At 70.4% G+C, this 43,007-nt stretch carries 42 protein-coding genes and 1 pseudogene (1 of these 43 running past the window's edge); 32 read left to right on the top strand and 11 right to left on the bottom strand.

Annotation, left to right across the window (positions count from 1 at the left end):
- The 6 genes from minC to N787_RS06640 all read left to right on the top strand — a co-directional run.
- Window positions 1–373: septum site-determining protein MinC (gene minC / locus N787_RS06665; RefSeq protein WP_034211924.1), on the top strand; the 373-nt coding region annotated here is incomplete at its 5' end.
- Window positions 374–420: 47 nt separating this feature from the next.
- On the top strand, window positions 421–1,230 hold the full coding sequence (minD, locus tag N787_RS06660; RefSeq protein WP_034211922.1) for a septum site-determining protein MinD: 810 nt from the start codon (window positions 421–423) through the stop codon (window positions 1,228–1,230).
- Between the two features lie 3 nt (window positions 1,231–1,233).
- Window positions 1,234–1,506: a cell division topological specificity factor MinE gene (gene minE, locus N787_RS06655; protein ID WP_034211919.1), complete on the top strand. Its 273-nt coding sequence runs from the start codon at window positions 1,234–1,236 to the stop codon at window positions 1,504–1,506.
- Window positions 1,507–1,583: 77 nt separating this feature from the next.
- Entirely contained in the window at window positions 1,584–2,033 is a 450-nt protein-coding gene (locus tag N787_RS06650) for a hypothetical protein (RefSeq protein WP_034211917.1), read from the top strand.
- Window positions 2,034–2,189: 156 nt separating this feature from the next.
- Window positions 2,190–4,148: a M2 family metallopeptidase gene (locus N787_RS06645; protein WP_052575215.1), complete on the top strand. Its 1,959-nt coding sequence runs from the start codon at window positions 2,190–2,192 to the stop codon at window positions 4,146–4,148.
- 133 nt (window positions 4,149–4,281) lie between these two features.
- The gene (locus N787_RS06640) at window positions 4,282–5,346 is read left to right on the top strand and encodes an aromatic ring-hydroxylating oxygenase subunit alpha (protein WP_034211914.1); all 1,065 of its coding nucleotides are present in this window, start codon (window positions 4,282–4,284) and stop codon (window positions 5,344–5,346) included.
- 176 nt (window positions 5,347–5,522) lie between these two features.
- Here the strand turns inward: N787_RS06640 and N787_RS06635 are convergent, their stop codons facing one another.
- A complete protein-coding gene (locus tag N787_RS06635) occupies window positions 5,523–6,749 on the bottom strand; it encodes a multidrug effflux MFS transporter (protein WP_034211912.1) in 1,227 nt (408 codons plus the stop codon).
- Window positions 6,750–6,838: 89 nt separating this feature from the next.
- Here N787_RS06635 and N787_RS06630 point away from each other — a divergent pair, with 89 nt between their 5' ends.
- Window positions 6,839–8,689, top strand: a complete 1,851-nt coding sequence (locus N787_RS06630) for an ABCB family ABC transporter ATP-binding protein/permease (protein WP_052575214.1) — start codon at window positions 6,839–6,841, stop codon at window positions 8,687–8,689.
- Window positions 8,690–8,728: 39 nt separating this feature from the next.
- Here the strand turns inward: N787_RS06630 and N787_RS14930 are convergent, their stop codons facing one another.
- Window positions 8,729–8,872 (bottom strand): hypothetical protein, encoded by a 144-nt coding sequence (locus N787_RS14930; protein ID WP_156968934.1) that lies wholly within the window; start codon window positions 8,870–8,872, stop codon window positions 8,729–8,731.
- 89 nt (window positions 8,873–8,961) lie between these two features.
- Between N787_RS14930 and parC the strand changes: the two genes are divergently transcribed.
- Together parC and N787_RS06620 are read left to right on the top strand one after the other, a co-directional pair.
- Window positions 8,962–11,214 carry a DNA topoisomerase IV subunit A gene (gene parC / locus N787_RS06625; protein WP_034211906.1) on the top strand — a complete coding sequence of 751 codons (2,253 nt, stop codon included), beginning with the start codon at window positions 8,962–8,964 and terminating at the stop codon, window positions 11,212–11,214.
- Window positions 11,211–11,555, top strand: coding sequence for a zinc ribbon domain-containing protein YjdM (locus N787_RS06620; protein ID WP_034211903.1), 345 nt, complete (start codon window positions 11,211–11,213; stop codon window positions 11,553–11,555). Before parC ends, N787_RS06620 begins: the two co-directional genes overlap by 4 nt.
- A 111-nt stretch (window positions 11,556–11,666) precedes the next feature.
- Here N787_RS06620 and N787_RS06615 read toward each other — a convergent pair whose 3' ends face one another.
- Window positions 11,667–12,563, bottom strand: a complete 897-nt coding sequence (locus N787_RS06615) for a DUF6683 family protein (RefSeq protein ID WP_034211901.1) — start codon at window positions 12,561–12,563, stop codon at window positions 11,667–11,669.
- A 117-nt stretch (window positions 12,564–12,680) separates the two neighbouring features.
- Window positions 12,681–13,283 (bottom strand): hypothetical protein, encoded by a 603-nt coding sequence (locus N787_RS06610; protein ID WP_211252139.1) that lies wholly within the window; start codon window positions 13,281–13,283, stop codon window positions 12,681–12,683.
- 142 nt (window positions 13,284–13,425) lie between these two features.
- On the opposite strand from N787_RS06610, the gene N787_RS06605 reads away from it, so the two are divergent.
- The 8 genes from N787_RS06605 (at window position 13,426) to N787_RS06570 (ending at window position 19,612) form a co-directional block, all read left to right on the top strand.
- A complete protein-coding gene (locus N787_RS06605) occupies window positions 13,426–14,514 on the top strand; it encodes a c-type cytochrome (protein WP_052575213.1) in 1,089 nt (362 codons plus the stop codon).
- 20 nt (window positions 14,515–14,534) lie between these two features.
- A complete protein-coding gene (locus N787_RS06600) occupies window positions 14,535–15,485 on the top strand; it encodes a leucine-rich repeat domain-containing protein (RefSeq protein ID WP_034211899.1) in 951 nt (316 codons plus the stop codon).
- On the top strand, window positions 15,482–15,892 hold the full coding sequence (locus N787_RS06595) for an MAPEG family protein (protein ID WP_034211897.1): 411 nt from the start codon (window positions 15,482–15,484) through the stop codon (window positions 15,890–15,892). Before N787_RS06600 ends, N787_RS06595 begins: the two co-directional genes overlap by 4 nt.
- Window positions 15,893–15,953: 61 nt before the next feature.
- Entirely contained in the window at window positions 15,954–16,424 is a 471-nt protein-coding gene (locus N787_RS06590) for a YehS family protein (RefSeq protein WP_034211895.1), read from the top strand.
- A 13-nt stretch (window positions 16,425–16,437) separates the two neighbouring features.
- Window positions 16,438–16,704, top strand: coding sequence for a hypothetical protein (locus N787_RS06585; protein ID WP_034211893.1), 267 nt, complete (start codon window positions 16,438–16,440; stop codon window positions 16,702–16,704).
- An 81-nt stretch (window positions 16,705–16,785) separates the two neighbouring features.
- Complete coding sequence (locus N787_RS06580; protein ID WP_034211891.1) at window positions 16,786–16,971, top strand: hypothetical protein; 186 nt, start codon at window positions 16,786–16,788, stop codon at window positions 16,969–16,971.
- A 132-nt stretch (window positions 16,972–17,103) separates the two neighbouring features.
- Window positions 17,104–19,221: a TIR domain-containing protein gene (locus N787_RS14280; RefSeq protein ID WP_052575211.1), complete on the top strand. Its 2,118-nt coding sequence runs from the start codon at window positions 17,104–17,106 to the stop codon at window positions 19,219–19,221.
- Window positions 19,208–19,612 carry a hypothetical protein gene (locus tag N787_RS06570; protein WP_034211889.1) on the top strand — a complete coding sequence of 135 codons (405 nt, stop codon included), beginning with the start codon at window positions 19,208–19,210 and terminating at the stop codon, window positions 19,610–19,612. Before N787_RS14280 ends, N787_RS06570 begins: the two co-directional genes overlap by 14 nt.
- A 21-nt stretch (window positions 19,613–19,633) precedes the next feature.
- Here the strand turns inward: N787_RS06570 and asnB are convergent, their stop codons facing one another.
- Both asnB and N787_RS15415 read right to left on the bottom strand, forming a co-directional pair.
- Window positions 19,634–21,304 (bottom strand): asparagine synthase B, encoded by a 1,671-nt coding sequence (gene asnB / locus N787_RS06565; protein ID WP_034211888.1) that lies wholly within the window; start codon window positions 21,302–21,304, stop codon window positions 19,634–19,636.
- A gap of 94 nt (window positions 21,305–21,398) precedes the next feature.
- Window positions 21,399–21,524, bottom strand: a complete 126-nt coding sequence (locus N787_RS15415) for a hypothetical protein (protein ID WP_281174062.1) — start codon at window positions 21,522–21,524, stop codon at window positions 21,399–21,401.
- 43 nt (window positions 21,525–21,567) lie between these two features.
- Between N787_RS15415 and N787_RS06560 the strand changes: the two genes are divergently transcribed.
- Complete coding sequence (locus N787_RS06560) at window positions 21,568–23,967, top strand: penicillin acylase family protein (protein WP_034211887.1); 2,400 nt, start codon at window positions 21,568–21,570, stop codon at window positions 23,965–23,967.
- Between the two features lie 159 nt (window positions 23,968–24,126).
- The gene (locus N787_RS06555; RefSeq protein ID WP_034211886.1) at window positions 24,127–24,558 is read left to right on the top strand and encodes a hypothetical protein; all 432 of its coding nucleotides are present in this window, start codon (window positions 24,127–24,129) and stop codon (window positions 24,556–24,558) included.
- Window positions 24,559–24,582: 24 nt separating this feature from the next.
- On the opposite strand, the gene dapE is transcribed toward N787_RS06555, so the two are convergent.
- The 5 genes and pseudogenes from dapE to map all read right to left on the bottom strand — a co-directional run bounded on the left by dapE (window position 24,583) and on the right by map (window position 30,330).
- On the bottom strand, window positions 24,583–25,713 hold the full coding sequence (gene dapE / locus N787_RS06550; protein ID WP_034211885.1) for a succinyl-diaminopimelate desuccinylase: 1,131 nt from the start codon (window positions 25,711–25,713) through the stop codon (window positions 24,583–24,585).
- Window positions 25,710–26,069 (bottom strand): Spx/MgsR family RNA polymerase-binding regulatory protein, encoded by a 360-nt coding sequence (locus N787_RS06545; RefSeq protein WP_034211884.1) that lies wholly within the window; start codon window positions 26,067–26,069, stop codon window positions 25,710–25,712. The genes dapE and N787_RS06545 overlap by 4 nt, the downstream gene beginning before the upstream one ends.
- Window positions 26,066–26,917 (bottom strand): annotated as a pseudogene (gene dapD, locus N787_RS06540) (2,3,4,5-tetrahydropyridine-2,6-dicarboxylate N-succinyltransferase); the annotation flags it as partial. The gene N787_RS06545 and the pseudogene dapD, both read right to left, overlap by 4 nt.
- Window positions 26,889–29,540, bottom strand: a complete 2,652-nt coding sequence (glnD, locus tag N787_RS06535) for a [protein-PII] uridylyltransferase (protein ID WP_245593980.1) — start codon at window positions 29,538–29,540, stop codon at window positions 26,889–26,891. The gene glnD and the pseudogene dapD, both read right to left, overlap by 29 nt.
- A 13-nt stretch (window positions 29,541–29,553) precedes the next feature.
- Window positions 29,554–30,330: a type I methionyl aminopeptidase gene (map, locus tag N787_RS06530; protein ID WP_034211882.1), complete on the bottom strand. Its 777-nt coding sequence runs from the start codon at window positions 30,328–30,330 to the stop codon at window positions 29,554–29,556.
- 267 nt (window positions 30,331–30,597) lie between these two features.
- Here map and rpsB point away from each other — a divergent pair, with 267 nt between their 5' ends.
- From rpsB to lpxB, 13 genes are all read left to right on the top strand, one after another.
- Window positions 30,598–31,434, top strand: coding sequence for a 30S ribosomal protein S2 (gene rpsB / locus N787_RS06525; RefSeq protein ID WP_052575210.1), 837 nt, complete (start codon window positions 30,598–30,600; stop codon window positions 31,432–31,434).
- Window positions 31,435–31,536: 102 nt separating this feature from the next.
- A complete protein-coding gene (gene tsf / locus N787_RS06520; protein WP_034211881.1) occupies window positions 31,537–32,412 on the top strand; it encodes a translation elongation factor Ts in 876 nt (291 codons plus the stop codon).
- Between the two features lie 312 nt (window positions 32,413–32,724).
- Window positions 32,725–33,447 (top strand): UMP kinase, encoded by a 723-nt coding sequence (gene pyrH, locus N787_RS06515; protein WP_034211880.1) that lies wholly within the window; start codon window positions 32,725–32,727, stop codon window positions 33,445–33,447.
- Window positions 33,448–33,507: 60 nt separating this feature from the next.
- The gene (gene frr, locus N787_RS06510; RefSeq protein WP_034211878.1) at window positions 33,508–34,065 is read left to right on the top strand and encodes a ribosome recycling factor; all 558 of its coding nucleotides are present in this window, start codon (window positions 33,508–33,510) and stop codon (window positions 34,063–34,065) included.
- A gap of 14 nt (window positions 34,066–34,079) precedes the next feature.
- Window positions 34,080–34,826 (top strand): polyprenyl diphosphate synthase, encoded by a 747-nt coding sequence (gene uppS / locus N787_RS06505; protein ID WP_034211876.1) that lies wholly within the window; start codon window positions 34,080–34,082, stop codon window positions 34,824–34,826.
- Entirely contained in the window at window positions 34,823–35,650 is an 828-nt protein-coding gene (locus N787_RS06500; RefSeq protein WP_034211874.1) for a phosphatidate cytidylyltransferase, read from the top strand. Before uppS ends, N787_RS06500 begins: the two co-directional genes overlap by 4 nt.
- The gene (locus N787_RS06495; protein ID WP_034211871.1) at window positions 35,635–36,819 is read left to right on the top strand and encodes a 1-deoxy-D-xylulose-5-phosphate reductoisomerase; all 1,185 of its coding nucleotides are present in this window, start codon (window positions 35,635–35,637) and stop codon (window positions 36,817–36,819) included. The genes N787_RS06500 and N787_RS06495 overlap by 16 nt, the downstream gene beginning before the upstream one ends.
- Window positions 36,816–38,150, top strand: coding sequence for an RIP metalloprotease RseP (gene rseP, locus N787_RS06490; RefSeq protein ID WP_034211868.1), 1,335 nt, complete (start codon window positions 36,816–36,818; stop codon window positions 38,148–38,150). Before N787_RS06495 ends, rseP begins: the two co-directional genes overlap by 4 nt.
- Window positions 38,151–38,199: 49 nt before the next feature.
- Entirely contained in the window at window positions 38,200–40,701 is a 2,502-nt protein-coding gene (gene bamA, locus N787_RS06485; protein ID WP_034211865.1) for an outer membrane protein assembly factor BamA, read from the top strand.
- Between the two features lie 10 nt (window positions 40,702–40,711).
- Window positions 40,712–41,734, top strand: coding sequence for a UDP-3-O-(3-hydroxymyristoyl)glucosamine N-acyltransferase (gene lpxD / locus N787_RS06480; RefSeq protein ID WP_052575209.1), 1,023 nt, complete (start codon window positions 40,712–40,714; stop codon window positions 41,732–41,734).
- 13 nt (window positions 41,735–41,747) lie between these two features.
- The gene (gene fabZ / locus N787_RS06475) at window positions 41,748–42,212 is read left to right on the top strand and encodes a 3-hydroxyacyl-ACP dehydratase FabZ (RefSeq protein WP_034211861.1); all 465 of its coding nucleotides are present in this window, start codon (window positions 41,748–41,750) and stop codon (window positions 42,210–42,212) included.
- Between the two features lies 1 nt (window position 42,213).
- Window positions 42,214–42,984, top strand: a complete 771-nt coding sequence (gene lpxA / locus N787_RS06470; protein WP_034211859.1) for an acyl-ACP--UDP-N-acetylglucosamine O-acyltransferase — start codon at window positions 42,214–42,216, stop codon at window positions 42,982–42,984.
- Between the two features lie 16 nt (window positions 42,985–43,000).
- Window positions 43,001–43,007 carry the 5' portion of a lipid-A-disaccharide synthase gene (lpxB, locus tag N787_RS06465; protein WP_245593979.1) on the top strand. It continues 1,190 nt past the right edge of the window, so the window shows 7 of its 1,197 coding nt (coding positions 1–7); it begins with the start codon at window positions 43,001–43,003; its stop codon lies beyond the right edge, outside the window.

Raw genomic sequence — 43,007 nt, 5'->3', positions numbered from 1 at the left:
CGAGCCCGCCCCGCCGCCGGCCGCCGCGCCGGCCCGCGCCGCCGAGCCGGGCCTGATGCACGTGCACCCGGTGCGCTCGGGCCAGCAGGTCTACGCCCAGGACCGCGACCTGACGGTCTGCGCCACGGTCGGCGCCGGCGCCGAAGTGATCGCCGACGGCTCCATCCACGTCTACGGCGCCCTGCGCGGCCGCGCCCTCGCCGGCGCCGGCGGGCTGGCCTCGGCCCGCATCTTCTGCCGTGAATTCCACGCGGAGCTGGTCGCGGTGGCCGGGCACTACAAGGTGCTGGAGGAAATCCCCAAGGACCTGCTCGGCAAGGCCGTGCAGATCTGGCTCGAGAATGACAAGCTGCACCTCGCGCAGCTCGACTGAAACCCCATTAGAAGCGCGCCCAGAGCGCACCGTTACGGAGAAGAACATTGGCTGAAATCATCGTTGTGACCTCGGGCAAGGGCGGCGTCGGCAAGACCACCACCAGCGCCAGCATCGCCTGCGGCCTGGCCAAGGCCGGCAAGAAGACCGCCGTGATCGACTTCGACGTCGGCCTGCGCAACCTCGACCTGATCATGGGCTGCGAGCGCCGCGTGGTGTACGACTTCGTCAACGTCGTCAACGACGAGGCCAACCTCAAGCAGGCCCTGATCAAGGACAAGCGCTTCGAGAACCTGTTCGTGCTGGCCGCGTCGCAGACCCGCGACAAGGACGCGCTGACCATGGAAGGCGTCGAGAAGGTGCTCAAGGCCCTGGCCGACGAAGGCTTCGACTTCATCGTCTGCGACTCCCCCGCCGGCATCGAGAAAGGCGCGTTCCTGGCGATGTACTTCGCCGACCGCGCCGTGGTCGTGGTGAACCCGGAAGTGTCCTCGGTGCGCGACTCCGACCGCATCCTGGGCCTGCTGGCCTCCAAGACCCGCAAGGCCGAGAAGGGCGAGCGCGTGCAGGAGCACCTGCTGCTGACCCGCTACAGCCCCAAGCGCGTGGAGGCCGGCGACATGCTCTCGATCGGCGACGTGCAGGAAATCCTCGGCCTCGACGTGGTCGGCGTGATCCCGGAATCGCCCGAGGTGCTGCAGAGCTCCAACGCCGGCGTGCCGGTGATCCTGGACGAGACCTCGCCCGCGGGCCAGGCCTACACCGACGCCGTCGCCCGCATCCTCGGCGAGAGCCGCCCGATGCGCTTCACCACCGTCGAGAAGAAGGGTTTCTTCTCCAAGATGTTCGGGGGTTGAGCCATGGGCATCCTCGATTTCCTCACCCAGCGCAACAAGAACACCGCCAACGTCGCCAAGAACCGCCTGCAGATCCTGATCCAGCAGGAGCGTTCGATGCGCGGCGCGCCCGACTACCTGCCGCTGCTGCAGCGCGAGCTGCTGGAAGTGATCCGCAAGTACATCAACGTCGACTCCGACGCGGTGAAGGTGGGCCTGCACAAGGACGGCGACAACGAGCTGCTCGACATCTCGGTCGCGCTGCCCGAGAAGGCCGCGCCCGCCGCCAACGGCTGACCGTGACGGCCGGCGACGACGCGACGGCACCGGCACCCGCCGGTGCCGTTTCCACATCCGGGGCCCACGCGGCGCCGGTGCTGACGCTGGCCGAGATCGGCTTCGGGGCGCCCGAGGCGCTGCTGGCCCGGCACGGCCTGGCGCTGGCGCGGGTGGCCGACGGCGAGCCGATCCCCGGCAGCTACTGGGGCGAGTGCGAAGCCGGACTTATCGGCACGACCGTGTACGCACGCTCCGACACCCCCGTGCACTCGCTGCTGCACGAGGCCTGCCACCTGCTGGTGATGCCGCCCGAGCGCCGCGCGGCGGTGCACACCGACGCCACCGACTCGGTGCCCGAGGAAGACGCCGCCTGCTGCCTGCAGATCCTGCTCGCCGACCAGCTCCCCGGCGTCGGCCGCGACCGCCTGATGGCCGACATGGACGCCTGGGGCTACAGCTTCCGCCTCGGCTCCGCCCGCGCCTGGTTCGAGCACGACGCCGAGGACGCCCTCGCCTTCCTCGCCACCCGCGGCCTCCTCCCCTGATCCCGACCCCTGTGGGAGGGACTTCAGTCCCGATGCCTTCCGCCGGAAAGCATCGGGACTGAAGTCCCTCCCACAGGGCGGCGGCTTGCGGAGGGGGCGCCGGGGGGTCTAGCCTTCCGGCACCCTGCAATTGCAGCCGAACCCGGAGCCTTTCCCGTGAAATCCCAACGCGCCCTGCTGGCGCTCGCCATCTCCACCAGCCTGCTGTTCGCCGCCGGCTGCTCCAAGACCGACACCGACGCGTCCGCACCCGGCCAGGCCGGCAGCACCGCCGCCGGCACCGAGGACGCCGACGCCTTCGTGGCGCGCGTGAACAAGACCGTCAAGGACATGACGCCGGAGATGACCTCCGCCGCGTGGCTCGGCGCGACCTACATCAGCGACGACAGCCAGCGCCTCGAGGCCGCGGCGAACGAGCGCTGGCTGACCAAGAACAACGAGTTCGTCGAGCAGGCCAAGACCTACGACCCCGAGGGCCTGACGCCGGCCACCGCGCGCGCCCTGCACCTGCTCAAGGTCAGCGCCTCGATGCCGGCGCCGCGCGACCCGGCCCAGCTCAAGGAGCTCACCGACATCGCCAGCCGCCTGGGCGCCACCTACGGCGCCGGCAAGTGGTGCGTGGGCGACGACTGCAAGGACATCGGCCAGGTCAGCGAGATCCTCGCCGACACCGAAGGCAGCAGCTACGACGAGATGAAGGCCGCGTGGGAAGGCTGGCACACCATCGCCCAGCCGATGCGCAAGGACTACCAGCGCTTCGTCGAGCTGACCAACGAGGGCGCCAGGGAAATGGGCTTCGCCAACACCGGCGACGTCTGGCGCGCCGGCTACGACATGCCGGCCGACGAGTTCAAGGCCGAGGCCGACCGCCTCTGGGGCCAGGTGCAGCCGCTGTACGAGCAGCTGCAGTGCTACACCCGCGAGAAGCTGGTGTCCAAGTACGGCGAGCAGGGCTCGGTCGACGGCATGATCCCGGCCCACCTCACCGGCAACCTGTGGCAGCAGGACTGGGGCGGCCTCTGGCCGCTGCTGGAGCCCTACCAGGGCGTGGGCAGCCTCGACATCAACAGCGCGCTGCAGAAGCAGCGCGACGCGATCCTGGCCGACCTGGTCGCCGAGGCCGGCGGCATGGGCAAGCTGACCGCCTCGCAGCAGGTCGAGCTCGAGCGCAAGGCCGACCACGAGATGGCCAGCCGCATGACCAAGCTGGCCGAGAGCTTCTACACCGGCCTGGGCATGCCGGCGCTGCCGGAGAGCTTCTATGCCAAGTCGATGCTGACCCAGCCGCGCGACCGCGACGTGGTCTGCCATGCCAGCGCCTGGCAGATGAACTCGGATGCGTCCGACGTGCGCATGAAGATGTGCATCAAGCCAACCGAGGAAGAGCTGACCACGATCTACCACGAGCTCGGCCACATCTATTACTACCTGGCCTACAAGGACCAGCCGCCGGTGTTCCAGACCGGCGCGCACGACGGCTTCCACGAAGCCATCGGCGACACCATCGTGCTGTCGATGACCCCGGACTACCTGGCCTCGATCGGCCTGGTGGACAAGCCGGCGGTCAGCGAGGAAGCGGTGATCAATTCGCAGATGCGCATGGCGCTGGCCAAGGTCGCCTTCCTGCCCTTCGGCCTGATGATCGACCAGTGGCGCTGGGGCGTGTTCGACGGCTCGATCGCGCCGGACCGCTACAACGCGGCCTGGTGGGAGCTGAAGGCGAAGTACCAGGGCGTGGCCCCGGCCGGCGGCCCGCGCGGCGAGGAGTTCTTCGACGCCGGCGCCAAGTACCACGTGCCGGGCAACACGCCGTACACGCGCTACTTCCTGTCGCACATCCTGCAGTTCCAGTTCTACAAGTCGCTGTGCGATGCGTCCGGCCACACCGGCCCGCTGTACACCTGCTCCTTTGCCAACAACCCGGAAGCGGGCAAGCGCTACTGGGCGATGATGCAGCGCGGCGCCAGCCAGCCCTGGCAGCAGACGCTGAAGGAGCTGACCGGCGGCGAGCAGATGGACGCGTCGGCGGTGCTGGAGTACTTCGCGCCGCTGCAGACCTGGCTCAAGGAACAGAACGAAGGCAAGACCTGCGGCTGGGACGCGGCCAAGTCCTGATCGGCTGAAAACGTCGCCGGGCTCCGGCCCGGCGACAGCGCTCCCTGTAGGAGGGCCTTCAGGCCCGAAGCTTTTCGACGAGGAGCTTCGGGCCTGAAGGCCCTCCTACAGTCCATTTGGCATACTGCGAACCATGAACCCGAAGCTCCTCGCCACCCTCGCCCCGCAGCCCCTTTCGCACGCGCTGTCGCTCGACGCGGCGTTCTACACCGGCGACGGCATGGTGCAGCGCGACCGCGAGGCGGTGTTCGCCCGCAGCTGGCAGCTGGTCGGGCATGAAACCGCGCTCGCCAACGCCGGCGACCATCTGGTCACCGACGTCGGCGGCATTCCGGTGGTGGTGATCCGCGACACCGAAGGCCGCCTGCGCGCCTTCCACAACGTTTGCCGGCACCGCGCCGGGCCGCTGGCCACCTGCGACGGCAAGGGCGCCAAGGTGCTGCGCTGCAAGTACCACGGCTGGACCTACACGCTCGAAGGCGTGCTGCGCAGCGCGCCGGAGATGCAGGCCACCGAGGACTTCAACGTCTCCGACGTGCGACTGCCCGAGCTGCGCCTCGACACTTGGCAGGGCCTGGTGTTCGTGGCGGGCGACGGCGCGGTCCCGTTCGAGGACTTCAGCCGCGGGCTCGACGGCCCGCTGCGCGCGCTGTCGCCGAAGGACTACGTCTTCCACAAGCGCTTCCGCTACGAAGTGGCCTGCAACTGGAAGATCTACTGCGACAACTACCTCGAGGGCTACCACGTCCCGCACATCCATCCGGGCCTGAACAGCCTGCTCGACTACCGGCAGTACGTCACCGAGTGCGGCGAGTGGTTCTCCTACCAGTACAGCCCGCTGGCCAGCGACGCCGGCCTGTACGGCGACGGCGACGCGGTCTACTACTTCATCTACCCGAACACGATGCTCAACCTGCTGCCGGGCCGGCTGCAGACCAACCGCGTGCTGCCGCTGGGCGCCGACCGCTGCATCGTCGAGTTCGACTACTACTACTCACCGGGCGACGACGCCGCGGCGCGGCACCAGGCCGACCACGACTTCGCGCACCAGGTGCAGGACGAGGACATCGAGATCTGCGAACACGTCCAGCGCGGCCTCGCCTCCGGCTCCTACGTCCCCGGCCGCCTGAACCCCCTGCGCGAAAACGCCGTCCACCACTTCCACGAACTCCTCCGCGCCGCCTACCGCGGGGAGTGATGGGTTAGAGCATTTTTAGCCACAGATGAACACAGATAAACACGGATAGAGCAAAGACGAACGACGAGGAAAGATTGGGCGTCAGGCGGCTGTAACGGTCAACGCTCGCTGCAGTCCAATTCTTTCTGCCTTTATCAGTGTTCATCTGTGTTCATCCGTGGCAAAAATCGCTCTTCCTAGCCTCCTGCTCGACCAGTCGAATCCAAGCGGGCGCCGTGGGCGAGGTACCAGCGCCAGAGGGCGTAGGCGACGGCAGTGAAGGCGGCGGCGGTGAGGGCCAGGGCCAGGCCGCTGTGGCTGACCAGCGGGGACAGCAGGCCCGCGATCGCCGCGTTCGAGAGCAGGCCCACGAAGGCCTGCATGGAGGAGGCGCTGCCGCGCTGGCGCGGGTACATGTCCAGGATCGACAGCGTGACGATCGGGAACACCAGCGCGATGCCGAACGCACCCAGCGCCGTCGGCAGCACCGCCCAGGGCAGCGTCGGCGAATCGGTGAGCGCGTTGTAGCCGATGTTGTAGGCCGCCGCGACGCCGCAGCACAGGAAACCCCACTCCACCAGCCGCCGCCCGCTCATCCGCCCGGCCGCGCGGCCGCTGGCGAAGGCGCCGAGCATCATGCCGCCGATGGTGGGCGCGAAGAACCACACGAAGTCCTGCTCGCCCAGGCCCAGCAGGTCCATCACGAACGCCGGTGCCGAGGCGATGTAAAGGAACAGCGCGCCGAAGTTGGCCGTGCCCGCCAGCGTCAGCAGCCGGAAGCTGCGGTTCGAGAGCATGCCGCCGTAGTCGCGCGCCAGCGTCAGCGGGTGCAGCGGCACCCGCTGCTCCGGCGGATGGCTCTCCGGCAGCCCCCACGCGGTCAGCAGCAACAGCAGCACGCCGAAGCCGGCCAGGAACCAGAAGATGCCGTGCCAGTTCGAGAACCCCAGGATCCAGCCGCCGATCACCGGCGCGATCGCCGGCGCGATGCCGAAGATCATCGAGATCTGGCTCATCAGCCGCTGCGCATCGTCGCCCTGCAGGCAGTCGCGCACCACCGCGCGCCCCACGATCAGGCCGACGCCGGCCGACAGGCCCTGCAGCGCGCGGTACACCAGCATCGTCGGCATGTCGTTGGCCAGCGCCGCGCCGACCGAGGCCAGCGTGAAGACGACGATGCCCGCCAGCAGGACCTTCTTGCGCCCGATCGCATCCGAGATCGGGCCATGGAACAGCGACATCGCCGCGTAGCCGATCAGGTACACGCTGATGGTCTGCTGCATCGCGACCTTGCCCACGCCCAGGTCGTCGGCCATCACCAGGAAGGCCGGGAAGACGGTGTCGATCGAGAACGGGCCGAACATCGCCAGGCCGCCCAGGATGAAAGCGAGCCGCGCGCGCGAGATGGAGAGGTGGGGGATCATCGCAGACCAGGCCGGAAAACCGTGCCAGCATACAATCGCGACCACCCCGCCGCTTGAACCCGGGCGCCCCGACCCCCATCCGAGCGGCCATGACCGACGCCCCGAACGCCACGCCCGAAGCCCCGCCCGTCGCCGAACGCAGCCTTGCCGCGGTGCTGCGCGAACTGGGCCCGTTCCTGAAGCCCTACCTGGGCCGGATCCTGCTGGCGATGGCCTGCCTGGTCGCCGCCAAGCTGGCCAACCTCGGCGTGCCGCTGGTGCTCAAGGCGCTGGTGGACGGGCTGGACGTCGAACCCTCCCTGCTCATGCTGCCCGTCGGCCTGCTGCTGGCCTACGGCGGCGCGCGGCTGTCGGTGACGCTGTTCACCGAATTGCGCGGCATCGTCTTCGCCCGGGTGATGGCGCGCAGTTCGCGCACCGTGATGCTGCGCGTGTTCCGCCACCTGCACGCGCTGAGCCTGCGCTTCCACCTCAACCGCCGCACCGGCGGCGTGGCGCGCGACGTCGAGCGCGGCGGCACCGCCATCTCCGACCTGCTCGACTGGACCATCTACACCATCCTGCCGACCCTGCTCGAGATCACGCTGGTGACCGCGGTGCTGGTCTGGGCCTACGACTGGGGCTTCGCCGCGATCACGCTGGGCACCATCGCCGTGTACGTGGCCTGGACCTTCCGCGTCACCGAGTGGCGCACGCGCTTCTACCGCGCCGCGGTCGAGGCCGACACCCGCGCCAGCGCCCGCGCGGTGGACTCGCTGCTCAACTACGAGACGGTGAAGTACTTCAACAACGAGGAGCACGAGGCGCGCCGCTACGACGAGCACCTGGTGCAGATGGAAGAGGCCTCGGTGAAAAGCCTCAAGTCGCTGGCGGTGCTGAACCTGGGCCAGAGCGCCATCGTCGCGATCGGCATCACCGCGCTGATGTGGCGGGCGGCGGCGGGCGTGGCGGCGGGCACGATGACGATCGGCGACCTGGTGCTGGTGAATGCCTACCTGCTGCAGCTGTCGGCGCCGCTGAACTTCCTGGGCATGGTGTATCGCGAAGTGAAGCAGGCGATCACCAATATCGAGCGCCTGTTCGGGCTGCTGGACGAGGCGCAGGAAGTGCGCGACCGCCCCGACGCCCGCGCGCTGGTGACGCACCAGCCGCGCGTGGAGTTCGAGGACGTGCGCTTCGGCTACGACGGCCGCCGCGAGATCCTGCACGGCGTCAGCTTCGCCATCCCGCCGGGCGGCACGCTGGCGGTGGTGGGGCATTCGGGCAGCGGCAAATCCACGCTCTCGCGCCTGCTGTACCGCTTCTACGAGATCCAGTCGGGCGCCATCCGCATCGACGGCGAGGACCTGCGCGAACTGCGCCAGGACAGCGTGCGCGCCGCCATCGGCATCGTCCCCCAGGACACGGTGCTGTTCAACGACAGCATCCGCTACAACATCCGCTACGGCCGGCCCGACGCCAGCGACGCGGAGGTCGAGGCCGCGGCGCGCTCGGCCCACATCCACGACTTCATCCTCACCCTGCCCGACGGCTACGACAGCGAGGTCGGCGAGCGCGGCCTCAAGCTCAGCGGCGGCGAGAAGCAGCGCGTGGCCATCGCCCGCGCGCTACTGAAGAACCCGGCCATCCTGATCTTCGACGAGGCGACCTCGGCGCTGGATTCCGCCAGCGAGCAGGCGATCCAGGACGAGCTCGACCGGATCGCCGTCGGCCGCACCACCCTGGTGATCGCCCACCGCCTGTCCACCGTGATGGACGCCGACGAGATCCTGGTGCTCGACCAGGGCCGCGTGGTCGAGCGCGGCAGCCACCCCGCCCTGCTCGCCGCCAACGGCCGCTACGCGAGCATGTGGCGCCTCCAGCAGCAGGAAGACCGGAGCCAGGAACAGCGTCAGGTTTACTTCCCCGCGGCAACGACGCCAGAACTCCCGAAACCCTGAGGGACGTGAACCTGGCCCCGTTCCTGGCCCCGCGCCCGGCTAGCCGGCGCCGAGCATGGGGCCGAGGGCCAGGTACAGGCCGACCACGATGATGCCCACGAAGGCCAGCCGCAGCACGAAGGCGGTGATCTTCCAGGCCAGCACCAGGCCCAGCACCACGAGGAATATTCCCAACCAGCTCATAGGCTTGCTCCTTGGATCGACGGGGGCATCCTCCGGCCTTCGGGCCGGTAGAATGACGCCATCGTTACCGCCTTGAGCCTGACCCCCGCATGACCGAGCCTGCCCGCCCCACCTTCCACGGCTTCGAACAGATCCCGCTGCGCGAGTACGCCGAGCGCGCCTACCTCGACTATTCGATGTACGTGGTGCTCGACCGCGCCCTGCCCTTCCTGGGCGACGGCCTGAAGCCGGTGCAGCGCCGCATCATCTACGCGATGAGCGAGCTGGGCCTGGGCGCCACCGCCAAGCCCAAGAAGAGCGCGCGCACCGTCGGCGACGTGATCGGCAAGTTCCACCCGCACGGCGACAGCGCCTGCTACGAGGCGCTGGTGCTGATGGCGCAGCCGTTCTCTTACCGCTACCCGCTGATCGAGGGCCAGGGCAACTTCGGCTCCACCGACGACCCGAAGTCGTTCGCGGCGATGCGCTACACCGAATCCAAGCTCACCCCGATCGCCGAAGTGCTGCTGGGCGAGCTCGCGCAGGGCACGGCCGACTGGGTGCCCAACTTCGACGGCACCCTGCAGGAGCCGAGCTGGCTGCCGGCGCGCCTGCCGCACCTGCTGCTCAACGGCACCACCGGCATCGCGGTCGGCATGGCCACCGACATCCCGCCGCACAACCTCAACGAAGTGGTGAGCGCGGCCATCCGCCTGCTCGACGACCCCGACGCCAACGTGCGCGAGCTTTGCGAGCACGTGCGCGGCCCGGACTACCCGACCGCCGCCGAGATCATCACCCCCGCCGCCGACCTCGTGCAGATGTACGAGACCGGCAACGGCAGCGTCCGCGCCCGCGCCACCTGGACGCGCGAGAACGCCAACATCGTCATCACCCACCTGCCTTACCAGGTCTCGCCCTCGAAGATCATGGAGCAGGTGGCGCTGCAGATGCGCGCCAAGAAGCTGCCCTGGCTCGAGGACCTGCGCGACGAATCCGACCACGAGAACCCGGTGCGCCTGGTGCTGGTGCCGCGCAGCAACCGCGTCGACTTCGACGCGCTGATGGGCCACCTGTTCGCCACCACCGACCTGGAGAAGAGCTTCCGGGTCAACTTCAACATCATCGGCCTCGACGGCCGGCCGCAGGTCAAGAACCTCAAGGCCTTCCTGTCGGAGTGGCTGCAGTTCCGCACCGACACCGTGGCGCGCCGCCTGCGCCACCGCCTCGAGCGCGTCGAGCGCCGCCTGCACCTGCTCGAAGGCCTGCTGGTCGCCTTCCTCAACCTCGACGAAGTCATCCGCATCATCCGCACCGAGGACGAGCCCAAGCCCGTGCTGATGGCGCGCTTCGGCCTCAGCGACGACCAGGCCGAATACATCCTCGAGACCAAGCTCAAGCAGCTGGCCCGCCTCGAGGAAATGAAGATCCGCGGCGAGCAGGACGAGCTGGCGAAGGAAGCCGAGAAGATCAAGGGCATCCTCGAGTCCAAGGCCAGGCTCAAGAAGCAGGTCAAGGACGAGCTGCTGGCGGATGCGAAGAAGTTCGGCGATGCGCGTCGCTCGCCGCTGGTGCAGCGCGAGGCCGCGCAGGCCATCAGCGAAACCGAGCTGGTGCCGAGCGAGCCGGTGACCGTGGTGCTGTCGAAGAAGGGTTGGATCCGCAGCGCCAAGGGCCACGACGTCGAGGCCGCCGCGCTCAGCTACCGCGACGGCGACGGCCTGCTGCAGGCGGTGCGCGGGCGCAGCACGCAGCAGGTGGCCTTCCTCGATTCCACCGGCCGCAGCTATTCGACGCTGGCGCACACCCTGCCCAGCGCGCGCGGCAACGGCGAGCCGCTCAGCGGCCGCTTCGCGCCGCCCGCGGGCGCCAGCTTCGTCGGCCTCGCGGCCGCCGACAACGAGGCGCGCTACGTCGTCGCCTCGAGCTGGGGCTACGGCTTCGTCACCAGATTCGAGAACTTCACCGGCCGCAACAAGGCCGGCAAGGCCCTGATCAACGCCGACGACGCCGCCGACATCCTGCCGCCGGTGCCGGTGGCCGACGCGAAGACCGACTGGATCGTCAGCATCACCAGCGCCGGCCACCTGCTGGCCTTCCCGATCAGCGAACTGCCGGAGCTCGACAAGGGCAAGGGCAACAAGCTCGTGCAGATCCCGCCGGCCAAGCTCAAGTCGGGCGAGGAGAAGGTCATCGCCGTCGCCAGCGTGAAGCAGGGCGGCGAGCTGACCATCTACTCCGGCCGCCAGAAGCTGGTGCTCGGCTGGCGCGACCTGCAGGCCTACGAAGGCGCCCGCGCCAGCCGCGGCAACCTGCTGCCGCGCGGCTTCACCAAGGTCGACCGGGTCGAGGCCAGCGCGTGACCAGCGCGCTGCCGCCCTGCCCCGCCTGCGCGTCCGTCTACGCCTACGAAGACGGCGCGCAGCTGGCGTGCCCCGAGTGCGGCCACGAGTGGACGCCCGGGCAGGACGCCGAAGCCGCCGAGGAAACCAAGGTCGTGCGCGATGCCAACGGCAACGCGCTGGCCGACGGCGACAGCGTCACCGTCATCAAGGACCTCAAGATCAAGGGCTCGTCCTCGGTGGTGAAGATCGGCACCAAGGTCCGCAACATCCGCCTGGTCGACGGCGACCACGACATCGACTGCAAGATCGACGGCATCGGCCCGATGAAGCTCAAGTCCGCCTTCGTCAGGAAGGATTAGCCGCGCGGCGGAACAGGCGGTCCTGCGCAGCCGGGTCGGCGGCACGGTCGCTCCGCACCACGTCCAGGCCGAGCCTCCGTGGGAGCCTGGATGTCCGGATCGTCGTGCCAATCAGGGCCGGCTGCAGGTCTGGTCTTCGTCGAATTTCAGGCTGTCGCCATTGACGCTGGCCACCATGCCGTTCATGTCGGTGCCGGAGAATCGCAGCGTGTCACCAGACCGCGACACCGTTCCGCCGCCGCCGGTCGTGCGGTAGCGGTTGCCGGCGATCTCGAAGCGGACGCCCGGCACCGGCTGGAAAATCATCGTCGAGTTGCCGCCCATCCCGGGCACGAGCCGCGGCGACAGCACCATGCACTCCCACTGGCCATCGAGGCCGCCGGAAACGGCGGCCTTGGGCGCGGAATGCGCCGGAGCCGGAGCCGCAGCCGCAGCGGCCGACGGGGCGTCAACTGCGCCGCCCGACAGCATCGCCACCAGCGCCTGCGGTTCGGACTGCAGGAGCGCGCGGCTGTACTCCGCCGCCAGGGTCCGGGCCTGTTCCATCTGTTCCCGGTTGCCGGACTGTTGGCCATCGACGTAAAGCAGCAAGGGTAAGCTGGCGCTGGCAATCATCGTGTTGTAAAGCACGGCCTTGTCCCGGTCGGAAACCCCCGCGAGATCCGCGGCCATCGCCTCGCTTAGTCGGGAGAACAGCCCGTCCTGCGCCACGGCATCTGGCGCCTGGCCAGTCCAGACATGGCTCGTGCTGCTGATGAAGAAGGTGTACGCGCCGGCGACGTTGTTCTTCCACCCTTTCGCGGCATGGGGCCGCTCGAACAGCTCGGTCTTCGCCACGGTGATGGCGTCCAGCAGCTGCTGCCGTTCCTCCGCGTTGCTGCCCAGGTCGTGGACGACGTCCCGCAGCGAGGTGTCGCCGGGCGGAGGCGTGAACCGCAGGGAGGCCACCACCGGGTTGCTGCCGGCGGCCAGGAACAGGAGGATCGACGCCAGGACGAGCTTCTTCATGGCTTTCACTTGGATTGCGCGCAAGGGTGGGGGTGGCAGGGCCTTCGGGCCCGTCATGGAGAACGGCGCGCGCCGCCAGATCCGGACGCGGGAGCGGCCCCGGTTTCCGGACTCGGCTCAGGACCAGGCTTGCCCCGCCGCGCGGCGGAAGAGATTCGCGGAGGCCAGCCAGAGGCCGCACATCACCACGGTGAACACAGGCACGAAACCCAGATCCGCCAGCCACGCGTAGGCGAAGACGCCGAGCTGGGCGGCGGCGGTGGCCACCATCACCCAGGCCATCGGCCGGGGGCGGAACAGCACCAGCAGCGAGCCCACCATCGCCAGCGCGACGACGAAGAAGAACAGGTCGTTGGCGGGGTTGTTCTCGTTGCCGATGATGCCCACCGCCAGGTTCACCCAGACGGTGAGGAAGCAGGCGCCCGCGGCCAGGGCGGCGGCGACCATGTAGGCGTTGTTGCGGGCGATGCGGGCCGCGATCTCGTAGGCCGTGCATACCGCCAGCAGCATCACGCCCATCACGATGAAGTCGGCGCCGTTCCAGTCCACTTCGTCGGTGAACTGCATCGCCACCAGCGGCAGCAGGAGCAGCGCGGCGGCCCCGCCCCACACCAGTGCCCGCACGCCGTTCCGGCGCAATTGGTCTTGCTCGAGGATGCCCGCCATGTCGCTCTCCCTGTCCAGGGCCACGCCCCGCGGGGTGGCCAACGGGAGCAGCATGGCAAGGATATCTGGCTTTTCGCGGGCAGCCGCGGGGCAATCCCCGGGCGGCCGTCGGCCCCGTCCGCCCGGCCCGCTTTCCTGGCGGCCCGTGGCGCCGGGCGCCGGCGTTATAGTCGGCACGTCCCGACCGGAGCCGCCCATGCGCCAGACCGCCCCCGCCCGCTGCTTCGCGGCGCTGCTCCTGCTGGCGCTGCTGGCGCCGCTGCCCGCGCTGGCGCAGGACCCACCGCCCCTGCTCACGCCGGAACAAAGCGAGGCCGCCGCCGCGCGCTACCAGCAATACTGCGCGCTCTGCCACGGCCCCGACCGCGCCGGCCACGCCAACGACCACGCGCCTTCGCTGAAGTCCGCGTCGCTGATCGCCACCGGCACCCCGGTCGTGATCGGCGAAGCCATCGCCTACGGCCGCCCCGGCACGCCGATGGGCGCCTACCACGTCGAGATGGGCGGCCCGCTGACGCGCCAGGAGATCCGCGAACTCGCCTTCTGGCTGCTGACCATGGCACCCGCCGATCCGATCCCGGTCGCCGATCGCGTCGAAGGCGACATCGCGCTCGGCGCCGGGGTTTACGCCCAGCACTGCGCCAGCTGCCACGGCGCGCAGGGCGAAGGCGGCACCGGCACGGCGCTGGGCAACGCCACGATGCTCGCGCTGACACCCGACGGGTTCCTTCGCTACGCCATCGAGAATGGCCGCGAGGGCACGCCGATGGTCGCGTTCAAGGACGTGCTCAGCCCCGCGCAGATCGACGGCGTCACCGCCTTCCTGCGCAGCCGCAGCGCCGGCTGGGAAGTACCCGAGCCCAAGCGCCACACCCCGCCGCCGCTCGATGCCTACGTGATCAACCCGGACGCGGCCGCACCCTCGTTCACCCTCACCGACGGGATGTACGTCAGCGCCGCCGAACTCGACCGCGAGCTCAAGGCGCGCAAGCGCATGGTGCTGCTCGACACCCGCGTGACCTCGATGTGGGAGCGCGCCCACATCGAGGGCGCCGTGCCGGGCCCCTACTACGCCAGCCGCGAGGAGGTGATGGCGAACCTGCCCACCGACGGCACCTGGATCGTGGCGTACTGCGAATGCCCGCGCGCCGCCGCCGAATCGGTGGTGCGGCGGCTTCGCGAGGCCGGCGTGCAGAACACCGCCGTGCTCTGGGAGGGCATCCAGGGCTGGGTGAGCCTGGGCTACCCGGTCGTGCAGGGCGAGGCCGCGAAGGCCACCCGCTGAGCGACGGGGCAGCGCAAGCGATGGACATCAAGGACATCCTCGCCGGCCTGCTCAGGCCGACGCCGGCGGAAGCGAAGCCACGCGGCGAGATCTTCGAGCCCGGCGACGGCTATTGGTTCTACCGGCCCACGCTCGACTTCCCGCCCAAGGGCACGCACGACCCGGACGACTACGCGGGCGGCGAGCGCCTCTGCGTCAACTTCACCCACATGAACCTGGGCGCTGCCGAGCGTCGCAGGCTGGCGCGGCGCTGGTACGACCGCTTTCCCACGCTGGACCGGGTACGCATCGCCTGGATCGGCGGCTCGGTGTCGCAGGAAACCTTCGAAGCGGTTTGCCGCCTGCCCGCGGTCGAGGGACTGCACATCGGGTGGAGCGCGATCACCTCGCTCGCACCGATCCGCCAGCTGCGCACCCTGACCCACTTCCATCTCGGCAGCGGGCCCTCGGCGCAGGGACTCGAAGCCCTCGCGGACTTGCCGGCGCTCGTCGACCTCGAGATCAGCAACGTCCGCGCCGCCGGCGACCTGCGCTTCCTCGCGGGCATGCACGGCCTGAAGGCGCTCGCGCTCTGCGGCGATTCGAACAGCATCAAGCCGCTGAAGATCGCCACGCTGGCGCCGCTGTCCGGCCTGGCCTCGCTCGAGCGCCTGTCGCTGACCACCGTGCAGCTGGAGGACGGCTCGCTCGAGTCGCTCGCCCGCCTGCCCAGGCTCAGGCACCTGGACCTCTCGAACCAGTTCCCGATGGAGGAAGTCGCGCGCCTCGCCGGCCGCCGCCCCGACATCGCCTGCGACCGCTTCGTCGCCAGCCACGGCCCGGTATCGTGGATGGCCTGCAAGGCCTGCCACCGAAAATCGATGCACCAGCTCACCGGCAAGCGCAAGCCCTGGCTTTGCGGGCACTGCGATGCCGCGCGGCTGGCCCGGCACATCGCCGAGTTCGATGCCATCAAGGAGTCCGCCGCATGAACCCGACCCTGTTCGCCCTCACCGCCTTCATCGCCTGGACCCTCCTGCTGCTGGTGCTGATGGAGGCCATCCGCTCGAAGCTGGTGCTCACCCGCGAGGTGGCGCCGACCGGGTTCACGCCCGACAACGCCGGGCTGTCGCCGTTCATGCAGCGGCTGGCGCGCGCGCACGCCAACTGCCTCGAAGGCCTGCCGGTCTTCGGCGGCTTGATGCTGGTGGCGCTGGTGAGCGGGAACACCGCGGTCACCGATCCGCTGGCCTACGTCTTCCTCGCTGCGCGCGGGCTGCAGTCGCTCATCCACCTGGCCTCGGTGTCGGCCACGGCGATCACGCTGCGCTTCACCTTCTTCGCGGTGCAGATGGTGATCGGCGTCGTTTGGGCCTGGGGCCTGCTGGCCGCGGCCTGAGCCCGGGTCCGGCTGCTATCCTGCGCACCCCGCCGGCCCCGGCGCCCCGCCCGGAACCCCGATGATCAACAACGACGTCCTGCGCAGCGTGCGCTTCATGCTCGATCTCGCCGACGCCACCCTCATCGAGCTCGCGAAGCTGGCCGACCCCGGCTTCGACCTGGTGCGCGACGACGTCGCTGCTTACCTCAAGCGCGAGGGCGAGGACGGCTTCGAGGAATGCCCCGACGAGGTGCTGGCGCATGTCCTCGACGGCCTGGTGATCCACTACCGCGGCGTCGACCCGACGCGTCCGCCGCGGCCGGTGGAGAAACGCATCACCAACAACCTGGTGCTCAAGAAGCTGCGGGTCGCCTTCGAGCTCAAGGACGGCGACATGCACCAGGCCTTCGCCGACGCCGGCCACCCGGTGTCCAAGCCCGAGCTCTCGGCTTTCTTCCGCCAGCCCGGGCACAAGAACTACCGCGCCTGCGGCGACCAGCTGCTGCGCAACTTCCTCAAGGGGCTGGCGATGCGCAGCCGCGGGGTCTGAGGCGGTCGCCGGCGTGCGCCTGAGCCTTCGCCACGCCCACAAGGCCGGTTTGCTCCTTGGACTGGCGCTGGTGGTTGCCGGAGCCGGGGCGGCCATGTTCCCGGCCTCACTGGTCGTGACCCATGGCCCCGCCTTCTACCGCGAAGCCGGCCAGACGGGTTTCACCCGGGAAAAGGTGTCTAGGTCGCGGGCCCGGTTCTACGCCGGCTGCGTCGCCGGCACGGGACTTCTGATCGTCCTGGGCTCGCTCTGGGTCCCGCGGCGCACCGACCGGGAGTGAACCCGCCGGACATCGCCGCTTGCATCGCCGCTCGCCAGCGCCTAGCTTGGCCACGCCCCCCGGCCCACCACGAGGTTCCCCATGAAGCTGCTCGCCATCGCCCTGTCCGTCCTCGCCCTGTCCGCCTGCGGCACCATTTCGCCGGGCCAGCCTTATCGTGGCGGCGACACCGTCCTGCTTTGCCACAAGGGCAAGAAGACCATGGAACTGCCGGCCAGCGCCGCCCAGGGCCACCTCAACCACGGCGACCGCTACGGCCGCTGCTGAGCCCACGGCGCGAACCCCGCGCCTCCCCACCCTCACCGGCGCCATCGCCTGATGGCGTAGGATTGCGCGAGCCCGGCGCCGGGCGGTCCACCGCCTGCGCCGGCCGAGTCGTGTGCCAGGGGTGGGGACCGCATGGCGACGGAGAAGCGTTACCGCGCTTTCATCAGCTACAGCCACGCCGACGAAGCGGCGGCCCGCTGGCTCCAGCGTGCGCTCGAGGGCTATCGCCCGCCGGCCAGCCTGCGCGCCAGCCATCCGGGCGTCCCCGCGCGTCTCTTCCCGGTATTCCGTGATCGGGACGAGCTGGCCTCGGCCCACGATCTCTCCGATGCCATCCGGCACGCGCTCGATGATTCCGACGCGCTGGTGGTGGTGTGCTCGCCGGCGGCGGCGGCGTCGCGCTGGGTCGACGAGGAGATCCGCTACTTCCGCGCTTCCGGACGCGGCCATCGGATCTTCTGCTACCTGGTGGCCGGCCAGCCGCGGCCCGATTCGCCGCAGTGCGCCTTCCCCGCCGCGATGCTGCGCGACGAACGCGGCGAAGCGCTGCACGAACCGCTGGCCGCCGACGCCACGCCCGCGGGCGACGGCCGCCGCAACGCCATGCTGCGGATCGCCGCCGGCCTGCTCGACGTCGGCGTGGACGAACTCAAGCGCCGCGACGCCCAGCGCCAGGCGCGGTTCTGGGCCGGCATGGCCTCGGCCTCGCTGCTGGTGGCGGCGGTCACGGTCGGGCTGGCGGTGTACGCGTTCAAGTCACGCCAGGAGTCGGAGCTGCGCCGGCAGCAGGCCGAGGCGCTGATCGGCTTCATGCTCGGCGACCTGCGCCAGAAGCTCGAGCCGATCGGCAAGCTCGACCTGCTCGATTCGGTCGGCGACGAGGCCATGGGCTACTTCACCACGCTGGGCGAGCGCGGCACGCCGTCGGAGCTGCTCGCGCGCGCGGTCGCGCTCAAGCAGATCGGCGACGTGCGCTTCAACCAGGGCCAGCTCGAGGCCGCGCTGGCCTCGTTCGAACAGGCGCTGTCGCAGGCCCGCCAACTGCACGAGGCCGAGCCGGACAACAACGACTACCTCTACGAACTCGGCCAGGCCGAGTTCTGGGTCGGCTACGTGGCCTGGGAGCGCGGGCAGCTCGACAAGGCCGACGAGGCGATGCACAACTACCTGCGCCACAGCCTCGCGCTGCGCCACCGCCAGCCGGACAACCCCGACTACAACCTCGAGCTTTCCTACGCCTACTCCAACCTCGGCAGCCTGGCCCGCGCGCGCGGCGACGCCAAGACCGCGCTGGCCTACTTCGGCCTCTGCCGGGAGATCACCGAGCAGGAGCTGGCCAGGGCGCCCGGCGACCCGGCGCTGACCATCGCGCTGGCGGAAACCTGGTCGTGGATCGGCTCGACCACCTTCGACGACGGCGACCTGCAGGGTGGCGAGCGCGGCTTCGCCGAGGTCACGCGCCTGCTGCAGCCGCTGCACGAGCGCGGCGACGACGTCCACGCCACCGACCTGCTCGGCCGCAACCTGATCTTCCAGGCCAATGCCCAGCTGGAGCTGGGGCGCCTGGACCTGGCCGCCGAGCACATCGCCCGCGGCGAGGCCATCTTCGCCGGCCTGGTCGCCCGCGACCCGCAGAACGCCGCCTGGTCGCGCAGCGCGCACCGCGCCGGCCTGACGCGCCTGGGGCTGGCGGCGCCCGCGCAGTGGACCGCGGCGCAGGCGGAAGCGCTCGACGGCCTGGTGGCCGGGCTGGCGGGCCTGGCGACGCAGGACCCGACCAATGCCGGCGTGGTGCTCGACCTGGCGCAGGCGCTGCGGCTGAAGGCGCTGCGGGCGCTGGCCACGGGCGACACCGGGGCGGCCTCGATCGCCGCCGGGGACGCGCATCGGCGCATGCTGGGCCTGGTGGCCGACACCGACTACTCGGCCCAGCGCCTGGTCGAGCTGGCGCGGGTGGCCGAGGTCCTGGGCACCGTCCAGGCCGCCCGCGGCGACCACGCCGCCGCCCGCGCCACCTGGACCGGGGCGGCCGACCTGCTCGACCGCCAGGCGCGCCGGACCTTCGAGTTCAACCCCGTCCGGCGGCTGCTGGCCATCAACCTTGGCCAGTCCGCGGAGCTTGCCGCGTTGCAAGGAGTGCTCGACCAGGCCGGCTACCGCGACCCCCGAATGGAGCCGGCCTACACCCTCACCGGAAAATTCCGGCCAGAAGAAGACACGACAAGAGGACCTTCCCATGCGACGTTCTGAACTGGTTCCGTGCCTGCTGTTCGCCGGGCTGCTGTCGCTGCCCGCGCTTGCCGCCGCCCAGGGCGGCCCCGACTTCAAGGTCGAACTCGACCCCGAGACCTGCGCGTTCTCCGGCGGCAGCGACGGTGCCGGCAACGTCGAAGCCGATGCCGGCAGCGGCAACAAGATGATCCAGGTGCGCCTGGCCGATCCGCGCGACTGGGGCATCGCCGAGGTCCGCTTCGACGGCGACGGCGCAGACCAGATGGTCCACGCCGGCGGCGGCGAGGCGCACGTGGTCAACATCTTCAACCGCAACAGCGGGCCCGCCGACGTGAAGTACTCGGTCATCGTGCAGAACCGGGCGACCGGCGAAACCCGCGACTGCGACCCGCGCATCATCAACCGCTGAGCGCGCGCCGCGCCGCGGCCCTCAGACCGCGGCGCGGTGCACCCCCGCCACCGCGCGGCCGGACGGATCGGCGGCGGCGGCGAAGGCCGGGTCCCAGGCGATCGCCGCCGGCGACGAACAGGCGATCGACTTGCCGCCCGGCACCGTGCGCGCGCAGGCCTCGCCGGGGAACTCGCGCTCGAACAGTTCGCGGTACCAGCAGGCCTCGTGGGTTTGCGGCGGATTCACCGGGAAGCGCGCCGACGCCGCGGCCAGGCGCGCGTCGTCGACCATGGCCGCGGCATGCGCCTTCAGTCCGTCGATCCAGCCATAGCCCACGCCATCGCTGAACTGCTCCTTCTGCCGCCAGAGGATGGCCTCCGGCAGCGCGCCCGCGAAGGCCTCGCGCAGCACCGCCTTCTCGATGCGCCCGGGGCCGGCCATCTTCGCCGCGGCATCCATCGCCATCGCCACGTCGAGGAATTCCAGGTCGAGGAACGGCACCCGCGCCTCCACGCCCCAGGCCATCATCGCCTTGTTGGCGCGCGCGCAGTCGAACAGGTGCAGCGCGTCGAGCTTGCGCACGCATTCCTCGTGGAAACTTCGGGCATCCGGCGCCTTGTGGAAATAGAGGTAGCCGCCGAAGACCTCGTCCGCGCCCTCGCCGCTGAGCACCATCTTCACGCCCATCGCCCGGATGCGCCGCGCCAGCAGGTACATCGGGGTGGCGGCGCGGATCGTGGTCACGTCATAGGTCTCGACGTGGCGGATCACCTCCGGCACCGCGTCCAGGCCTTCCTGCAGCGTGTAGGTGAAACCGTGGTGCACCGTGCCCAGCGCCCGCGCCGCGATCTCGGCGGCCGCCAGGTCGGGCGAGCCCGGCAGGCCGATCGCGAACGAGTGCAGGCGCGGGTACCAGGCCTCGGCGCGGTCGTCGTCCTCGACCCGCCGCCGCGCGAAGCGCGCCGCGCAGGCCGCCACCAGCGAGGAATCCAGGCCGCCGCTGAGCAGCACGCCGTAGGGCACGTCGGTCATCAGCTGGCGGTGCACCGCCCGCTCCAGCGCCTCGCGCAGCTCGGCCGGCGCCACGGTGGCGCCCAGGGTGGCGTCGTGGTCGCGCCACGCCCGCGCGTGGAAGCGGACCAGCGCGCCGGTGGCGCTGTCGAACACGTGCCCCGGCGGGAACACCGCGACGTCCGCGCAATGCCGCGCAAGCGCCTTCATCTCCGACGCCACCCACAGCCGGCCGTCGCCGTCGTGGCCCCAGTACAGCGGGCAGACGCCCATCGGGTCGCGCGCCACGACGACGCGCCCGGCGTCGGCATCCCAGAGCGCGAAGGCAAAAATGCCGTTGAGCCGCGCGATGCCCGCGGTGCCGGACTCCCTGTACAGCGCGTTGATCACCTCGCAGTCGGAGCCTGACTGGAAGTCGTAGGGCATCGCCAGGCCGCACGCCAGCTCGCGGTGGTTGTAGATCTCGCCGTTCACCGCCAGGGCCAGCCCGCCATCGGCCGATCGCAAGGGCTGGGCGCCGCCGGCCGGGTCGACGATGGCCAGGCGCTCGTGCACCAGCAGGCAGCGCGGCTCGGCGAACACGCCGGACCAGTCGGGACCGCGGTGGCGCTGGCGCGCGGACAGGGACAGCGCCAGCGGCCGCAGATGACGCAGGTCGGCGCCGGGGCGCAGGTCGAACACACCGAGTATCGAACACATGGGACGGGCTCCTGGTTGGTTTTTGGCGACGCAAACGGAAACGGCCCGCACTTCGTCAGTGCGGGCCGTCGTGGACTGGGGGGGCTGGGGTTAGCTAGCGCGCCAAGTCGTCGACCCGCGGACGGGGACGATTGTTGTTATTGGCGTTGTTGGCGTTCACGCAGGCCGGCGCGACCCGGGTCGGATCGGTGCTTCGGGCGATGGCGACGCGGCAGGACATGGGCCATCCTAGGCACGGTCTCCCTTCGCAAGCAACCCACGCCATGCGCAAAGCCGTCCGGATCCTTTCCCGCCTGCTCATCGTCCTGCTGCTCCTGGGGCTGGTCGCGGCGGGCGTGGCGTGGTGGCTGGCGCGCGGCAGCCTGGCCACCCTCGAGGGCGAGCTTTCGCTCGGGGGCCTCTCGGCGCCGGCGTCGGTGACCCGCGACGCGCTCGGCATCGCCACCGTGGAGGCGGCGAACGAAGCGGATGCCGCGCGCGCGCTGGGCTTCCTGCATGCGCAGGAGCGCTACTTCGAGATGGACCTGCTGCGACGTTCGGCGGCCGGCGAGCTGTCGGCGCTGTTCGGTCCGCTGGCGCTCGAGCGCGACAAGGAAGTGCGCGTGCATCGCCTGCGCGCGCGCGTGGACGAGTCGCTGCGGCAGATCGCCGGCGACCGCCTGCCGGTGCTCGAGGCCTACCGCGACGGCGTCAACGCCGGCCTGCTGGCGCTCGATCGCAAGCCCTGGCCCTACTACCTGCTGCAGGCCGAACCCGAGCCCTGGACCGTGCCCGACATCGCGCTGGTCGGCTACGCGATGTTCTTCGACCTGCAGGACGAAACCAATTCGCGCGAACTGGCGCTGTGGCGCATCCGCGAGGTGGTGCCGGCGCCGCTCTACGAACTCATCGCCACCGACGGCAGCGAGTGGGACGCGCCGCTGGTCGGCGCGGCGCGCGGCAATGCCGTGCTGCCCGGCGCCGACGTGCTCGACCTGCGCACGCTGCCGATGCCCGGCGAGGGCAGCGGCTTCGAGGTCTCCGAACCGGCCGCGCCCGGCAGCAACAACTTCGCGGTCGCCGGCTCGCGCACCGCCGATGGCCGCGCCATCGTCGCCAACGACATGCACCTGGGCCTGCGCGCGCCCAACCTGTGGTTCCGCGCGCGCATGAAGTACCCGGACGCGCGCGCGCCGGGCGGGCAGGTCGACGTCAGCGGCTTCACCCTGCCCGGCATCCCGGCGGTGATCGTGGGCAGCAACACGCACGTGGCCTGGGGCTTCACCAACAGCTATGGCGACTGGCTCGACTTCTACCGCGTCGAGTTCACCGACGAAGACAAACTCAAGTACCGCGTGCCGGGCGGCATCGCCGCGCTGCGCGTGGCCAGCGAATGGATCCAGGTGAAGGGCGGCGACCCGGTCGAGCTCAAGGTGCGCGAGACGCGCTGGGGCCCGATCACGCGCGAGCTCGACGACGGCAGCGCGCTGGCGCTGCGCTGGACCGCGCAGTTGCCCGGCTCGCTCAACTTCGGGCTGGCCGACCTGGCCTGGGCCGGCAACCTCGACCAGGGCCTGGCCGTGGCCGATACCGCCGGCATCCCGGCACAGAACCTGATGATGGCCGACCGCAACGGCCGCATCGCCTGGCGCCTGACCGCGCAGATGCCCGAGCGCACGGGCAACTGCGCGCCACGGACGCCGCTGCGGGTCGCCGATGCCTGCCGCTGGGCCGGCTGGCTGCCGTCCACCGAGAACCCCAGCGTGGTGGACCCTGCCGACGGCGTGCTGTGGACTGCCAACGCGCGCGTCGTCGATGGCGAGGCGCTGGCCCTGGTCGGCGACGCCGGCTATGCCAACGGCGCCCGCGCGAAGCAGATCCGCGACTTCCTGCGCGAAAAGCCGGTGCTCGCGGAACAGGACCTGCTGGCGCTGCAGATGGACGACCGCGCGCTCTTCCTCGCGCGCTGGCATGAACTACTCGTGGATGAAGCCGCTCGCAGCGGCAATGAAGACCTTCGGGCGATCGCCGCCGCATCGGCGGACTGGAACGGCCGCGCCAGCGTCGACAGCGCCGGCTACCGCCTCGTGCGCGGCTGGCGCCTGGCCGTGGTCGAGCGCATCCAGAACGGATTGACGGCACCGGCGCAGGCGGCGCTGGGCGAGGACTTCGTGATGCCCGACCTGCCGCAAATGGAGTCGGTGGCCTGGCCGCTGCTGCAGTCGCGGCCCGCGCACCTGCTGCCCCGCCGCTTCGAAAGCTGGGACGCGCTGCTGGCCGACGCCGCGCGCGAGCTGCGCGGCCAGCTCGAGGCCGACGGCCCGCTGGCCGAGCGCCGCTGGGGCGAGCGCAACACTGCGCGCATCTGCCACCCGCTGGCCGGCGCCCTGCCCGGCCTGCTGCGCGGCCCGCTGTGCATGCCGGCCGAACCGCTGCGCGGCGACGGCCACATGCCGCTGGTGCAGTCGCCCGGCTTCGGCGCGAGCCAGCGCATGGTGGTCTCGCCCGGCCGCGAGGCCGAAGGCTACGGGCACATGCCGGGCGGCCAGAGCGGGCACCCGCTGTCGCCGTTCTGGGGCGCCGGCCACGCGGCCTGGGTCCGGGGCGAGCCAACCCCCTTCCTGCCGGGGGCGCCGGCCCATCGCCTCACCCTCCGGCCGGCCGTGTCCGCCCCGGAAATGTGAACAAGTTCACATTTTGATGAAGGAAAGCTGACAGGCGTCACGAATTGGGCCATAAACGGTCCACTGCCCGGCAGGCTCCGCCGGCGCAGCGACGGGTGGATCGCCGTCAGGGGGAGCGATTCGCCTCACCGACTTCTTCGTACGGCGAGGTGGATTCACATGCAGTTCCTGATCGTTCTGTTGACGCAGTGGCGTCGCGCCATGCTCGCCCGCCAGGCCGCCGCCGTGCGCCAGGCCGTGCTGGCGATGAACGCCGAGCAGCGCAAGCAAACCACCGACCTCACGCTCGCCGAGATCCAGGCCGCCGCGCGCCTGCCGATGCCGCACCTGCACGGCGACAGCGAAGCCACGCCTTACCGCCCCTGGACGCCGGTCGCCGCCGTGGCCGCGGCGCGCGCGAAGGATCGCTCGATCCAGCTGCGCCAGCGCAGCATCGCGCTCTGGCTGGCCGTGGTTTACCACGAGACCCGCGGCACCCCGAACGAGGGCCTGATGGCCGTGCACCGCGAGGTGCTGGGCATCCTGCGCGAACTCAAGGACCACAAGCCGACCGTGGCGACCGAACAAGCCTGGTTCAACCAGGCCGCCTGAGCATGGGAGGGCGGTAAGCGGAGGTCAGCGGGACAGCAGTCGCTCGGCGATGGCTCGGTAAAGCGCGGGGAGGCGCTCGAGCTCGGCCACGGCGACGCGCTCGTCGACCTTGTGGATGGTGGCGTTCACCGGCCCCACTTCCACCACCTCGGCGCCCAGGGGCGCGATGAAGCGGGCATCCGAGGTGCCGCCGCCGGTGTTTTCGTCCGGCGTCGTGCCGCACTGCTCCACCAGCACCGCGCGAACGGCCGCACGCAGGCGACCTTCGCGGGTCAGGAAGGGTTCGCCGCCGCGGTGCCAGCGCAGGTCGTACTGCAGGCCGTGGCGGTCGAGCACCGCGTGCACTTCCCGCTCCAAGTCCCCGGCGCTCCAGCCCGGGTTGTAGCGGAAGTTGAACAGCACCTCGCAGTGCCCCGGGATCACGTTGTTGGCGCCGGTGCCGGCGTGGATGTTCGAGACCTGGAAGCTCGACGCGGGGAACTCCGGGTAGCCCTCGTCCCAGCGCCGCGCCGTGAGTTCGGCCAGGGCCGGCATCGCCTGGTGGATCGGGTTGCGGGCTTTTTCCGGGTAGGCCACGTGGCCCTGGATGCCGTGCACCGTGAGCGTGCCCGAGAGCGTGCCGCGGCGGCCGACGCGCAGCAGGTCTCCCAGCACGTCCTTCGAGGACGGCTCGCCGGTGACGCAGAAGTCGATGCGGCGGCCGGTGGCGCGGAAATGCTCGGCGACCTTGCGCACGCCGTCGATGGCGTCGCCCTCTTCGTCCGAGGTGAGCAGCAGCGCCACCGTGCCCGGATGGCCGGGGTTCGCGGCCACGAACTGCTCGAGCGCCAGCACGAAGGCAGCCACGCTGCCCTTCATGTCGGCGGCGCCGCGGCCGTACAGGTAGCCGTCGCGCACCGTCGGCGTGAACGGATCGCTGGCCCAGGCCTCGCGCGGACCCGGCGGCACCACGTCGGTGTGGCCGAGGAAGCACAGCACCTCGCCACCCTCGCCGTGGCTGGCCCAGAGGTTCTTGACCGCGCCGAAGTCGATCTGCTCGCAGCGGAAGCCCGCGCGCGCCAGCCGTTCGGAAATCATCGCCTGGCAGCCGGCGTCGTCGGGGGTGACCGACGGCCGCGCGATCAGGTCCTGGGTGAGGGCCAGCACGTCGCTCATTTCTTGATCCCGAACCGAAGCTTCCAGCCGTTGTCGGTGAATCCTACGCTGACGGTGCCGTCGTCGGTCACCAGCACCGGGCGCTTGATCAGCGCCGGGTGTTCCTTGAGAAGCAGCGTCCACTCCGGGTCCGAGGCCGGCGACTTGCGCGCCTCCGGCAGCTGCCGCCAGGTGGTGGACGCCTTGTTGATCAGTTTGTCCCAGCCGCCCAGCTGCGCGGCCCAAGCCTTGAGCGTCTCCGGCGGCACGCGGTTCGCCCGGTAGTCGGTGAACTCGTGCGCCAGCTCGAAGCGCTTGAGCCAGTTGCGCGCCTTCTTGCAGGTATCGCAGTTGTCGAGGCCGTAGACCGTGGTCATTCCACCGCGCCCCGCAGCAGCTCGTTCACCGAGGTCTTCGCGCGCGTCTTGGCGTCCACCTGCTTCACGATCACCGCGCAGTAAAGCGAGTACTTGCCGTCGGCCGAGGGCAGCGAGCCCGAGACCACCACGCTGCCGGCCGGCACGCGGCCGTAGCTGATCTCGCCGGTGGCGCGGTTGTAGATGCGGGTGCTCTGGCCGATGAACACGCCCATGCCGATCACGCTGCCCTTCTCCACCACCACGCCCTCGACCACTTCGGCGCGGGCGCCGATGAAGCAGTCGTCCTCGATGATGGTCGGGCTGGCCTGCAGCGGTTCGAGCACGCCGCCGATGCCGGCGCCGCCCGAGAGGTGGCAGTTCTTGCCGATCTGCGCGCAGCTGCCGACGGTGGCCCAGGTGTCGACCATGGTGCCGGCGCCGACGTGGGCGCCGATGTTCACGAAGCTCGGCATCAGCACCACGTCCTTGCCGATGTGGGCGCCGGCGCGGACGATCGCGCCCGGCACCACGCGCGCGCCCAGCTTCTGGAAGTCGCCTTCGTCGAAGCCCTCGAAGCGCAGCGGCACCTTGTCCCAGAACGGCGCCGGGTAGCTTTCCACCAGCTGCATGTCGTTGACGCGGAAGTAGAGCAGCACGGCCTTCTTCAGCCACTGGTTCACTTCCCAGCCTTTGCCGGCCGGCACCGCGACGCGGGCCTTGCCGGATTCCAGCAGCGCGATCGCCTCTTCCACCGCCGGGCGGGTGGAGCCCTCGATCTCGGCGGCGCTCAGGGTGGCGCGGCGCTCGAACGCGTCCTCGATGATCGCCTGCAGCTGCTCAAGGGCGGGCTTCTTTCTTGCCATGGTCCGTCTCTCCGTCGACGCAGGCCACGATGGCCTGGCTCAGCTTGTCCAACAGGGCCTGGTCCTCGACGGCGCGGTCGCGCTCGTCGGTGAGCAGGAAGAAATCCTCGACCTTCTCGCCGAAGGTGGCGATGCGGGCGTCGTGCACGCGCAGGCGGTGCTGGCGCAGCACCTGGGCCACGCCGGCCAGCAGCCCGGGCTGGTCGGTGCAGACCAGGCTCATGCGGGTGCGGCGGCCGTCGGCCACGGTGTCGAAGGCGACGCGCGCCGGCACCCGGAAGTGGCGAAGCTGCCGCGGCGCGGCGCGGCGCACCGGGCGCACGCGCGCGGGGTCGCGCAGCGCGGCCTTGATCGCCGCCACCACCGCGTCGGCCTCGGGCGCGATGCCCTGCGGCGCGATCAGCTGGAAGGTGTCGAGCGCGTGGCCGTCGCTGGAGTTGAGCACGCGCGCCTCGAGCACGTTCAGGCCGAGGCGGTCGAGCGTGGCCACCAGCGCCGCGAACAGGCCGTCGCGGTCGAGCGCGCGCACGAACACCTCGAGCCCGCCCGCCTGCAGGTGCGGACGCACCAGCACCACGGTGTCGCCGGCATCGGATTCGGCGATGCCGCGGGTCTGCCAGGCGATCTGCTCGGGCCGGTAGCGCAGGAAGCCCACGTCCGGGTACGCCGCCCAGATCGCCTGCACCGTGGCCTCGTCCAGGCCTTCGCCCAGCAGCCGCTCCATCGCCTTGGCGCGGGTCTCGGCCATGATCTCGTTGGCGTGCACCGGGTTTTCCAGGCCGCGGCGCAGCGCGAAGCGCGTGGCCGAGTACAGGTCGGCCAGCAGCCGGTCCTTCCACGCGTTCCAGAGCTTGGGGCTGGTGCCGGCGATGTCGGCGCAGGTCAGCAGGTACAGGTAGTCGAGGTGCTCGCGGTCGGCGACCTTGTTGGCGAAGCGCGCGACGACCTCGGGATCCGAGATGTCCTGGCGCTGCGCCGTCACCGACATCAGCAGGTGCTGCTCGACCAGCCAGGCCACCAGGTCGCCGTCGGCGGCGGGCAGCGCGTGCACCGCGGCGAACTCGCGCGCGTCCACCGCGCCCAGTTCGGAATGGTCGCCGCCGCGGCCCTTGGCGATGTCGTGGAACAGCCCCGCGAGCAGCAGCAGGTGCGGCTTGCGCAGGCGCGGCAGCACCTCGTGCGCGATCGCGAAGCGCTCGTCGGCGCGGCGCGCGAAGCCGTCCATGTGCGCCAGCACGGTGAGCGTGTGCTGGTCGACCGTGTAGACATGGAACAGGTCGTACTGCATGCGCCCCGAGACCCTGCCGAACGCCGGCAGGTAACGTGCCAGCACGCCCAGCCGGGCCATGCGCGTGAGCGTGGCGACGGCCTGGGGCGATTCCAGCAGCGCCATGAACTGCTGGCGCACTTCGGGCGGCTGCTCGTCGCAGGGCTTGATGGCCGCCAGCGACTCGCCCAGCGCGCGCGCCGTTTCCGAATGCAGGCCGCGGGCCTGCGGCGCCTGGTCCCAGGCCGCGAACAGTTCGAACATCGGCGCCGCGCCCTCGCGCAGCCGCGCCGGCGCGCGCATCGCCAGGTAGCCGTGGCGCAGCTCGTAGCCCTCGGCCACCGGCACCGGCGATTCCTCGCCGGAGAGCTGCTCCTCGAAGCGCTGCAGCAGGCGGTCGTTGATCCGCATCACCGTGGCGGCGCTGCGGAAGAAGGCCTGCATCATCTGTTCGACCGCGAGGTTGTCGCGGTGCTCGTCCTTCAGGCCGAGCATCGCCGCCAGCGTCTTCTGGTGGTCGAAGCCCAGGCGCTCCTCGCGCCGCCCGGCCAGCAGGTGCAGGCCGAAGCGCAGCCGCGCGAGCTGGCGCCATTCGCGCTCGAGGCTGGCGCATTCGTCCTCGCCGAGCAGGCCCAGCGGCACCAGCGCGCGCAGGCCCGGCACGCCGTAAAGGCGCATGCCCATCCAGGTCACGGTCTGCAGGTCGCGCAGGCCGCCCGGGCCTTCCTTGAGGTTGGGCTCGAGGTTGTGGGCGGTGTCGTGGAAGCGGGCGTGGCGGGCGCGCTGCTCCTCGCGCTTGGCGGCGAAGTACGCGGCCGGCGGCCACAGCACGCCCGGTGCCAGGGCGGCGGCCAGCGTCGCGGGCGCGCCTGCGTCGCCGGCCAGCGCGCGGCACTCCATCAGCGAGGTCAGCACGGTGATGTCCTCGCGCCCGGCCTCGACGCACTGCGCCAGCGAGCGCACCGCCTGGCTGGTGGCCAGCCCGGCGTCCCAGAGCAGGGAGAAGAAGCGGCCGATCGCGGCCTCGTGCGCCTTCTGCGCGGCGGGCTCGCCGAGCACCAGCAGGTCGATGTCGGACTGGGGATAGAGCTCGGCGCGGCCGTAGCCGCCGGTGGCCAGCAGCTGCAGCGGCGCGCCGGGCGGCAGGCAGCGGGACCAGGCCGAGACGACCACGGTGTCGCTGGCCTCGCAGCACAGGCCGACCAGGCGGTCGATCGCCTCGCCGGCCTCGAAGCGGCGGCGCAGGTCGGCGCGCCGGGCGGCCAGGCCGGCCTTGGCAGCCTCGCGCCAGGCGGCGTCATCGGCCGCCGCGGCAAGGGCCGCGGCCAGCGGGGGTTCGGGCGTGGGGACGGCGCTCACCGGCCGGCCCCGGTCACAGCTCGTTGTCGTCGCCGGGCAGGCGGGTCAGGATCTCGACGCCGTCGTCGGTGACGGCCACCGTGTGCTCCCACTGGGCCGACAGCGACTTGTCGCGGGTGACCACGGTCCAGCCGTCGCCGAGCAGCTTGGTGTGGCGGCTGCCCTCGTTGATCATCGGCTCGATGGTGAAGGTCATGCCCTTCTGCAGCACGATGCCGGACATCGGCTGGCCGTAGTGCAGCACCTGCGGATCCTCGTGGTAGATCTGGCCGATGCCGTGGCCGCAGTACTCGCGCACCACCGAGAAGCGCTCGCCCTCGGCGTACTTCTGGATGGCATGGCCGATGTCGCCCAGGGTGGCGCCCGGCTTGACCACGCGGATGCCGCGGAACATGGCCTCGCGGGTCACCTCGACCAGGCGCCGGGCCTTGATGCTGGGCTCGCCGACGAAATACATGCGGCTGGTGTCGCCGTGCCAGCCGTCCTTGATGACGGTGACGTCGATGTTGATGATGTCGCCGTCCTTGAGGACCTTGGACTCGCTCGGGATGCCGTGGCAGATGACGTTGTTGACCGAGGTGCAGACCGTGGCCGGGAAGCCCTTGTAGCCGACGTTGGCCGGGATGGCCTTCTGGACGTCGACGATGTGGTCGTGGCAGATCCGGTCCAGCTCGGCCGTGGTCACCCCCGGCTTCACGTGGGGGGCGACGACCTGCAGCACCTCGGCGGCCAGGCGGCCGGCGACGCGCATGCGCTCGATGTCTTCGGGGCTCTTCAGGGTGATCCTCATGGGCCGGGATTATCCATTACTTGCGGGGGGTTAGGCCAGCGGGCTATACTCCCGCGGCTCGAAACGGCCCGTTCCCCCAACGGCACGGCCCGCCCTCGAACCGCCCACGCCGGGCGTCACCGGTGAATACACACACCAGGCCATCCCCCGTCCCGGGGTGCCTCGGGACTTCCCGAGGTTCGAGACGGCCGCCTGGTGGAGGCCCAACCCCGGAGCTCCGAAGCCGCCAGCGTGCGGCCGGCTCCCTGTCGTGAAAGGAAATTCGCAATGTCCCAGGTCACCATGCGCCAGATGCTGGAAGCCGGCGTGCACTTCGGCCACCAGACCCGCTACTGGAACCCCAAGATGGGCCCGTACATCTTCGGCGCCCGCGGCAAGATCCACATCATCAACCTCGAGAAGACCCTCCCGCTTTTCACCGACGCGATGAACTTCATCTCGGGCATCGCCCAGAAGCGCGGCACCGTGCTGTTCGTCGGCACCAAGCGCTCGGCGCGCGAGTCCATCAAGGAAGAAGCCATCCGCTGCAACATGCCCTACATGAGCATGCGCTGGCTGGGCGGCACCCTGACCAACTTCGCCACCGTGAAGAAGTCGGTCGCCCGCCTGAAGGAACTCGAGGCCGCCGAGACCGACGGCACGTTCGAGAAGCTGGTCAAGCATGAGGTGCTGACCCTGCGCCGCGAGCGCGACAAGCTGGAAGCCTCGCTGGGCGGCATCAAGGAAATGAACCGCCTGCCGGACGCGCTGTTCGTGATCGACATCGGCCACGAGAACATCGCCGTGCAGGAAGCCAAGAAGCTCGGCATCCCGGTCATCGCCGTGGTCGACACCAACTACGACCCCAACCTCGTCGACTACCCGATCCCGGGCAACGACGACGCCATCCGCGCCGTGCAGCTGTACGTCCGCGCCGCGGCCGACGCCGTGCTCGAGGGCAAGGCCGCCTCGCCGCAGGCGCACGTCGCCGCCGACGAGTTCGTCGAGCTCGACGCCGAGGGCAACCCGGTCGCCAAGGAGGACAAGAAGGCCGCCCCGCGTGGTCCGCGTCCGCCGCGCGACGACGCCAAGCGCGCCCCGCGCGCGCCCCGCGCCGCCAAGTAAGTCACCGCGGCGTCATGCCGCGGCGCCAGAGTGCGCCGCGGCACCTGTTCCGGCCGAGGCGACCCCGCGTCGCCGCGGCTCCCACTGATTCTGGAGAACCCCATGGAAATCACCGCATCCCTGGTCAAGGACCTGCGCGAGCGCACCGGCGCCGGCATGATGGAGTGCAAGAAGGCGCTCACCGAGAACGCCGGCAACATCGACGCCGCCGCCGAGTGGCTGCGCAAGTCGGGCCTGGCCAAGGCCGACAAGAAGGCCGACCGCGTCGCCGCCGAGGGCCGCATCGTGGCCGCGCAGGACGGCGGCAAGGCCGTGCTGGTCGAGGTCAACTCCGAGACCGACTTCGTGGCCAAGGACGACAACTTCCTGGCCTTTACCGCCGCCGTCGCGCAGGCCGCGCTGGCCTCGGGCGCCGCTGACGCGGAAGCCCTGAAGTCGGCCAAGCTCGCCTCGGGCGAGACGGTCGAGGAAGGCCGCGCCGCGGTCATCGCCAAGGTCGGCGAGAAGGTGGACGTGCGCCGCCTGGCCCGTGTCGACACCACGAACCACGTCGCCGCCTACATCCACGGCGGCCGCATCGGCGTGCTGGTCGAGCTCAAGGGCGGCGACGCCGAGCTGGCCCGCGGCATCGCCATGCACGTGGCGGCGATGAACCCGCCGTACAACAAGGCGGCCGACGTGCCGGCCGACTTCCTGGCCAAGGAAAAGGAAATCGAGCTGGCCAAGATGTCCGACAAGGACCGCGCCAAGCCGGCCGAGATCCTCGAGAAGATCATCGGCGGCAAGGTCGCCAAGATCGTCAACGAGGTCACCCTCTACGGCCAGCCGTACGTGCTCAACACCGACCTGTCGGTCGAGGCCACCCTGAAGGCCGCCGGCGCCGAAGTCATCGGCTTCCAGCGCCTGGCCGTCGGCGAAGGCATCGAGAAGGTCGTCGAGGACTACGCCGCCGAGGTCGCCAAGGCGATGGCGGTCTAAAGGACCTCCGCTCCACGAAAAACCCGGCCCCGGCCGGGTTTTTTTTTGCGCCCCGGACTGCACTTGCACGGCCGGCGGTGGAGCCAAGCGAAGCCAGACGCGGATTAAAGCGGATAAACGCGGATAGAGCAGAAGCTGGGATTGGACGTCGGCCAGGACCACCTGTTCTTGCTTCTCCCCCGATCGCTTTTGCGCTATCCGCGTTTATCCGCGTTAATCCGCGTCAAAAAACAAAAGCATCGGGACTGAAGTCCCTCCCACAGGGAGCGGATCGGCTAGAATCTGCGCGTTTGCCTGTCCCCGGAGAGACCCATGAGCACCGCCCCCCTCAAGTACCGCCGCATCCTGCTCAAGCTGTCCGGCGAGGCACTGATGGGGAACGTGGATTACGGCATCGACCCGGTGGTGATCAGCGACCTGGCGGCCGAGATCGTCGCGGTGCAGCGCGCCGGCGCCGAAGTGGGCCTGGTGATCGGCGGCGGCAACATCTTCCGCGGCGCCGGCCTGGCCGCCGCCGGCATGGACCGCGTCACCGGCGACCACATGGGCATGCTGGCCACCGTGATCAACGCGCTGGCCATGGCCGATGCGCTCGAGAAGCAGGGCGGCTTCGCCCGCGTGATGAGCGCCATCAAGATCAACGAGGTCTGCGAAGACTACATCCGCCGCCGCGCCATCCGGCACATGGAGAAGGGCCGCATCGCCCTGTTCGCGGCCGGCACCGGCAACCCCTTCTTCACCACCGACTCGGCCGCGGCCCTGCGCGCCAGCGAGATCGGCGCCGACCTGCTGCTCAAGGCCACCAAGGTCGACGGCATCTACGACGCCGACCCGAAGAAGAACCCGGGCGCGAAGAAGTTCGACCGCCTGAGCTACGACGAGGTCATCGCCCGCAACCTGCAGGTCATGGACACCGCCGCCTTCGCCCTGTGCCGCGACAACCAGGTGCCCCTGCGCATCTACGACATGATGCAGCCCGGCGCCCTGATGCGGATCCTCCGGGGCGAGGACCTGGGCACCCTGGTCTGCGCCTGAACCACCGGCCCCCTGCCCGCCTATAATGCCCGACTGCCCAGATCCGACGCGGAGCCCCAGATGCTGAACGACATCAAGAAAGACGCCACCACCCGCATGGCCAAGAGCGTGGACGGCTTCCGCCAGGAGCTCACCAAGCTGCGCACCGGCCGCGCCACCACCGCCCTGGTCGACCACCTGAAGGTGAACTACTACGGCTCGGACATGCCGCTGTCGCAGGTGGCCACGGTGTCGGTCGCCGACGCGCGCTCGCTGCTGATCACGCCCTGGGAGAAGGGGATGGTCGCCGCGGTCGAGAAGGCCATCCTGTCCTCCGACCTGGGCCTGAACCCGAATACCGCCGGCACCGCCATCCGCATCAACCTGCCGCCGCTGACCGAGGAGCGCCGCAAGGAGCTCTCCAAGCACGTGCATGCCGAGGGCGAGAATTCGAAGGTCGCCATCCGCAACATCCGCCGCGACGCGATCCAGCACGTCAAGGAACTGCTGAAGGAAAAGCAGGTCACCGAGGACGACGCCCGCCGCGCCGAGGACGAGATCCAGAAGCTCACCGACAAGCACGTCAAGGACGTGGACGACGTGGTGAAGGCCAAGGAACAGGAACTGATGGCGGTCTGAGCCACGCCGCCCGAATGTCCGCCGCCCCGCCCGCCGCGCGCCTGCCCCGCCACCTCGCCGTCATCATGGACGGCAACGGGCGCTGGGCCGAGCGTCGCCAGCGCCCGCGCACCCTCGGCCACCGCGCCGGGGCCAAGGCCGTGCAGGTCTGCGTCGACTACTGCCTGGACCGCGGCATCGAGGCCCTCACCCTGTTCGCCTTCTCCAGCGAGAACTGGAACCGGCCGCAGGAGGAAGTGGGCGCGCTGATGAAGCTGTTCCTGCGCATGCTCGACTCCGAGGTGGACGAGCTGCACCGCCGCGGCGTGCGCGTCGCCTTCATCGGCGAGCGCGCGCAGTTCCCCGAGGCGATCCGCACCCGGATGGCGCAGGCCGAAGCGGCCGCGCCGGCCCAGCCGCGCCTGGTGCTGACGATCGCCGCCGGCTACGGCGGCCGCTGGGACATCGCCCAGGCCTGCCGCCACCTGGCGGCCGAGGCCGCCGCCGGCCGGCTTGACCCCGACCACATCGACGAGGCCCTCGTCGGCCGCCACGTCGGCCTGGCGGACCTGCCCGCCCCCGATCTCTTCATCCGCACCGGCGGCGACCTGCGCATCAGCAACTTCCTGCTGTGGCAGCTGGCCTACACCGAGCTGTGGTTCACCGAAACCCTCTGGCCCGACCTCGATCGCACGGTGCTGGATGCCGCCCTCGCCGACTTCGCCGACCGCGAACGTCGCTTCGGCCTGACCAGTGCCCAGGTGGCCGGGAGCAACGCATGAGCCGCCGCCAGCGCATCACCACCGCCCTGATCCTGGCGCCGCTGCCGATCCTGGCGCTGCTGTTCCTGCCCACGCCCTGGCTGGCGGCGCTGGTCGCCGCGGTGATGCTGGCCGGCCTGTGGGAATGGACCGCCTTCGCCGGCATCGAGGACAAGACCCCGCGCATCCTGTTCCTGACCGCGAACGCGCTGATGATGGCGGCCCTGGTCTGGGGCGGCGGGCCGAGCCTGTTCACGCTCAAGCTGGTCGGCCTGGTCGGCGTGGCCTGGTGGGGCCTGGTCTGCCTGTGGCTGGCGCGCCCGGGCTTTGGCACCGGCGACAGCCAGCGCGCCCGCGGCCTGAAGCTGCTCGCCGGCAGCCTGTGCGTGGTGCCGGCCTGGTGCGCGCTGGGCTGGCTGCACTCCGAGGGCGACTTCGGCCCGCGCTGGACCCTGTTCGCGGTGCTGCTGGTGTGGGCCGCGGACAGCGGCGCCTACTTCGCCGGCTCGCGCTGGGGCCGGCGCAAGCTGGCGCCGGCGATCAGCCCGGGCAAGACCTGGGAAGGCGTCTGGGGCGGCCTGGCCGCCAGCGCGCTGCTGGCGGTGCCGGCGCTGCCGCTGCTGGGCCTGGGCTGGTCCTCGCTGCCGGCGCTGGTCCTGCTGACCGTGCTGACGGCGGCGATCTCGGTGGTCGGCGACCTGTTCGAGAGCCTGATGAAGCGGCACTCGGGCGTGAAGGACTCCGGCGCGCTCTTCCCCGGCCACGGCGGCCTGATGGACCGGCTCGACAGCCTGCTGGCCGCGCTGCCGGTGTTCGTGGTGGGCAAGGCATGGCTGGGCCTCTGAAGACGATCGCGCTGCTGGGAGCCACCGGTTCGATCGGCGGCTCCACCCTCGACGTCGTCGCGCGGCACCCCGGGCGCTTCCGGATCGGTGCGCTCAGCGCCCATTCCCGGGTCGATGAACTGCTGGCGCTGTGCGCGCGGTTCCGCCCCGAAGCCGCGGTGATCACCGACCCGGCCGGCTACGACGCGCTGCGCGAGGGCCTGCGCGCGCTGGGCCTGCCCACGCGCGCGCTGGCAGGGCCGGCGGCGCTGGACGAGGTCGCGGCCGACCCGGCCAACGACACCGTGGTGGCCGCCATCGTCGGCGCCGCCGGCGTCGCCTCCACCCTGGCCGCGGCCCGCGCCGGCAAGCGCCTGCTGCTGGCCAACAAGGAATCGGTGGTGCTGGCCGGCGACCTGCTGATGCAGGCCGTCGCCGAAGGCGGCGCCACCCTGCTGCCGGTGGACAGCGAGCACAACGCCATCTTCCAGTGCCTGCCCGCCGACGGTGGCCGCGGCGGCGTGCGCCGCCTGCTGCTCACGGCCTCCGGCGGTCCCTTCCGCGGCCGCAGCCGCGACTCGCTGGCCACGGTCACGCCCGACCAGGCCTGCGCGCACCCGAACTGGGTCATGGGCCGCAAGATCTCGGTCGATTCCGCCACCCTGATGAACAAGGGCCTGGAGGTGATCGAGGCGCGGCACCTGTTCGGCCTGCCGGCCGACCGCATCGAAGTGGTGGTGCACCCGCAGAGCGTCATCCATTCGCTGGTGGACTACGTGGACGGCTCGGTGCTGGCCCAGCTCGGCAACCCGGACATGCGCACCGCCATTGCCTATGGCCTGGCCTGGCCCGAGCGCATCGATTCGGGCGTGGCACCGCTGGACCTCGCGGCGCTGGCGCGCTTCGATTTCGAGGCGCCCGACCTCGCCGCCTTCCCCTGCCTGGCGCTGGCTTTCCGCGCGCTGGAGGCCGGCGGCACTGCGCCCGCGGTGCTGAACGCGGCCAACGAAATCGCCGTTTCAGCCTTTCTTCAGGGCGAACTGGGTTTCCTAGGCATTCCCGACCTCATCCAGGCCTGCCTCGACGCCATGCCCGCATCGCCCGCCGGCTCCCTGGACGACCTGATGGCCACCGACGCCGAAGCCCGGCGCCTGGCCCGCGGGCTCGTCGCCCGCGGGGGCGCGCGATGACCGAATTCTTCGGCTCGATCTGGTGGCTGATCGTCAGCCTCGGCATCCTCGTCACCTTCCATGAGTTCGGCCACTACTGGGTGGCGCGCCGCTGCGGCGTGCGCGTGCTGCGCTTCTCGGTCGGCTTCGGCAGGCCGCTCTGGACCCGGCGCGGCAAGGACGGCACCGAGTACGTGGTGGCCATGCTGCCGCTGGGCGGCTACGTGAAGATGCTCGACGAGCGCGAGGTCGAAGTCGCCCCGCACGAGCGCCACGAGAGCTTCAACGCCAAGTCGGTCTGGCAGCGCATCGCCATCGTCGCGGCCGGGCCGGTGGCCAACCTGCTGCTGTGCATCGCCCTGCTCTGGCTGATGTTCGTGATCGGCAAACCCGACGCCGTGCCCGAGCTCGGGCGGGTCGAGGGCATCGCCGCCGAGGCCGGGTTCCAGCCGGGCGACCGCCTGCTGGCCGTGGGCGAACGCGAGACGCCGACCTGGACCGATGCCGGCATCGCCCTGTCCACCGCCATCATGGACCGCGAGGCCACCCCGGTCCGCGTCCGCACCGCCGAGGGCCGAGAGGCCGTCCGCCAGCTGCCGCTGGACCGCCCGGGCCAGGCCCTGCGCGAGGAACAGCCGTTCGAGGACCTGGGCTTCATGCTGCGCTTCCCGCCCGTGGTGGGCGGCATCCAGCCCGGCGGCGCCGCCGAGGGCCGGCTGCAGGTCGGCGACCGCATCGTCTCGATCGAGGGCGAAGCCCTGCTCGGCTACGACCAGATCGGCCCGGCGCTGCAGCGCCTGTCGGCCCCGGGCCGCACCCTGGACCTGGTGGTCGAGCGCGGCGGCCAGCGCGTGGCCGTGCCGGTGGACCCCCGCCTGGTCGGCGAGGGCGAGGCCGCCACCTGGATCCTCGGCATCCTGGCCGCGGCGCCGGAACAGGACGCGCTGCTGCGCTACAACCCGCTCCGGGCGGTCCCGGCGGCCCTGGCCCAGACCGGCCAGATGGCCTCGGACGTGGCCGGCATGCTCTGGCGGATGGTCACCGGCAAGGCCTCGCTGCAGAACATCTCGGGCCCGATCACCATCGCCCGCGTCGCCCACGGCAGCGCCAGCCTGGGCCCGGCCTGGTTCCTGAACTTCCTCGCGATCCTGTCCCTGAGCCTGTGCATCATGAACCTGCTGCCCATCCCGGTCTTGGATGGCGGGCACCTGCTGTATTACCTTATCGAGCTGGTCAAGGGCAGCCCGGTCGGCGAGCGTGCGCTCGTGGCGGGCCAGTACATCGGCTTGGCCATGCTGGCCAGCCTCATGGGACTGGCCTTCTACAACGACATTCTCCGGCTCGGTTCCTGACCCCACCCCTTTCGCGGGCGCCCTTGCGCCCGCCGCCAACGGATTGATGATGACGCGACCCATTGCTCGCCGCTGCCTCCTGAGCCTCGCGCTCGCCGCCGCCCTCGCCGGGCCGGTGCAGGCGCAGAACCAGCCCGCCTTCACGGTCTCCGACATCCGCGTCGAGGGGCTGCAGCGCATCTCCGCCGGCACGGTGTTCACCTACCTGCCGGTCGAGAAGGGCGACACCCTCGACCGCAGCAGCTCGGCCGAGGCGATCCGCGCCCTGTTCCAGACCGGCTTCTTCAGCGACGTCCGGCTCGAGCGCCAGGGCGACATCCTGGTCGTGGTGGTCACCGAGCGGCCGGCCATCAACACCATCACCCTGACCGGCAACAAGGACATCAAGTCCGAGGACCTGCTGGCCGGCCTGCGCAACATCGGCCTGGCCGAGGGCGAGACCTACAACCCGCTGGCCCTGGACCGCGTCACCCAGGAGCTGATCCGCCAGTACAACAACCGCGGCAAGTACAACGCCTCGATCACCCCGTCGGTGGCCAACCTCGACCGCAACCGCGTCGACATCACGATCACCGTGGTCGAGGGCAAGGCCTCGCGCATCAGCGACATCAACATCGTCGGCAACGAGGCCTACCCCGAGTACGAGATCCGCAAGGGCTGGGAATCGGGCACCACCAACTGGCTGTCCTGGTACCGTCGCGACGACCAGTACTCGCGCGAGAAGCTCTCGGGCGACCTCGAGAAGCTGACCAACTTCTACCTCGACCGCGGCTACGTCGACTTCAACGTCGAATCCACCCAGGTCGCGATCAGCCCCGAGAAACGCAACATCTTCGTCACCGCGAACATCGCCGAGGGCGAGGTCTACACCATCTCCTCCACCAAGGTCTCGGGCGACACCATCCTGCCGATCGAGGACATCGAGAAGCTGGTCATCCTCAAGGAGGGCGACACCTTCTCGCGCCGCCTGGTCGAGCTGACCACCGACGCCGTCATCGCCACCCTGGGCAACATCGGCTATGCCTTCGCCCAGGTGAACCCGGTGCCGGACATCGACCGCGAGAAGCGCACGATCGGCATCAACTTCTTCGTCGACCCGGGCCCGCGCGTGCAGGTCCGCCGCATCACCTTCAAGGGCAACGTCGGCACCTCCGACGAGGTCATGCGCCGCGAGATGCGCCAGTTCGAGGGCGCGTGGTTCTCGCAGGCCGCGATCGACCGTTCGAAGATCCGCCTGCAGCGCCTGGGCTTCTTCGAGGAAATCGACATCGAGACCCCGGAGGTCGCGGGCCAGCCGGACCAGGTCGACCTCGTCGTCAACGTCAAGGAGCGCAACTCGGGCCAGTTCACCTTCGGCCTGGGCTACCAGCAGAACTTCGGCCTGGTGACCACCATCCAGCTGGTGCAGAACAACTTCCTGGGCACCGGCAACCGCGTCAGCCTGTCGGCGCAGAACAACAGCTTCTCCAACCAGTTCTCGCTCGGCTTCACCGACCCGTACTTCACCGACGACGGCGTCAGCCTGGGCTACAACCTCAGCTACAGCGACTACAGCTACTCGAACCGCGACGCCAACCTGGCGCAGTTCGACAACGCCGTGGCCGCCGGCGAAGTGATCCTGGGCATCCCGCTGACCGAGACCGACAGCATCAGCATGTCGCTCGGCATCGACCGCAACCAGATCAGCACCGACGACTTCGCCACCCCGCCGCTGCTGATCGACTACCTGGTCGACGCGCTCGGCGACCGCGCGCGCTTCCCGCAGTTCCACGTGCCCGACGACACCGATCCCAACACCCCGATCGAGAACGACGACGCCGACCCGACCACCACCGACCCGCTGACCCTGGGCCCGAACCGGCGCTGGAACGTCAACGCCTGGCGCCTGAAGACCGGCTGGCAGCGCGACTCCCGCAACGACTTCCTGATGCCGACCCGCGGCACGCTGCACCGCATCGGCGCCGAGTTCGTGCTGCCGGGCAGCGACCTCGAGTACTACCGCCTCACCTACGTATTCGAGAACTACCGCCTGCTCAAGCCCTGGCTGGGCCTCAAGTCGGCGCTCGACGTCGGCTACGGCGACAGCTACGGCGTCACCAAGGACCGCAACTGCCGCGTCTACGACGACTTCGGCAACATCGTCACCGGCGCCACCCAGCAGTGCGGCATGCCGTTCTTCAGCAACTACTACGCCGGCGGCCCGAGCTCGGTGCGCGGCTTCGAGATCAACACCATCGGCCCGTTCTACCGGTTCACCGACACCTTCCGCCAGCCGATCGGCGGTCCGTTCAAGACCGTGGGCACCTTCGAGTTCTTCTTCCCGACCCTGTTCGACAACCGCAGCACGCGACTGTCGGCCTTCCTCGACTACGGCAACATCTACAACGGCGTCGACGAGTGGGAAGCCAAGACCCTGCGCATCTCGACCGGCCTGGCCGTGCAGTGGCAGTCGCCGATGGGCCCGATCTCGATCAGCTACGCACTGCCGCTGCAGCGCGAACGCACCGACCAGGTCGAGCGCCTGCAGTTCACCTTCGGCGGCCAGTTCTAAGGCGGCCGCCCTGGCCGCGCAGCCGCCCCGCTTCGACCTGGCCGGCCTCGCCGGCCGGTTCGGGCTCGAACTGCGCGGCGACGGCAGCGTCCTGATCGATGGCGTCGGCACCCTCGCGGGTGCCCGCGCCGGCCAGGTCAGCTTCCTGGCCAATCCCCGCTACCGCAGCGAGCTGGCCGGCACCGCCGCCAGCGCCGTCATCGTCTCCGCGGCCGACGCCCGCGATTGCCCGGTGCCCTGCCTGGTCGCGAAATCCCCGTACACCGCGTTTGCCCGGATCGCCGCGCTGTTCGAGCCGGCGGCCGCGCCCGTGCCCGGCGTCCACGCCCTGGCCACGGTGGACCCGACCGCCGAGGTCGACGCCGGCGCCGAAGTGGGTCCGTTCTGCAGCATCGGTGCCCGCAGCCGCATCGCCGCCGGCGCCGTGCTCGGCCCCGGCTGCGTGGTCGGCGAGGACTGCGTGGTCGGCCCCGCCAGCGTGCTGGTGGCGCGCGTGACCCTGGTGGCGCGGGTGCGGCTGGGCGCGCGCGTGCGCGTGCATCCCGGCGCCGTGCTGGGCGCCGACGGCTTCGGCCTGGCGATGGACGCCGGCCACTGGATCAAGGTGCCGCAGCTGGGCGGCGTGGTGGTCGGCGACGACTGCGAGATCGGTGCAAACACCTGCATCGACCGCGGCGCGATCGAGGACACCGTGCTGGCCGAGGACGTGCGCCTGGACAACCTGATCCAGGTCGGCCACAACGTCCGCATCGGCGCCCACACCGCGGTCGCCGGCTGCACCGCCATCGCCGGCTCCGCGCGCATCGGCAGCTACTGCCTGATCGGCGGCGCGGTGGGCATCACCGGCCACCTCGAGGTCTGCGACCGGGTCACCGTCACCGCCATGAGCCTGGTGACCCAGTCGATCACCGAGCCGGGGGAATATTCCTCGGGCATGCCGGTGCAGGAAAGCCGCCAGTGGCGCCGGAATGGCGCCCGTTTCAGGCAATTGGACCAGCTGGCGCGTAAGATAGGCGCCCTGTCCAAGGATTGACGCAAGGAACCCGATGAGCGACGACGCCATCAAGCTGCCCGTGGATGTCTCGTGCATCCTGCACCTGCTGCCCCACCGCTATCCCTTCCTGCTGGTGGACCGGGTGGTCGAGCTGGAGCCGAACCAGCGGATCCGGGCCTACAAGAACGTCACCTTCAACGAGCCGTTCTTCCAGGGCCACTTCCCGGGCCGTCCGGTGATGCCGGGCGTGCTTGTGGTCGAGGCCATGGCCCAGGCCGGCGGCCTGCTGACCCAGCTCTCGCAGCCGCGCGACAAGATCAGCGAAGGCAAGCTGTTCTACCTGGTGAAGGTGGACAACGCGCGCTTCAACCGCATGGTGGTGCCGGGCGACAAGCTCGAGTTCGAAGTCAGGGTCAAGCGCCTGATCCGCAACATGGCGCTGTACGACTGCACCGCCAGCGTCGATGGCCAGGTGGTCGCCAGTGCCGAGATCCTCTGCGCCGAAGGCAAGGAATGACATGATCCACCCGAGTGCGCAGGTTGATCCGGGTGCGCGGCTGGGCGCGAACGTCCAGGTCGGCGCGTTCGCGGTCATCGGCCCCGAGGTCGAGATCGGCGACGACAGCCGCATCGGCCCGCACTGCGTCATCACCGGCCCGACCCGCCTGGGCCGCGGCAACGTCGTCCACGCCCACGCCACCATCGGCAACGACCCGCAGGACAAGAAGTTCCGCGGCGAGCGCACCGAGCTGGTGATCGGCGACCGCAACACGATCTTCGAGTTCACCACGATCAGCCGCGGCACCGCCGACGGCGGCGGCATCACCCGCATCGGCGATGACAACTGGATCATGGCCTACGTGCACGTGGCCCACGACTGCATCGTAGGCAACCAGTGCATCCTGGCCAACAACGCCACGCTGGCCGGCCACGCCGTCCTCGGCGACTGGGTGATCCTGGGCGGCTTCGCGGCCATCCACCAGTTCTGCAAGATCGGCGACCACGCCTTCATCGGCATGGGCAGCCTGGTCAACGCCGACGTGCCGCCGTTCGTGATGGTGGCCGACAAGTACGCGGGTCCGCGCGGCATCAACGCCGAGGGCCTCAAGCGCCGGGGCTTCGACGCCGAGCGCATCGCCGCGATCAAGCGCGCCTACCGGGCGCTGTACATGTCGGGCAAGCCGATGGCCGAGGTCCGCGAGCAGCTGGCCCAGGGCGCCACCGAATCGCAGGACGTGCGGCTGATGCTCGAGTTCATCGAGCGCAGCGCGCGCGGCCTGCTGCGCTGACCTGCGCGCACCGGCCGTGGCCG

The sequence above is a fragment of the Arenimonas metalli CF5-1 genome, assembly GCF_000747155.1.
GTDB lineage: Bacteria > Pseudomonadota > Gammaproteobacteria > Xanthomonadales > Xanthomonadaceae > Arenimonas > Arenimonas metalli.
The sequence above is the reverse complement of the archived record's forward strand: the minus strand, read 5'-3'. Positions and strand labels throughout refer to the sequence as shown.

What these genes read in the sequence shown, in the direction of transcription:
- minE (WP_034211919.1), top strand. Translation starts at nt 1,234, where the DNA reads ATGGGCATCCTCGATTTCCTCACCCAGCGCAACAAGAACACCGCCAAC.
- N787_RS06640 (WP_034211914.1), top strand. Translation starts at nt 4,282, where the DNA reads ATGAACCCGAAGCTCCTCGCCACCCTCGCCCCGCAGCCCCTTTCGCAC.
- N787_RS06635 (WP_034211912.1), bottom strand. Translation starts at nt 6,749, where the DNA reads ATGATCCCCCACCTCTCCATCTCGCGCGCGCGGCTCGCTTTCATCCTG.
- N787_RS06630 (WP_052575214.1), top strand. Translation starts at nt 6,839, where the DNA reads ATGACCGACGCCCCGAACGCCACGCCCGAAGCCCCGCCCGTCGCCGAA.
- N787_RS14930 (WP_156968934.1), bottom strand. Translation starts at nt 8,872, where the DNA reads ATGAGCTGGTTGGGAATATTCCTCGTGGTGCTGGGCCTGGTGCTGGCC.
- parC (WP_034211906.1), top strand. Translation starts at nt 8,962, where the DNA reads ATGACCGAGCCTGCCCGCCCCACCTTCCACGGCTTCGAACAGATCCCG.
- N787_RS06615 (WP_034211901.1), bottom strand. Translation starts at nt 12,563, where the DNA reads ATGAAGAAGCTCGTCCTGGCGTCGATCCTCCTGTTCCTGGCCGCCGGC.
- N787_RS06610 (WP_211252139.1), bottom strand. Translation starts at nt 13,283, where the DNA reads ATGCTGCTCCCGTTGGCCACCCCGCGGGGCGTGGCCCTGGACAGGGAG.
- N787_RS06605 (WP_052575213.1), top strand. Translation starts at nt 13,426, where the DNA reads ATGCGCCAGACCGCCCCCGCCCGCTGCTTCGCGGCGCTGCTCCTGCTG.
- N787_RS06600 (WP_034211899.1), top strand. Translation starts at nt 14,535, where the DNA reads ATGGACATCAAGGACATCCTCGCCGGCCTGCTCAGGCCGACGCCGGCG.
- N787_RS06595 (WP_034211897.1), top strand. Translation starts at nt 15,482, where the DNA reads ATGAACCCGACCCTGTTCGCCCTCACCGCCTTCATCGCCTGGACCCTC.
- N787_RS06590 (WP_034211895.1), top strand. Translation starts at nt 15,954, where the DNA reads ATGATCAACAACGACGTCCTGCGCAGCGTGCGCTTCATGCTCGATCTC.
- N787_RS06580 (WP_034211891.1), top strand. Translation starts at nt 16,786, where the DNA reads ATGAAGCTGCTCGCCATCGCCCTGTCCGTCCTCGCCCTGTCCGCCTGC.
- N787_RS14280 (WP_052575211.1), top strand. Translation starts at nt 17,104, where the DNA reads ATGGCGACGGAGAAGCGTTACCGCGCTTTCATCAGCTACAGCCACGCC.
- N787_RS06570 (WP_034211889.1), top strand. Translation starts at nt 19,208, where the DNA reads ATGCGACGTTCTGAACTGGTTCCGTGCCTGCTGTTCGCCGGGCTGCTG.
- asnB (WP_034211888.1), bottom strand. Translation starts at nt 21,304, where the DNA reads ATGTGTTCGATACTCGGTGTGTTCGACCTGCGCCCCGGCGCCGACCTG.
- N787_RS15415 (WP_281174062.1), bottom strand. Translation starts at nt 21,524, where the DNA reads ATGTCCTGCCGCGTCGCCATCGCCCGAAGCACCGATCCGACCCGGGTC.
- N787_RS06560 (WP_034211887.1), top strand. Translation starts at nt 21,568, where the DNA reads ATGCGCAAAGCCGTCCGGATCCTTTCCCGCCTGCTCATCGTCCTGCTG.
- N787_RS06555 (WP_034211886.1), top strand. Translation starts at nt 24,127, where the DNA reads ATGCAGTTCCTGATCGTTCTGTTGACGCAGTGGCGTCGCGCCATGCTC.
- dapE (WP_034211885.1), bottom strand. Translation starts at nt 25,713, where the DNA reads ATGAGCGACGTGCTGGCCCTCACCCAGGACCTGATCGCGCGGCCGTCG.
- N787_RS06545 (WP_034211884.1), bottom strand. Translation starts at nt 26,069, where the DNA reads ATGACCACGGTCTACGGCCTCGACAACTGCGATACCTGCAAGAAGGCG.
- map (WP_034211882.1), bottom strand. Translation starts at nt 30,330, where the DNA reads ATGAGGATCACCCTGAAGAGCCCCGAAGACATCGAGCGCATGCGCGTC.
- rpsB (WP_052575210.1), top strand. Translation starts at nt 30,598, where the DNA reads ATGTCCCAGGTCACCATGCGCCAGATGCTGGAAGCCGGCGTGCACTTC.
- tsf (WP_034211881.1), top strand. Translation starts at nt 31,537, where the DNA reads ATGGAAATCACCGCATCCCTGGTCAAGGACCTGCGCGAGCGCACCGGC.
- pyrH (WP_034211880.1), top strand. Translation starts at nt 32,725, where the DNA reads ATGAGCACCGCCCCCCTCAAGTACCGCCGCATCCTGCTCAAGCTGTCC.
- frr (WP_034211878.1), top strand. Translation starts at nt 33,508, where the DNA reads ATGCTGAACGACATCAAGAAAGACGCCACCACCCGCATGGCCAAGAGC.
- uppS (WP_034211876.1), top strand. Translation starts at nt 34,080, where the DNA reads ATGTCCGCCGCCCCGCCCGCCGCGCGCCTGCCCCGCCACCTCGCCGTC.
- N787_RS06500 (WP_034211874.1), top strand. Translation starts at nt 34,823, where the DNA reads ATGAGCCGCCGCCAGCGCATCACCACCGCCCTGATCCTGGCGCCGCTG.
- N787_RS06495 (WP_034211871.1), top strand. Translation starts at nt 35,635, where the DNA reads ATGGCTGGGCCTCTGAAGACGATCGCGCTGCTGGGAGCCACCGGTTCG.
- rseP (WP_034211868.1), top strand. Translation starts at nt 36,816, where the DNA reads ATGACCGAATTCTTCGGCTCGATCTGGTGGCTGATCGTCAGCCTCGGC.
- bamA (WP_034211865.1), top strand. Translation starts at nt 38,200, where the DNA reads ATGACGCGACCCATTGCTCGCCGCTGCCTCCTGAGCCTCGCGCTCGCC.
- fabZ (WP_034211861.1), top strand. Translation starts at nt 41,748, where the DNA reads ATGAGCGACGACGCCATCAAGCTGCCCGTGGATGTCTCGTGCATCCTG.
- lpxA (WP_034211859.1), top strand. Translation starts at nt 42,214, where the DNA reads ATGATCCACCCGAGTGCGCAGGTTGATCCGGGTGCGCGGCTGGGCGCG.